We start from the raw sequence: 56232 nt of genomic DNA on the forward strand, positions 1-56232 counted from the left end.
TCTCTCCACCCCGACACCATCAACATACAAGTTTTTGAACCCGACGTCTTAAACATACAAGCGCAGCGAGTTCGAGCAGGACCCCGCCCAGACCGAGCAACGCAGCGTACCCCGTAGCGTAGCGAAAGGGGCGACGACTTCGGCTCGCCTTTCTTTGGGTTACGTTTCTTTGGCGAAGCAAAGAAAGGTGACTGCGCCGCCGGGCGCACATCCCGGCCGGGGATGCCAAAGGCCCCAACCCATAACAATGGTTCAAGCCCAATCGCTCGCCAGCGCAGGAAACACCTGCGCAACCAGCTATCAATTTGAGATTAATCGCCTATCCACGCACCCGCCCCTCCGGTATCACCAACGGCGTCCCTGATACCGGGTCTTCAATGATGCGACACGGCAGATCAAACACCCGCTCCACCAACTCCGGCGTGATGATGTCGCCCGGCGTGCCCTGGACCACCAGTTGCCCCTGGCGCAGCACGACCAAATGGTCGGCATAGCGGCAGGCGTGGTTCAGGTCGTGCAGCACGGCGACCAGGGTGCGGCCCTGGTGGCGGTTCAGGTCGCGGAAGAGTTCAAGCAGGTCGATCTGGTGCGCCAGGTCCAGGTAGGTGGAGGGCTCGTCGAGCAGCAGCAACTGCGTGTCCTGCGCCAGCACCATGGCGAACCAGACGCGCAGGCGCTGGCTGCCGGAGAGTTCATCGACCCGTTAGCCATGCGTAGACCTTCAGAGGATTGGGGTTGTTTCGGCTTCTGGCGCAGGTAATACCTGCGTAGGCAGCTATGGTTTGCATAGCATCTGGCGCAATGGCCTTGACCCGTCTGCCGATCTGCGCCACCCGCAGGCAAAATGCCCGCCATGACGAACAAGAAAACCCTGCTGCTGGTCGATGGCTCCAGCTACCTGTACCGCGCATTCCACGCCATGCCCGACCTGCGCGCCGTACCCGGCGACCCGAAAAGCCCGGCCACCGGCGCCATCCGCGGCATGGTCAACATGATGACCAGCCTGCGCAAGGAAGTGCGCGCCGACTACGCGGTGTGCATCTTCGACGCCAAGGGTCCGACCTTCCGTGACGAGTGGTACCCCGCCTACAAGGCCACGCGCAGCCCCATGCCGGACGACTTGCGCACGCAGATCGAGCCGGTGCACGAAGTGGTGCGCCTGCTGGGCTGGAAGGTGGTGGCCGTGCCGGGCGTGGAGGCCGATGACGTGATCGGCACGCTGGCCCGGGTGGCCGGCGACCAGGGCATTGAGGTCATCGTCTCCAGCGGCGACAAGGATTTGAGCCAGCTGGTGAACGAGCATGTGACCATCATCGACACCATGAACGGCAAGCGCCGCGACGTGGCCGGCGTGACCAGTGAATTCGGTGTGCCGCCCAGCCTGATGATCGACTACCAGACCCTGGTGGGCGACACCGTGGACAACGTGCCCGGTGTGGCCAAGGTCGGCCCCAAGACGGCCGCCAAGTGGCTGATGGAATACGGCTCGCTGGACGCGCTGATGGAACGCGCCACCGAAATCAAGGGCGTGGCCGGCGAGAACCTGCGCGCCGCCGTGGACTGGCTGCCGCAGGGCCGCCGCTTGGTGACCATCAAGACCGACTGCGATTTGGTGGAGCACATCGACGGCCTACCTGCTCTCGATTTGCTAGCGTACACCGTACAGGATACGGGCGCGCTCAAGGCTTTTTACGAGCAATACGGCTTCAAGGGCCTGGCCAGCAAGCTGGACGGTGCCGCCGCCGAGCCGGCACCCGCCAAGCCGGCCAAAACACCCAAGGCCGCCGCACCCGCCGAGCCGGGCTTGTTCGATGAACCTGCCGAGCCCGCCGCAGCGCCTGGCCGCACGCCAGGCTTTGAGAATGTGCTGAGCTGGGAGGCCTTTGACGCCTGGCTGGCCAAGCTGGAAGCCGCCGAGCTGGTGGCGCTGGACACCGAAACCAACTCCATCGATGAGATGGTGGCCGAGATCGTCGGCATCAGCTTCAGCGTGACGCTGGGCGAGGCTGCCTATGTGCCGGTGGCGCACAACTACCCTGACGCGCCCACCCAGCTGCCGCGCGACGAGGTGCTGGCACGCCTCAAGCCCTGGCTGGAAAACCCGGCCAAGCTGAAGCTGGGCCAGAACATCAAGTACGACCGCCATGTGTTCGCCAACCACGGCATCGAAGTGCAGGGCTATGCCCACGACACCATGCTGCAAAGCTATGTGCTGGAAGTGCACAAGCCGCATGGCCTGAGCAGCCTGGCCGAGCGGCATCTGGGCCGCAGTGGCATCAGCTTCGAAGACCTGTGCGGCAAGGGCGTGCACCAGCTCACCATCAACCAGGTGGACGTGGAAAAGACCGCCGAATACGCCTGCGAAGACGCGGACATGACGCTGGACGTGCACCGCTTTCTGTGGCCGCAGCTGGAGGCCGACGCCAAGCTGCGCGGCATCTACGAACTGGAGATTGCCTCCAGCGAAGCCCTGTACCGCATAGAGCGCAACGGCGTGCTGATCGACGCACCCACCCTGGCCAAGCAGAGCGGCGAGCTGGGTGCGCGCATCCTGCAGCTGGAGGCCGAAGCCCATGTGCTGGCCGACCAGCCGTTCAACCTCAGCAGCCCGAAGCAGATCGGTGAAATCTTCTTCACCAAGCTCGGCCTGCCGGTGGTCAAGAAGACCGCGACCGGCGCGCCCAGCACCGACGAAGAAGTGCTGGAAAAGCTGGCCGAAGACTATCCGCTGCCGGCCAAGATCCTGGAGCACCGCGGTTTGAGCAAGCTCAAGGGCACCTACACCGACAAGCTGGCCCTGCTGACCCTGCCGCGCAGCGGCCGGGTGCACACCCACTACGCGCAGGCGGTGGCGGTGACCGGGCGGCTCAGCAGCAACGACCCGAACCTGCAGAACATCCCGATCCGCACGCCCGAAGGCCGGCGCGTGCGCGAGGCCTTTGTGGCGCCCGCCGGCAGCGTGATCGCCAGCGCCGACTACTCGCAGATCGAGCTGCGCATCATGGCCCACATCAGCGGCGATGCGTCGCTCTTACGCGCCTTCCACGAAGGCATAGACGTGCACCGCGCCACCGCCGCCGAGGTGTTCGGCGTGACGGTGGAGCAGGTGAGCAGCGAGCAGCGCCGCTACGCCAAGGTGATTAACTTCGGCCTGATCTACGGCATGAGCGCCTATGGCCTGGCGCGCAACCTGGGCATAGACAACACCGCAGCCAAGAACTACATCGACCGCTACTTCCAGCGCTACCCCGGCGTCAAAACCTATATGGACGAAACCAAGGCCCTGGCCAAAGAGCAGGGCTATGTGGAAACCGTGCTGGGCCGGCGCCTGTACCTGCCGGAGATCAACTCACCGAACGGCCCGCGCCGCGCTGGTGCCGAGCGCGCCGCCATCAACGCGCCCATGCAGGGCACGGCCGCCGACCTGATCAAGCTCAGCATGGTGGCGGTGCAGAAGACGCTGGACGATGAAAAGCGCGGCACCAAGATGGTCATGCAGGTGCACGATGAACTGGTGTTCGAAGTGCCCGATGGCGAGGTCGATTGGTTGCGTACCGAGATCCCGCGCCTGATGGCCGGCGTGGCCGATTTGAAGGTGCCCTTGCTGGCTGAGGTGGGGGTGGGGCCGAACTGGGACAAGGCCCACTGATTGCCACGATATTGCTATTAAGTTGATAGCCGCCAGCGCAGGTGTTATGTGCGCTGGCGGCTAAAAACTTCTACTGCCAACGCTCCTGGCAGATGGGGCGCGTAGCCAGGCCGGTCTTATTTAAACTTGAAGAACGCGACGTCGTCGGTCAGGCGCTGCGCCTGCTCGGCAAGGCTGCTGGCGGCCGACGCGGTTTGCTCCACCAGCGCGGCGTTTTGCTGGGTGGATTGGTCCAGGTCTTGTACTGCAGTGGCGACTTCGGCAACGCCCTGGGTCTGTTCACGGGTGGCGGTGGAGATTTCGCCCATGAGGGTATCGATCTTGCTGGCGTTGGCCACGATTTCGCCAATGGTGGTGCCGGCTTCGGCCACCACCCGTGTGCCAACTTCCACCTGCTCGATGCTGGCAGAGATCAGGGCCTTGATTTCTTTGGCTGCGGCGGCCGAGCGGCCTGCCAGCGAGCGCACTTCTGACGCCACCACGGCAAAGCCCCGGCCTTGCTCTCCGGCACGCGCGGCTTCTACTGCGGCATTCAGCGCCAGGATGTTGGTCTGGAAGGCAATGCCGTCGATCACGCCAATGATTTCACCGATCTGGTTGGACGAGGCACGGATGCCGTCCATGGTTTTCACCACCTGGCTGATCACCTGGCCGCCCCGGGTGGCTGCGGCTGCGTTTTCACGCACGATGCTGGTGGCGCCCTGTACCGAGTCGGCCGTGTGTTTCACGGTGGAGGTGATTTGTTCCATGCTGGCGGCCGTCTTCTCCAGGCTGGCGGCATTGGACTCTGTGCGTTGCGACAGGTCCAGAGAGGCCGAGGCGATCTCGTCACTGGCGGTCTGCACGCTGCCGGCTCCTTCTCGCACACTGGAGGCGATTTTTCGCAAACTGAGCTGCATCGTGCCCATGGTGAGCATCAGCTGCGCCACTTCGTCCGAACCCCAGGGCTTGGGAGCGGTGGTGAGGTTGCCCTGGGTGATCTCGGTCAAATGTCCGGACACTTCCTGCAGGCCGCCCATCATGACCTTGTAGAAGGCCAGCATCAGATAGATGGCCAGAGCGATGAAGAAAATGCAAATGCCCAGTTGGCTGAAGAATGCACGTTGCAGCCGGCTCATACGTTCATCCAGCAGCCCGTTCAAGCGTTCGCGCAGCTGCAGGTCCATGGCGCGTTGCTTGTCCACTGCCGTTGTCGCCAGGGCCAGGAATGCAGCCGGGTCGCCTTTGATGGACTCGCCCAGAATGTCTGTTTCGATAGTCTTGAGCAAGGCTTTTCGGGAGTCGTCTAGGCTCTTCATGTCGAATTTCTTGGCGACTTCGGGAAAGTCTTCTACGCCCAGTCGGAAGGAGTTATCAAACTGCTCGTCAATGAATTCAATCAAGGCGATGCTTTCGTGCAGAAGCTCGGATGATTTGGGCGCCAACGCTTCCTTACTTGCCAAAGCTGCATAGGCCAGACCACGCAGTCGCGCCAGTTGTTCTGAGTATTTGGGCCCCAGCAGCACGCCCACATTCATCACGTGGTAGCTCTCCAATTCCGGGTCCAGCGAGAGCTGCGAGTCGTCCGCGACGTCACTGATCAGCCCGAGCGCTTCATGGATCACAGCAGAGTGGGCTGCAAACGTGGCGTCAGGGGTGGCCGCCACGGGCGTCTGGGCAATGGCGTTGTGCGCCTTGCTCAGTGCTTCGAATCTATTTTTGGTGCCGCTTGCCGCCGGGTTGAACAGCTTTTGTTGCGCTGCCACTTTCTCGAATGCGGCATTGGCCTTGGTTTGCATTTCGGCCATATCAGCGGACTTCGCGCTGGCCGCGCGGCGCAGGTTCTGTGCCGCAGCGATGTATTCGGTGACGGGTGTCACATAGGCAATGCCTTGCTGTTCGCTGAGGGTGACGTTGATCTGGTCACGGGTCTGTTGCCAGAACAACCAGACCAGCAATGCCAGCGGTATCACCAGCATGATGGATATCCAGGCGGCTTTTGCAGGAAAGCTGATCGACCGGAAAAGTTTGACACCAGGAGCCAGCCAACCGTGGTAGCGAAAGAACGAGCCGAATCCGGCGTCGTGGGTAGGCTGTCTCGTGCTCATTTATACAATCCCGCTAGTTACAAATAACTACAACCAGTGTAGGGTCTGAATCAGCTGCATTGGTTTGGTCGAGACAACTATGTTCACAAGTGTTTTCTCGAAATAAGAACCAGTTGCATGCTGACCGTAGAGGCATTCTGGATGGGTGATGGGCAGCTTGCAATTCTTTTTACGGCCAGACCCTGCCTGCGTCCAGCCGGGTTGGCTGGCTTGCTAACATCAGGTGACACATATGTGTACATCGTCCCGCCGAGGGCGGTTTTTTGTTTGATGGACCCCATGACTCTTCTCGCAATTCTGGTGGGCACCCTGTGTGCCGGTATAGGCAGTGTGTGGCTGGCGGCTGCGCTCAGTTTCGGCGTGCTGGCGCGCTATACGCAGCACATGCTCAGCCTGGCGGCGGGTGCCTTGCTGGCCACGGCATTCATGCACCTGTTGCCTGAAGCCTTCGAGAGCCAGGCCGGCGTGCAAGAGCTGTTTGGCACGCTGCTGGTGGGCCTGGTGTTCTTTTTTCTGCTCGACAAGGCAGAGCTGTGGCACCACGGCCATGAGCATCACCAGGGCCCGCAGGATGGTCATGGCCATACACACGCCCATGACCACGGGCACTCGCAAGACCACCACCATGCTGCGCCGTTGCGTACCGGCGGCTGGGCCGTGCTCACTGGCGATAGCGTGCATGCCTTCGGCGACGGCATTCTGATTGCCTCGGCCTTCATGGCCGATATACGCCTGGGCTGGGTGGCTGCGCTGGCCGTGCTGGTGCACGAGGTGCCACACCATATGGGCGATCTGGTGGTGTTGCGTGGCACTTCCAGCAACCGGCGTGCGGCGCTGGTCAAGGTGTCGTTGGCGGGCGCGGTAACGGCACTGGGTGGTGTGGTGGGCTTTGCCCTGGTGGACCTGCTGCACGAATGGCTGCCGTATTTTCTGGTGGTGGCCTCCAGCAGCTTTATCTATGTAGCGTTGGCGGACCTGATTCCTCAGTTGCAAAAGCGCCTGAGTGCGGCGCAAACTGCGGCACAAATCGCCTGGCTCTTGTTGGGCATAGGTTTGGTGACGGTGGTCAGCGGCCTGGCGCATGGCCATGCACATTGACCCCCGGGCCGGTCAGAATATCTGACTAGGCGATTTCACCAGCACACAGCGTTAGCGCTGCAGGGTAAAAGAGGTTTTGGAGCACCGATGTGGGTGGCCCATAGCCGCCAAAAAAGCGGAGTACACCATGGAAACACTGCAATTTCGTTGGACACCGGCGCAGGGTTGGGATGATGCCGGCCACAGCATGGTTGACGCCCAGCTGGTCTTCGTTTTTGCCGATCACCCGTATTTTCAGACCCCTGCTTGTTTCGAAGCCCTGCGACAACGCTTTCCGCAGGCCTGCCTGCTGGGTTGCTCCACAGCGGGCAATGTGCAGGGCACTCTTATTAGCGATGGTGATGTAACGGTGACGGCGCTGCGTTTTGCGCGTAGCCGTGTGCGCTTGGTGTCTGCCGAGTTTGGCAAAGACGTGGCGCAGACCACGGCCGGGCTGATCGCCCAGCTGCAGGCCGATGATTTGCGCCATGTCTTTGTGCTGCTGGACGGCGAGCAGGTGGACGGCAGCGAACTCATGGTCGGCCTGCGCAGTCAGCAAGGCGCCATTACCGGCGGCATTGCCGGTGATGGTGAGCGTTTTGGCGCGAACTGGGTGATGGCCGATGCGTGCGCCCGCCAGTCCTGTATTGCTGCCGTGGGTTTTTATGGCGATGTGTCGGCCAGTAGCACTTGCTTTGGCGGCTGGCAGGAGTTTGGCCCGGAGCGCCGTGTGACCCGTTCGCGCGGTAACTTGGTCATGGAGATCGATGGTCAGCCTGCGTTGGCGCTGTACAAAAAATACCTGGGCGAACTGGCGCAGGATCTGCCTCGCAGCGGCCAGCGCTTTCCGCTGGGCTTCAAGCTGCGCGGCGGTGGCGATATGCTGCTCCGCTCGGTGATGGGGGTGGACGAGGCGACGCAAAGCCTGTCTTTTGCGGGCTATGTGCCAGAGGGCAGCATCTGCCGTCTGATGCGCAGCCATCGCGATGGCTTGGTGGATACAGCGTTCAAAGCGGCAGAGGCCACAGCGGCCAACCTGGGTCAGCAGCAGGGCCTGTGCCTGGTGGTGAGCTGTATAGGGCGCAGGCTGGTGCTGAGCCAGATGGTCGAGGCCGAACTGGAGGCGGTGCACGAGCGGCTGGGTCCGGGCATGCGGTTGGCCGGTTTTTATTCTTATGGTGAGCTGGCGCCGTTCGGTGCCAGGATGGAATGCCAATTGCATAACCAGACTTTGGTATTGACCACGTTGCACGAATGACATTGCCGATGCATCCCTTGCTGGCGCGTCAAATGCGCCGCCACCTGCCGTCTGAATGGGGCGGCGAGCCTGCGCTGCGGGCTTTCCTGCATGCTGTGGACAGCTATTACCAGGAGGCTGACCAGGAGTGCCGCATGCTGGAGGGCGCGATGACGGTCAGTTCGCAGGAGCTGTCGGAAAACATCGCCAAGGCACGCAGCGATCATGCTCTGCTGCGCAGCGTGATGGATTCGATCCCCGATCTGATTTTTTTCAAGGCACAGAATGGCGAGTACCTGGGCTGCAACAAGGCCTATGAGCGCTATATGCGCGTGCAGGAGTCGGAGGTGCTGGGTAAGACCGATTTTGATGTACTGGGTGATCCCCTGGCGACCGAACTGCTGGCATTGGATCAAGAGGTTTTGCGCAGCGGCCGTCGCCACCTGACCGAGCGCTGGTTTGACAGCTGGGGCAAGCGCCCGCGCGTCTGTCTGGAGGTGATGCGCACACCGTACTACGACGCCGATGGGCAGTTGCTGGGCCTGATCGGTATCGGGCGCGACATCACCGAGCGCAAGCTGTCGGACGAAACCATACAGCGCCAGGCAAATTACGACGCGCTGACCGAGCTGCCCAACCGCCGTTACTTCCAGGAGCGCCTGGAGCATGAGATGAAGCAGGCCAAGCGATCCGGCCATCCGCTGGTGTTGATGCTGATCGACCTGGACAACTTCAAGCAGGTAAACGACCTGTTGGGCCACTTTGCCGGCGACCAGCTGCTGGTGCAAGTGGCCCGTCGCATCACGGCCTGTGTGCGCGAGACCGATATGGTGGCGCGCCTGGGCGGCGACGAATTCATTGTGTCCCTGCCGGGTAATCTGCATTTGCAGCAGATCGAGACCGTGGCCTGCAAGCTGCTGGAAAGCCTGGCCGCGTCCTTCACGCTGGGTGAAGAAATGGCGCTGATCTCGGGCAGCATAGGCATCACCATCTACCCGGAAAACGGTGCTGATGCGCAAACCCTGCTGAAGAACGCCGACCAGGCCATGTACTTCGCCAAGGCCAGCGGGCGCAATCGCTACAGCCTGTTCACCCCGGTCTTGCAGGAAACCGCCACCAAGCGCCGCCAGCTGATGCGCGATCTGCCCGCAGCGGTGGAGGCGCAGCAGTTCCAGGTGCATTACCAGCCGATTGTGGACCTGCAGACCGGCGCGGTGCACAAGGCCGAGGCCCTGGTGCGCTGGCAGCACCCGGTGCTGGGTTTCATCAGCCCGGCGGACTTCATCCCGCTGGCGGAAGACACCGGCGCCATTCTGGATATCGGTGACTTTGTGTTCCGTGCGTCGGCCGCACTGGTGCAGCAATTGCGCGCGCAGGGCCACGCCGGTTTCCAGATCAGCGTGAACAAGTCGCCGGTGCAGTTCCGTGGACCACGCAACCAGATGGCTGAATGGGTCGAGCATCTGGCCAACATGGGGCTGCCCGGTGATGCGGTGGCATTTGAGATTACCGAGAACCTGCTGATGCAGCTGGAAGAAGGCACCAGAAACCGCCTGCTGGCCATGCGCGACGCTGGCATGCAGATATCGCTGGACGACTTCGGCACCGGCTATTCATCACTGTCCTATCTGAAGAGCCTGGACATCGATTTTCTGAAAATAGACCAATCTTTTGTGCGCGACCTGGAGGAGGACGCCAGCGACCGCGCGCTGTGCGAAGCCATCATTGTGATGGCGCACAAGCTGGATTTGCAGGTGGTGGCTGAAGGCATAGAAACGCCGTTCCAGCGCCAGTTCTTGCAGAGCGCGGGCTGCGACTACGGTCAGGGCTATTTGTTCTCGCGGCCGGTGCCCGGTCCTGCGCTGGAGGCTTTTCTCCAGCAGCTGTAAACATACGTTCAGGGCATGCCGTTACGACCGTGCAGGCGGTAGCCCGGGCGCAGGTTCAGCCGTTCGTAATAGGCCTGCACCGCTGGCAGCGCGGGCCGCTCAATTGGTGCCATGTACCAGCGCTGGGTGGCCAGGCCCAGCACGATGTCCGCCAACGTGAAGTCCTCGCCGAGGATATAGGCGCCCGTGTTTTGCAGTTGGTTTTCCAGGATCTGCATATGGCGGCTCCAGCTGTGTACGCTGGCGGCGCGCAGGGCCGGGTCCTGGTGGTCCGGGCTGTGCCGCACCAGGCCCATGAAGGCGTAGCGCCAGGCGTTGTTCAATTCGGTAGCCTGCCAGTCCATCCATTGCTCTACCTTCGCGCGTGCTGCAGGCCCGGCTGGCAGCAGGTCCGTGCGACCTTGTTTGGTCGCCAGGTAGCGGCAGATGGCGTTGGATTCCCACAGCACAAAGTCTCCGTCGCGGATCACGGGCACCAGGGCGTTCGGGTTCAGCACCCGGAATGCTGCCGTGTCAGTGGACTGGAAGCCCGTACCCCAGGGCTCCAGTGCATAGGGCAAGTCCATTTCCACGCACAGCCACAACACTTTGCGTACGTTGATGGATGTGGGTTTACCCAGGACCTGCAGCATGGGCTATGCCTTTTTAGCGCGGGGCATAGCCCATGACACGCCACTTGCCGTCGGTGTCCCGCACGGTGGCGACGATTTCTTCCACACCTTTTTTGTTGGCAAAGTCGGTGTTGAAGATCGCGGTGACGTACTCACCGTCAGGCCGTCCCGGCATGGTGGTTTTGTAGACCACGCGCGCCAGGGTGCGGTTCTCGAATGTGCCAAAGGGCGCGCGCACGCCTGGAATGCTGTCCATCCACTGGCCAATCTGCACCAGGTTGCGGAAGGACTGGCTCGCCGCCTCGTAGGCGCCGCCCCAGTTTTGCTGGTCCAGCATCAACAGCCAGCCGGCGGCGGCCAGTTGGCCGTCGGCCTCCTTGGCGGCTTGTTCCTTGTCGGTGGTAGCGGACGGCGCAGCGGCCTGGGCCGATGCCAGAGGGGTGTACAACAGTGCGGATGCCGCCAGGCACAGGGAGGCCGGGGCCAGTTTCAACAGATGCATAGGATTCCGATGGCAAAAGATGCAGAACCGGCAGTGTAGGCGGACTGTGCGACACGGGTGTAAAGCCGTGTATCCCTGGTGCTCTTGGGCTGTGCTGCGCCTCCCCGTCGGGATATGCCGACAGGATTTACATTTATTTGTGCGTTATTTGCGCGTATTAGTCAGGCAATCAGCCAGGTGCTGGGATTTTTTGCCCGGTGGAGGAGCCGGTCAAACTCTGTGCGGGCCGGCGCAGGCTGGCGTCGAAGGGGTGGATCTTGGGGCTGATGCTGGCGGCTTCGCGCTTCAGTAGCTCGACCACGGTTGGCATGCGGTCGGCGTTGAGGCGGTCGGCAATCGTGCCCACGCTGAGGGCCGCCACGGCCCGGCCTTCGCGGTCGCAGATCGGCACGGCCACGCCGGCCATGCCTTCGAGCAAGCCGGTGTTGCGGCCCGCATAGCCGAGCTGGCGCACGCGCTCGATCTCGGTGCGCAGATACACCTCGTCGTAGACCCCGTACTCGCGCACCCGCGACAGATTGAAGCGGATCACCTCTTCGCGCTCGGCTTCGGGCAGAAACGCCAATATGGCCAGCGCACCCTGGCCCACGCCCAGGGCGATGCGGCCGCCCACGTCGCCGGTGAACGAGCGTATCGGGAACGGGCCTTCGCTGCGGTCCAGGCACACCGCGTCAAATCCGCTGCGGGCCAGCAGAAAGATGCTGTCGCCCAGGCTGGCACACAGGCGCAGCAGCACCGGGCGGCACAGGCTGCGCAGATCGCCGGGGTTGCCGGCATGCGCGGCCAGCGCAAAGAAGTCGATGCTGAGGCGGTACAGCTTGCTGCGCTCGTCTTGCTCGACCATGCCTTCTGCCACCAGCGACTGCAGCAAACGGTGCGTGGTGGCTTGCGTCAGGCCGACGGCGCGCGCCAATTGGGTGACGCGCCCACCTTCGGCCTGCACTGCTGTGAGTGCCCGGATGACGGCAAAGACCCGCGGCACCCCGCCGGTGGCGGTTGAAGGGGTTTCCATAGCACTCTCCTGCGGAATAATTTTCTGTGAGTTTACGATAAGTATTCCATTAAACGGAATAAATTAAAGAAAAATTCTGATTAATGGAATACCCGCTGAAAGTTGGTTTGCTTATTGCAATAGAGTGAATTGATATTGCCAAACAATCCGAAGCGGATGGCTGCTCGCACCACCTGGGTGCGCCCGTCCGCAGACCTGGCATACAGCGGGGCTCCGCAAGGCCCCGGCTGCTTGTGAACCGAGAAGAAAGGCCCGCGTATGTCATTCCTCCAGCTCAGCAACGTGACCAAGTTTTATGGCAGCACCTGTGCGGTGTCGGCCATGAACCTCACGGTGGAAAAGGGCGAGTTCGTGTCCCTGCTTGGCCCCTCGGGCTGCGGCAAGACCACCACCTTGCAAATGGTCGCGGGCTTCGAGGCCGTGAGCAATGGGCGCATCGAGCTGGACGGGCGCGACATCACCCATGCCAAGGCCAATACCCGCGGCCTGGGCATCGTGTTCCAGACCTACGCACTGTTCCCGCATATGACGGTGGCCGACAATGTGAGTTTCGGCCTGGAGATGCGCAAGATGCCCAAGGCCGAGCGCCTGGAACGCGTCAAAGAGGCGCTGGCCCTGGTGCACCTCGAAGCCCACGCCAGCCGCTACCCGCGCGAGTTGTCGGGCGGCCAGCGCCAGCGCGTGGCCCTGGCCCGTGCCCTGGTGATCGAGCCGCCGGTGCTGCTGCTGGACGAGCCTTTGTCGAATCTGGACGCCAAGCTGCGTGAGGAAATGCAGTTCGAGCTGCGCAAGATCCAGCGCAAGGTGGGCACGACCACGGTGATGGTCACGCACGACCAGAGCGAGGCCATGTCTATCAGCGACCGCGTGGTGGTGATGGAGGGCGGCCGCGCCACCCAGATCGACCACCCGCACCGCGTCTACGAGCACCCCAGCACGCGCTTCATCTCGACCTTTGTCGGCAAGGCCAATCTGCTGACCGGGCGCATGGTGGCCGGTGGTGCGCAGCCCCGCGTGGACCTGGGGGCTATCACGGTGGATGTGGACGATGTGGGCTTCCGTCCCGGTGTGGCCGTGCTGCTCAGCGTGCGGCCAGAGAAGCTGCAATTGGTGGACGCCGGACGCGGCCGGCTGGACGGTACGGTGCGCGAGCGCTTCTTCCTGGGCAGCCAGTGGCTGTATGCGCTGACCACGGCCGTGGGCGAGTTGATGGTGCTCAGCCCCAACGACGGTCGCCCGGCGCTGGACGAAGGCCATGCTGTCGGCATCGACTGGCCCATGCACTGCACCCGCTTATTGCCTGCCGACGAGGCTGCGCTGTCGGCCATGGAGGCCGCATGAGCAAGGCCACGCCCTGGTGGCTGTCCGGCCCCGCATTGGTACTGTTCGTGGCGCTGCTGCTGGTGCCGTTGGGACTGACGGCCGTGCTGTCTTTCAATGCCTATGACTCGGTCGCCGGCGTCAAGGCTGGCGAGTTCACCTTAGAGCATTACACCCATGTGTTCAGCGACGACTATTACTACGGCATCTTCTGGCGGACCTTCTGGATCTCCGGCCTGGTCACGCTGATCTGCGTGGCCGTGGGGGCGCCCGAGGCCTACATCCTGAGCCGCATGGGCAACCCCTGGCGCTCGGTGCTGCTGCTGGTGGTGCTGGCGCCGCTGCTGGTGTCGGTGGTGGTGCGGGCCTTTGGCTGGAGCATGTTGCTAGGCCCCGAGGGTCTGGTCAATGGCACGCTGAAGCTGTTGGGCCTGGGGCCGGTCAAGATGCTGTACACCGAAATCGCGGTGGTGGTGGCCTTGGTGCATGTGATGCTGCCCTTCATGGTGATCCCGGTCTGGACCTCGCTGCAGAAGCTGGACCCGGGCGTGGAAAACGCCGCGCTGTCGCTGCAGGCCACGCCTTTCACCACCCTGCGCCGCATCGTGCTGCCGCAGGTCATGCCCGGCATTTTGTCGGGCAGCCTGATCGTCTTCGGCCTGGCGGCCAGCTCGTTTGCCATCCCCGGCCTGCTGGGCGGGCGGCGGCTGAAGATGGTGGCCACCGTGGTCTACGACGAGTACCTGCACGAGCTGAACTGGCCGCTGGGCGCGGCCATAGCCCTCATCTTGCTGGTGGCGAACCTGGTGGTCATGCTCAGCTACAACCGGCTGGTCGAAGGCCGTTATAAAAAATCTTTGGGCTGACACCATGCGTAAAAACGGACCTATCGCGCTGCTGTTCAATGCTCTCGTGATCGCATTCATGCTGGCTCCTCTGTTGGTGGTCTGCGTGGTGGCGTTCACGCCCGAGAACACGCTCAGCCTGCCGACTACCGAGTTCTCGCTGCGCTGGTTCCGTGCGGTGTTTGCTCACCCCGACTTCATGCAGTCGTTCTGGAACAGCCTGTGGCTGGCCCTGGCCTCGGCGACGCTGGCTACGCTGCTGGCCGTGCCCGCGGGCATGGCCATCACCCGCTATAACTTTCCGGGGCGTGGCTTTCTGAACGGCCTGTTTCTGTCGCCCTTGATCATTCCGCACCTGGTGCTGGGCGTGGCCCTGCTGCGCCTGTTTGCGCTGGTAGGCGGGGGCGGCAGCTTTGGCTGGCTGGTGTTCGCCCACGCGTTGATCGTCACGCCCTATACCTTGCGCCTGGTGGTGGCCGCGCTGGTGGGCTTTGACCGCAGCGCCGAGCAGGCCGCGCTGTCGCTGGGTGCGAGCCAGGCCCAGGTGTTTGGCCGCATCACCTTGCCGATGATTTTGCCGGGTGTGACGGGGGGCTGGTTGCTGGCTTTTATCAACAGCTTCGATGAAGTCACCATGTCGATCTTTGTGACCTCGCCGAGCACGGTGACACTGCCGGTGCGCATGTACATGTATGCCACCGAGTCGATTGACCCGCTGATGGCGGCGGTGTCGGCCTTGATGGTGGCCGTTACGGCCTGCGCGATGATTGTGCTGGACCGGGTCTACGGCCTGGACCGTGTGTTGGTGGGACGCTAGACATGAGCGCATGGCAACCCCTGTTGCACCGCGTTGCGGAATCTGACCGCGCCGCTGTGCCCTTTACCTTGGATGGACAAGCTGCCAGCGCGCTGGAAGGCGATACGGTGTTGACCGCGGTGCTGACCCACTGTGGCCAACTGCGCTGCAACGAATTCAGCTTTGAGCCGCGTGCCGGCTTTTGCATGATGGGCGCCTGCCAGGACTGCTGGGTCCAGACGGCGAATGGTGAGCGCTTCCGCGCTTGCTCGACCTTCATTACTGCGGGCATGGATGTGTGCACTGGCGGAGTATCGGCATGACGAACAGCCTGTTACAGCCCGTGGTCGTTGGCGCCGGTCCGGCCGGTGTGCGGGCCGCCCAGACCCTGGTGGCGCATGGCGTGCGCCCGGTGGTGCTGGACGAAGCCCCGCGCGCCGGCGGCCAGATCTACCGCCGGCCGCCCGCGCACTTCCAGCGCACGGCGCAGACCCTGTACGGCTTTGAAGCCGCACGCGCCCAGGTCGTGCACAGCGCGTTCGATAGCTTGCAAAGCCAGATCGACTACCGCCCCGACAGCCTGGTCTGGAACGCCCAGGGCGGCCTGCTGGATGTGCTGCATGGCCCCACCCAGACCACGCAAAGCCTGCCCTACCAGCAGTTGGTCGTGGCCACAGGCGCCACCGACCGCGTGCTGCCGATTCCCGGCTGGACCCTGCCCGGCGTCTACGCCCTGGGCGGTGCCCAGGTGGCGCTCAAGTACCAGGGCTGTGCGATCGGCCAGCGCGTGGTCTTCATGGGCACCGGCCCCTTGCTGTACCTGGTGGCCTACCAGTATGCGAAGGCCGGTGTGGAGGTGGCGGCGGTGCTGGACACGGCCCGCCTCAGCGACCAGCTGGCCGCGCTGCCCGCCATGTTGACCCAGCCGGCGGTGCTGGCCAAGGGTTTGTATTTTGTGGCCTGGCTGCGCGCCCACGGCGTGGCCTTGCACAGCGGCGTGCGCCCCCTGCGCGTGCTGGGCGATGCGCGCGTGCGCGCGGTGGTCTGGCATGACGGCCGGCAAGAGCACTCGCTGGACTGCGATGCCATCGGCTTCGGCTATGCCCTGCGGTCCGAAACCCAGCTGGCCGACCTGCTGGGCTGCCGTTTCGCCTTTGCGCCGCAGCAGCGTGCCCACTTGCCCGAGCGCGATGCCGCAGGCCGCTCCAGCGTCGCCGGCGTGTACTTGGCGGGCGACGGCGCGGGCATCATGGGCGCGGATGCGGCCGAATGGGCGGGCGAGCGCGCAGCGCTGGCCTTGCTCGCCGACCACGGCGTGGCCGTGGATACCGCTCGCGCCGGGTTGCTGGAGCACAAGCTCCAGCGTTTGCAGACATTCCGTACCGGCCTGGAACGGGCCTTCCCATTCCCCGCCGGCTGGGCCGCCCAGGCGCCGGATGAGCTGGTGGTGTGCCGCTGCGAGCACATCACCGCGGGCGAATTGCGCCGCACCGTGCAAGCCACCGGTGCCGATGAAATGAACCGCCTCAAGGCCTTGTCGCGCGTCGGCATGGGCCGCTGCCAGGGCCGCAGCTGCGGCGTGGCTGCGGCCGAAATCCTGGCCCATGCCACGGGTAAGCCGGTGGAGCAGGTGGGCCGCCTGCGCGGCCAGGCGCCGATCAAGCCGATTCCCATCCATCTGGTGCACACCTCGGTGGAGGTGCAGGCATGACGGCCCAGCGCATCCAGGCCGATGTGGCCATCATGGGCGGCGGCATCGTCGGCGCGTCTGCGGCGCTGGCCTTGCGGCGCATGGGCTTGCAGGTGGCGTTGCTGGAGCGTGACCTCTGTGGTTCCCGCGCCAGCGGTGTCAATTACGGCGGCGTGCGGCGCCAGGGCCGGCCGGTCAACCAGTTGCCGCTGGCCCAGCGCGCGCACCGCATCTGGGCCAACTTGCCGAATCTGATCGGCACCGACGGCGAATACCAGCGCAGCGGCCACTTCAAGATTGCGCGTAGCGAGGCCGACCTGGCTGCGCTGGAGAATTACCGCGCTCTGAGCCGCGACTTCGACCTGGGCATCGAGCTGCTGACCGGCCCGCGCCTGCGCGCCCACTGTCCGTGGCTGGGCGGCAAGGCCGTGGGCGGATCGCTGTGTGCCGAAGACGGCCAGGCCAATCCGCGCCTGGTGTCTCCGGCCTTTGCCCAGGCCGCCCGACGTGCCGGCGCGCAGATTTTTGAACGCAGCCCGGTGGACGAGGTGTTGCACGATGGCCAGCACTTCACGCTGCGCTCGGGCCAGGCTTTGGAAGTCACAGCCCCGGTGCTATTGAACTGCGCGGGTGCCTGGGCCGGCAAGCTGGCCGCCCAGTTTGGCGAGGCCGTGCCACTGCAGTCCGGCCATCCGGCGATGGCGGTGACCGAGCCGCTGCCCTTCTTCATGGACTGGAGCCTGGGCGTGGAGGGCGGTGGCATCTACTGTCGCCAGGTTGCGCGCGGCAACCTGGTGCTGGGCGGCGGTGCCGGTGTGGCTCTGGACGCCGACCGTGCGCGCTCCGAACGCGCAGCCATCGCCGCCTTGTCGGTGCAAGCTGTCGAGCTACTGCCGGCGCTGCGCCATGCGCATTTCATCCGCACCTGGAGCGGTACCGAAGGCTATCTGCCGGATCGCCAACCGGTGCTGGGCCTGAGCCGGACCACGCCCGGATTGGTACACGGCTTCGGCTTTGCCGGCGCCGGTTTCCAGATCGGCCCGGCGGTGGGCGAGGTGCTGGCCGAACTGGCCCGCGATGGCCGCAGCAGCACGCCGATAGACGCTTTTTCCATTGACCGTTTTCTTCCTGCCCCCACCACCCATTGAAAGGATTTCACCATGTCCCATGTATTCCATTCACGCACTCTGCGCCGGGGGCTGGTAGCCGTCGCGGCCGCCACCGCCCTGCTCGGCAGCGGCCTTGCCAGTGCCCAGACCAAGACGCTGTACATCGGCATGAACGGCGGCACCATGGAGAAGGCATACACGCAGTACGTGTTCCCGGCGTTCGAGAAGCTGCACAACGTGAAGGTGGTGGTGGTGCCGGGCACTTCGTCCGACATCCTGGCCAAGGCCCAGGCCAACAAGGACAAGCCGCAGATGCATGTGATGTTCCTCGACGACGGCATCATGGTGCGCGCCATCGGCATGGGCCTGTGCCAGAAGCAGCGGCCCAACCCCTCACTGGCCGAGATCTACCCTGCTGCCCACTTCAAGGACGACATGGCCAGCGGCGTCAGCCTGGGCATGACCGGCCTGGCCTACAACGCCAAGATGTTCAAGGAAAAAGGCTGGGCCGCGCCCACCTCATGGATGGACCTGGCCGATCCCAAGTTCAAGGGCAAGGTGGTGTTCCAGTCGGTGTCGTCCTCGTCGTTTGGCCTGCATGGCTTCTTGATGTTCAACCGCATCCAGGGCGGCAACGACAAGAACGTCGAGCCCGGTTTCAAGGCCTGGCCGACGATGATTGGCCCCAATGTGCTGGAGTACATCCCCAGCTCGGCCAAGCTGTCGGAAATGGTGCAGACCGGCGAGGCGGCGATCTTCCCGCTGACACCCACGGCCGTGGCTGCGCTGAAGGTCAAGGGCATCCCGGTCGAATACGCCCAGCCTAAGGAAGGTTCGGTGGTGTTGATGGTCGGCCAGTGCGTGATCGCCAACAACAGCGAGCCCGAGCTGTCGCAGAAGCTGGCGGAGTTCCTGCTGAGCCCTTTGGCCCAGGCCAATGTGCTGCAGTTCGGCGCGCAAATCCCCACCAACCCCAAGGCACCTGCCGTGGGCGAGGGCGCGACCCAGGTGGCCGACATCACCAAGTGGATGAAGAACGCCGTGACCCTGGACTGGGACAGCGTGAACGCCAACCGCCCGGCCTGGAACGCGCGCTGGAACAAGACCATCGAGCGCTGAAAACGTTCCTTGAACAGGTTCTTAGCGTGCGAACTGGATGCGCAGTGCCTGTGCCTTGACGAAGCGAAGGCCGGTCGGACCGCCCAACGCCAGCGGCACGCCGGCCACCAGGTACAGGGTCTGTCCAGCAAACTTTTCCAGTGCTGCCGATTCCGCGCTCACGCTGGCAGGTCCCGAGGTGTCAAACAGCGTACGGACCTCGCGCACGTAAGACTTGCCGCCCGCAGTACGGCGCTCGTGAAAATCTTCGCGGTCTGCCGGATCCAGGTTCAGGAACATGTGGCTTCCGTCGCAGCCGTCTTCAGCCTTGACGGTAGCGGGGCAGGCTTGCATCGTGAACAGATCCTGTGAATTTGGTTTGGTCGCATCGGTTTGCGCGCCGCTTGCAAAAGGCCGAAACATCGGGTTGCGCAAATCGGTCTGGCGAAACTCTTCCAGCCAGGCCGCCTGCAACGACGCGCCCAGCTGCACGCCGTCAGCGCCCTCGGGAAAGCGGAACACCATTTTGAAGGGGGCCGGCTTCAGGCGTACGTTGCCGCTGGGGTCCGCGTTGATGCGTTTGCCATTCTGTTCAAACTGCATGGTGAAGCTGTAGAGGGGGCTCTGGGCGGCGGCGCGCAACATGGTTTGCTCGGCCCATTGCATGAAGGCTGCGTCCTTGCTTTCGCGCGCCGCGCTGTACAAGGTGGCGGGCCCGAAGACATGCCGGCCGCGGTCAGGCAGGGGCAATATGGAAGCGCCGCGCGAAACCAGCCATTCGACCATCGGCTTGTTCGCCTGGCTTGCAGCATCTTCAATCGGCGTGTCCTGCCCGCCTGCCACACCATTGACCGAGGCGCCAGCCTCCACCAAGCGCTGTGCCACCTGCAGATGGCCCTTGAAGCTGGCCCCACCCAAGGCGGTTGAAAAAATGTCCGGCCCGCGCGGGTCTATTGCATCGGGCCGGGCGCCATTTTTCAACAACCAGTCCACCCAGGCCAGACTTTCCGCGGCATCGTCCATGCGTGCTCCGTAGGCAATGGGGCAGCCCCAGATGCCGCAGCGGTTGACGTCGGCCCCGCGCTGCACCAGCGCTTTGGCGGCCTCCATGTCCTTGCGGATCATCGCGCCCAGCAGCGGTGTACCGAGGTTGCCGTACTCCACGTCTGCCGGATAGGTGGTTGGGACGCCGGCGATTTGCCGTGCTGTGACTTCACGGAAGTAAGCGCTGCGCGCCATGGCCTGCAGTCCCGTCAACTGGTCCGGGCCGGGCAGATGGCCTTTGGCGACCCAAACGGCCGCGTCGCTGCGAAAGCGCGGTGTCAGCTGCAGCCGGGCGGCATTCTCGCGGCTGACCAGTTCCAGGACCGTCCACCGCTGCTGGCCATCTGGCAAGGTGTGGGCGATTGGCGCGCTGCGATCATCCGGGCGGTACAGGCGCGCCAGAGCAAAACGCAGATGCGGCTCGACGTCGATCAGGTTGGCCGCGCGCTGGGAAGCCGTCTTGCGCGGTGGCCCGAAATCGCTGGCGCGCTGAGCCGGTTCCAGTTCGTTGAAGGAAAACGCGCGATACACGTAGCTTGTGACGCCGGCACTGTGCTCAGCGGCGGCAAACACGTCGTTCCACTGGGCTGCTGTCCAACTGGGCAAGGGTGGGGAGGGAACGCCAGGCGCCGCGGCAACGCCGGCTGCGCGGGCTTTTTTCATCCCCGCCTCCAGCCGGCCCCGCACTTCCTCAAAGCGGGGCACTTGCACTTGGCGGACTTCTTCCACACGGATCACGTGCCAGCCAAAAGGAGTGCGCACCGGCTCCGGGTACAAGCCGGTCTCCATGTTGCGAAAAGCGATGGTGAACTCCGGCACCAGGTCGCCGCGCAGGACCCACCCCAGGTCACCGCCTTTCGGCGCCGAGCCAGGGTCACGCGATAGCCTCGTCGCAACGCTGGCAAAAGACGCGCCGCCGTTGATCTCGGCCAGTGCGGCAGCGGCCTCTTCGCGGGTCGGTACCAGGATGTGCCGCGTGCGATATTGGTAGCTGCCCATGCCGATCACCCAGCGCGCGTATTCGTCGCGCATCTCCTGCTCCGTAGGGTCTGCTGCGTAGCTCAGGCCCGCGCTGCAAAGTGTGGCCAGTACAAGGCAGGCGGTGGCAAGTTTTTGTGTGATCAAAGGCATTCTCGGAAGTGCTGTGCAAGGGCGGCCATTGTAGGTACCGCCCATGGCAAGCAAGACGGGCGCAGCTAGCTATCCGAGTGCCGCCGCGCGTATGCTCTGCAGCGTGCTGCTGGGCGTGATGGCCTCCGGGTCCAGCAGGCAGTGCAGTATGGCCGGCTTGCCGCTGGCGCGGGCGCGGGCCAGGGCGGGGCCGAACTCTTCGGTGGTGCTGACCTTTTCGCCATGGCCGCCGAACACCTGGGCGTAGGCGCAGAAGTCGGGGTTCTTCAGCTGGGTGGCGCTGACGCGGCCCGGGTAGTGCCGCTCCTGGTGCATGCGGATGGTCCCAAACATGGCGTTGTCCAGCAGCACAACGATGATGGGCAGGCCGTATTGCACGGCGGTGGCGAACTCCTGGCCGTGCATCATGAAGTCACCGTCGCCCGCAAACACCACCACTTCACGCTGCGGCCACAGGCGCTTGGCGCCCACGCCGGCCGGCAGGCCATAGCCCATGGAGCCGCTGGTCGGCGCCAGCTGGCTGGCATAGGTAGTGAACGGCCAGAAACGGTGCACCCAGGTGGCGAAGTTGCCTGCGCCGTTGCAGAAGATGGTGTCGGCTGACAGCACGGCGCGCAGGTGCTGCATGACCTCGCCCATTTGCAGCGGGCCGGGGATGCGGATGGGCGCGGGGTCGCTCCAGCGCAGGTAGTCCGCATGGGCGATTTCGGTTTCGGCCAGCCAGGCTGGTGGCGATGCGGGACGCAGCCCGCCGACAGCCTCGGCAAAGGCCTGCGGCGTGGCGTGGATGGATTGGGTGGCACGGTACAGCTTGCCCAGCTCATCGGCGTCGGCATGCACATGCACCAGGGCTTGCTGCGGCGTGGGAATGCCCAGCAGTTCATAGCCCTGCGACGGCACTTCGGACAAGCGGCCGCCGACCAGCAGCACCAGGTCCGACTGGCGTATGCGCTCCAGCAGGCGCGGGTTTGCGCCCAGGCCCAGGTCGCCGCCGTAGCAGCGGTGGCCGTGGTCAAACAGCATCTGGCGGCGGAACGAACAGAACACCGGCAGCGAGAACGCTTCAGCGAAGGTTTTGAACTGCTGCACCGCCGCGTCCGACCAGCGGCTGCCACCGAGGATCACTACCGGCCGCTGTGCCATCGCCAGGCGCTGCTGCAGTTCGGCCAGTTGGCTGGGACCGGGGTAGGTTTCGGTCACCGCATAGGGCAGGGCGTCGGCCACGCTGGCGGCCTCGGTCAGCATGTCTTCGGGCAGCGCAATCACCACCGGGCCGGGCCGGCCCGAGGTGGCGACGTGGAAGGCGCGCGACACCAGCTCGGGCAGGCGTGCCGGGTCGTCGATCTGCACCACCCACTTGGCCATGCTGCCGAACACCGCACCGTAATCGAGTTCTTGGAAAGCCTCGCGCCCCAACGCTTCGCGCGCCACCTGGCCGACGAACAGCAGCATCGGCGTCGAGTCCTGGTGTGCGATGTGCACGCCGGCCGCGGCATTGGTCGCGCCCGGGCCGCGCGTCACAAAGCAGATGCCGGGCTTGCCCGTGAGCTTGCCCTGGGCCTCGGCCATCATGGCCGCGCCGCCTTCCTGGCGGCACACGGACACCGCGATCGACGCGTCGTGCAACGCATCCAGCACGGCCAGAAAACTTTCGCCGGGCACGCAGAACAGCTGCTGTACACCGTGGACCAGCAGTTGGTCAACAAGGATTTGGCCGCCGGTGCGGCTGTGGGGTGTGGTCATAGCAGTAAGGGGCAAGAGGGTAGGTGGGAGGCGCAGCAGCGCTCAGATCACGTTCTTTTCCAGCAGCGGGCGCTGGTCGACGATGCGCTGGATGGAAATGGGTGACAGGTCCAGGCTCTGGTAGCTGCCAGTGAGCATCAGCTCGGCCAGGCCGCGGCCCACGGCCGGGCACTGCTGCAGGCCGTGGCCGGAAAAGCCGTTGGCAAACACGAGGTTGTCGCAGTTGGGATGCAGGCCGACGATGGCGTTGTGGTCGAAGGTGTTCATCTCGTAGTAGCCGGCCCAGGCGCTTTGCAGGCGCAGCGCTTCAAAGCCCGGTATGCGCTCGGCCAGCGTGGGCCAGACATGGTCTTCAAATGCGCGGTAGTCGGGCTCCAGCGGCGCGAAGTCGGCGTCCTGGTCGGCGGGCGGTGCAAAGCCGGCGATGAAGCCCTTGCCTTCGGGGCGCAACCAGATGCCGCTGGTGTCAATCAGCAGCGGGCAGCCCGGCAATGCGGCCGGGCTGGACAGGTTGAACACTGTGCGGCGCTTGCCCACCACGGGCAGCGCAATGCCCGCCCAGCCGGCAATGGCCGCTGCCCAGGGGCCACCCGCATTCACGGCAAAGCGGCAGGGCAGCGTACCGCCGCTTTTCAGCCGCACGGCAGACACATGCTGCACGCCGTCGCTGCGGGCCATATCCAGCCCAATGGCCTCGTCGGCCAGGTAGCGTACGCCCTGGCTTTGCGCCTTTTTGCGCAGCGCGGTGAGCAGCAGGTAGCCGTCGAACCAGCCCTCGCCCGACAGGCCCAGCGAGCCGAGTACCACGTCGTGCAGCGCCAGCCACGGAAAGCGATTTTGCAGCTGTGCGGTGCTGAGCAGCGCGATGTCGGCGCCATGCTGCTTTTGCAGCGCATGGTTTTCGCGCAGCGTGGCCTCGCCCGCGGCGGTGGCCAGGTACAGGTAGCCGCCTTCGCACAGGCCGATGTCCGGCGTGTCGCCATGGCAGGCCAGCAGCGTGCCCACGTTGCGCAAGAAGTCGATGCCGTAGGCCGAGATGCGGATGTTGATGTCGGTAGAAAACTGCTGGCGTATGGAGCTGGCCGACAGTGCCGACGACGCTTGCGCATACGTCGGGTCGCGCTCCAACACCACCACCGGACAGCCCGGTTGCTGCAGTGTGAGGAAGTACGCAATGGCGCTGCCGATCACGCCGCCGCCGATGACCACGATGGGCATGGGAGCCATGCTGGTTGAACTGCGCGCTAAATGTCGAACTTCACGCCCTGGGCCAGTGGCAGTGCCGTCGAGTAGTTGATGGTGTTGGTGGCGCGGCGCATATAGGCCTTCCAGCTGTCCGAGCCGGATTCGCGGCCACCGCCGGTTTCCTTTTCTCCGCCAAACGCGCCGCCAATTTCGGCGCCGCTCGGGCCGATGTTGACGTTGGCAATGCCGCAGTCCGAGCCATTGCTGGCCATAAAGCGCTCGGCCTCGCGCATGTTCAGCGTGAAGATGGACGAGGACAGGCCGGCGCCCACCGCGTTGTGCCAGTCAATCGCCTGGTCCAGTGACTGGTAGCGCACCACGTACAGGATGGGCGCGAAGGTTTCGCGCAGCACCGGGCCGGCGTGGGCGTTCAGCTCCACCAGCGCTGGGCGCACATAGAAGGCCGCGTCGCCGGCAATGCCGTCCACGCGCGCGCCGCCGTGCACCGTGGCGCCCAGGGCGCGGCTTTCTTCCAGGGCTTTTTGCATGCCGTCGAATGCTGCGCGGTCGATCAGCGGGCCGACCAGGGTGCCGGCCGTGCGCGGGTCGCCCACCTGCACCTTGCCGTAGACCTTGGCCAGCTGGGGCACCAGGGTGTCGTACACGCTGTCGTGCACGAACAGGCGGCGCAGCGTGGTGCAGCGCTGGCCGGCCGTGCCCATGGCGGCAAAGGCGATGCCGCGCAGCGCCAGGTCGAGGTCGGCTGACGGGGTGACGATGGCGGCGTTGTTGCCACCCAGTTCTAGGATCGCGCGCGCAAAGCGGCCTGCCAGGCGCGGCGCCACGGCCTTGCCCATGGCGGTGGAGCCGGTGGCCGACAGCACTTTGACATGCTCGTCGTCGACCAGCACTTCGCCGATGTCGCGCTGGCCGATCAGCAGCTCCAGCAGGCCAGCGGGCGCATCGCCGAAACGGTCCAGTGCGCGTTGGGCGATGGCCATGGTGGCCAGGGCGGTGAGCGGGGTTTTTTCCGACGGCTTCCACACCACGGCATTGCCGCAGACCAGGGCGAGCGCGGCGTTCCAGCACCATACGGCGACCGGGAAGTTGAAGGCCGAGATTACGCCCACCACGCCCATGGGATGCCAGGTTTCCATCATGCGGTGCTCGGCGCGCTCGGTGGCAATCGTCAGGCCATACAGCTGGCGCGACAGGCCGACGGCGAAGTCGCAGATGTCGATCATCTCCTGCACCTCGCCCGCGCCTTCGCTAGGCACCTTGCCGACTTCCAGCGTCACCAGCAAGCCCAGGTCGGCCTTGGCGGCGCGCAGCTCTTCGCCCAGCAGGCGCACCAGCTCGCCGCGGCGTGGCGCAGGCACGTTGCGCCAGGCCTGGTAGGCGGCGTGGGCGTGGGCGATGGCGGCTGTGGCGTTGGCGGCCGAGGTTTGTGGCAAGTTGGCAATCGCCTCGCCCGAGATCGGCGAGCGCACGGCCAGGGTGCCGCCGGTATAGGCGGCGCGCGGCACACCCAGGCGTTGCAGCAGTTGGTCGACTTCAGAAGGGAGGGAGGTAATGGCTTCGGACATGGTGCGATGGACGGGTATGGAAAAGTGGCCCCAATATCCTCCAATACCGTCCGCTTGCATAGCGACAAATTCGAAGGACTTGATGCGAAAATAGAATCAAGTGCTTGCAAAGATGCTAGCTGCTTGCGCAGGAGAAATCTGTGCAAGAGCCTGAAATTAATTGAAAGCAGCAACCCTGCTTCATTCCCCAGGGGCATAACCATGTTTCGTAAAACCTTTCTGCCGCCGGTGGCGGATTTGCTGGCCTTCGAAGCCGCCGCCCGCCACACCAGCATCTCGCGTGCGGCCGAAGAGCTGCACCTGACGCAGAGCGCGGTGTCGCGCCAGATCCGCCAGCTGGAGCTGCAGCTGGGCATGGCCTTGTTCCACCGGGTGCGCCAGCGCGTGGTGCTCACCGACGCGGGCCGGGTCTACGCGGCCGACGTGCGCGCCGTGCTGCAGCAGTTGGCTGGCGCCACGCAGAAGGCCATGGCCTATTCCGACGGCGGTGGCCTGCTGAACCTGGCTGTGCTGCCCACCTTCGGCACCCGCTGGTTGATCCCCCGGCTGGGCGACTTTGCGGCGCACCACCCGGATGTCACCGTCAACATCGCCGCCCGCAGCGAGCCCTTCGACTTTGCCCAGGAGCCGCTGGACGCCGCCATCCACTTCGGGGCGCCGCTGTGGGCCGGCGCGGTGTGTGAATACCTGATGCACGAGCAGGTCGTGCCCGTCTGCAGCCCCGCCTACCAGCGCCAGCACGGCGTGAACCAGGTGCAGGATTTGTCGAAGGTGGTGCTGCTGCAGCAAACCACCCGCCCCACCCAGTGGGCCGACTGGTTCGAGCAGGTCGGCGCCGACGGCGTGCACGCCCTGCGCGGCCCGCGCTACGAGCAGTTCGCCATGATTGCCCAGGCTGCAGTGTCGGGCCTGGGGGCTGCGCTGCTGCCGCGTTTTCTGGTCGAGGCCGAAATCACATCGGGCGCGCTGGTACAGCTGTTTGCGCAGGCGCTGGACAGCAGCGATGCCTACTACCTCGTGTACCCGGAGTCGAGGGCTGAGGCGCCGCTGGTCAGGGCGTTTCGGGACTGGATACGGGACGCGGCCAAGGCCACGCCGGTCCTGACTTGAGCGGCTCGTCCATGCCATGTTTGCTATCCATCGCTGATCGTGGCTTGAATGGGGCCTATCGTGGCAAATCACTCCGCGCGCCTTGACCACCGCGTTGGCCGATCCCGACCCTGCGGTGGCCAAGCGCGTGTTTGAAGCGATGATGACGATGCGGAAGATTGATATCGCGGCGATAGAGGCAGCGCGGCGGGGGGATGCTCATGCTTGAGCCCATCGTTTCTCGCGTGATTTGAAACCCTGGATGGCGTAGACATCTGCGGGTGGCCGACCTGCGCGTTGTGGATGCCAGTGTGACTCCACGCATCATCAGCGGCAACATCTACAGCCCCACACTGATGATTGCTGAGAAGGTGGCGCGTTTGATTGCGGCGGGACTGTAGACTGATCAGCCTTTCGGTTGTGCCTGCTTGAGCAATCCCACAAACACCCCCAGCAGTTCCCGCGCGCTCTGCCAGCCGGTCGCCGGGTCCAAGCCCCATTGCGCGAAATGGCCGTCGGTCTGCATGCGCGCCAGGCCGTAGACGGTGGCGCGGGCCAGCACGGCCAGGGTTTGCGGGTCGCAGCGCTGGGCGTCGCCTTGCTGCTGGGCCAGCTCCAGGGCCTGCAGTGTCAGGTCGCGCAGTTCCTGGTTGCGCTGCGCCATGCCGCTGGCTGCGGCGTAGTCTATCTGGTCGCGCGCCGACACCACGCGGAAGTGCATGGGGTGCTGCTCAGCCCAGTCCAGATAGGCTTCGCCCAGCGCCTGCAGCTGCTCCAGGCCCTGCTGCCGGTGGGCGGCCACGCCGGTGACCATACCGATGCGCAAGCGCTCGGTGGCTTCTTCGGCCACCGCGGTCAACAAGGCCTTGCGCGAGGCGAAATGCCGGTACGGCGCGCTGGGCGCCACGCCGACACGGCGGGCCAGTTCGCGCAGGCTGAGGTGCTCGGCCCCCACCTCTTCGGCCAGCTGCACGGCCGCGTTCAGCAGGGTCTGTCGCAGGTTGCCGTGGTGGTAGGCGCGGGGCATGGGCATGGTGGCTTCCAATGTGTGAGCGTTTTTCATCATATGGCCAGAAGCCAATATTCACTATCGCTGCAATGTGAGCGCCTTGTAACGCGGTTCGACTGCGCGCGGCAAAGCCCTTAGTCTGCGGCCCAGCGCTGCACCGTGCAGGGCACAAAGGACTGTGATGACAAAACCTCTCCCCCCAATGGTGGGACTCTCTTCCACCGCACATCGAACCAATGGGGCGCGCTGGGCCCTGCTGGCCGGCCTGTCGTTGGCGCTGCTGGCCATGGCGGCGCTGATTCTGGTTTTGATGCCCGATGCGTCCGGCATGCGCCAGCTGATCCGCGCCACGGCGCGCAGCTCGCTGCTGTTGTTCGTCTTGGCGTTTACCGCGTCGGCCCAGGCGTGGCTGTGGCCGGGCGCCTGGTCGCAGTGGCTGTGCAGCCAGCGCCGGCAGCTGGGACTGGCGATGGCGGTGTCGCATGCCATCCATGCGTGCGCGATTGCGGGTTTTGCGCTGCTCGACCCGCTGGCTTTCCAGATCCATCTGGTGCAGAGCAACCCGGTGCCGGGGACTATCGGCTACGCCTTCATCGTGGCGATGGCCGCCACCTCGTTCGACCGCAGCGCCGCCTGGCTGGGGCCGCGTGCCTGGCGCTGGCTGCATCTGGGCGGCATGTATTTTTTATGGGTCAGCTTCATGGTGACTTTCGGCAAGCGGCTACCGCAGTCGGGGGCTTATGTAGTGCCTGTGCTGATTCTGCTGGCGGCGCTGGGCTTGCGCCTGTGGCCGTGGCTGCTGCGCCGGCGTGCGGTGTGAACGCGGGCAGTGCGTGGCTCCATCTTTCGGGTCAACTCTGGATCTACCCATGGTGCCAGCTTGGGCGTAGGCTTGGCCTATCTAATCTGGAGTACCCGCATGAACATCCGAATGGCCGAGCCGGCCGATTACGCGCAATGGCTGCCCCTGTGGAAGGGCTACCAGGTCTTCTACAAGGCGGAGATTGCCGATGCAGTGACCGAACTGACCTGGGCGCGCTTTCTGGACGCCAGCCAGCCCATGCACTGCGCCGTGGCCGAGATCGACGGCGTGCTGGTCGGCATGGTGCACTACATCTTCCACCGCAGCTGCTGGACAGCGGGCGACTACGTGTATTTGCAAGACCTGTTTACCCAGCCCGGCCTGCGTGGCAAGGGCGTGGGGCGTGCGCTGATCGAACATGTGTATGCGAGCGCCGAGCATGACCATGCATCCCGTGTCTGGTGGCTGACCCATGAGAGTAATCAGCAGGCCATGCAGCTGTACGACCGGATCGCCGACAAGAGCGGCTTTGTGCAGTACCGCAAGCTGCTGGCTTGAGCCGTAGTCTTAACAGTGGCGCGCCAGGAAGTCGGTCACAGTCTTCATGCATGCCGTTCGTTCCTCTACATGCGGCATATGGCTGGAGGATTCGAATATGACCCATTCGTTCGCCGGAATATGGTCGGCGAAGGGTTGCACGACTTCGGGGGCCGCCTCGTCGTAGCGGCCAGAAATGAGCAGCGTAGGCACGGCAATCGCGTGTAGCCGGTCAATGATGCTCCAGTCCTTCATGGAGCCGATGACATAGAACTCCGTGGGGCCGTTCATGGCGTGGTAGACCGTGGGGTCTGCATCCATGGCGTCAAATGTGCGTTGTACTTCTGCGGGCCAGGGAACCAGGCGGCACACGTGGCGCTGGTAAAACACCTGGCTGGCCGCGCGGTACGCGTCACTGCTCAAAGTGCCTGCGGCTTCGTGTTCCAGCAAACTATTCTGTACGTCGGGTGGCAATGCTGCGCGCAGGCGGGCCGCAGCCTGCAGCCACAGGGCCATGGACGCAGGAGAGTTGGCAATCACGGCGGCCTTCAGGCCGGTGGGGCGCAGCACCGCATGCTCTGCGGTCAGCATGCCGCCCCAGGACTGGCCGAGGAGTGCGTAGTTGTCGGCAATGCCCAGGTGTTGCAGCAGGTTGTTGAGCTCGTCCAGAAACAAGGACACTTGCCAGAAATCGGCCGGCTTGTGCGGCAGGTGGGTGGAGCGCCCGTTGCCCAGTTGGTCGTAGTGGATGACTGCGCGGCCGGTCTTGGCGATATCCCGAAATGCGTCCACATAGTCATGGGTGCAACCCGGGCCGCCGTGGGCTACAACCAAAGGCGTCAGGCCACTGCGCAGATTGCCGCAGATGCGGTACCAGGTCTGGTAGTTTTGAAACGCGGCATAGCCTTCACTGATGGAGTACATGTTTTTTCCTGTGCGTATGGATAGCAGCAAGATAAAACAGCACAGACCATGGGGCTAGCTAGCAAATTTGATAGATTTTCAGTGTTCGAGCAGGCGGTAGTGCATGGCACGCACCACAGCCTGTACCCGGTTGCTGGCGCCCAGCTTGCGGGTGGCGGTATTCAGGTGCAGGCTCACGGTCGCCACGGAGCGGCACAGCTTGCGGGCGATTTCCTTGGCGGTTAAGCCTTCTGCCGACCAGGCAAGGCATTCACGCTCCCGCTTGCTCAGGCGCACATGCTGGCAGGTCAGCATCTCACTGTCGAACAAGGGGAAGACCGACTCCTGGAAGGAGTGCGCAATAAAGCTCAGCTCGGCCAGAGTCTCGGCCAAGGCACTTTCCTGTTGCGTGCCAATGGTGATGCCGGTGATGGTGCCAAAGCTTCCACCGGGCAAATGCAGGGGCACCGTGGCTCCGCAGGGCATCTGGTTGTCGCGCATGTAGTCGAGCACGGGCTGGTGCCGCTCGGTGAGCACCACGCGCAACGCGGATTCCTCCGGTCGCTGGTACGACCAGACGAAGGGGGCGCAGGTTTTGAGTGCGTAGGTCTGCACCGGGTCGGCCTGGTAATACCCGTGTTCGCTCCACAGAGACAGCATGTCGGTAGGCACATTGTTCATGTGCAGCAAGGAGGGAGTGATCAAGTCGCCCTCCATCGAGAACGGCACAGGAGTGAAGTCGTAAATCATCGCGTCGTACCCCAGCCGGGACGTCTGCTGGTACAGCTCGGCGAAAGACTGGCGCAGCGTATGGGCCTGCGTGGCGGGGCTATGGGTGATTCTGATACTCATGGCGATTTTCCAAAATACATCATGGACAACAGTTCTTAAATGGGCGGAGCAAGAGTACTGCTGCCCATGCAATTCAGGTGCCAATCCACGGTGACCGCCCGCTTCGTCCAAGCGGAAAACTAGCATTTTTGCTATCTACCCCACGGCACAGGCCGCCATTACATTGGCTGTAAGTCTGAGGCCGCTGGTGGCCTCTGCGAGCCGGGAGGTGTATGCGTGTGCAGCTAGTCAGGATTCATTTGTGTGATCGCTCTTGGTGCGTTCAGCCTGCGGCAGCAGCGGCCTTGCACCAACAGCATGCATAGCATGCTGGCACGGAACATGACTTCGATAGCGCACCGAGGCTTGGGCTATCTGCCTGCCGCGAAAGAATAAATATGCACCGATATCGTTTTCTATTGTTTCGACCACTGCAGCTATTGCCCGTGCTGTTGGGTATCAGCTTGCTGACTTTTGTGATGGTGCGCAGCATTCCCGGCGACCCCGCCCGCATACTGCTGGGCGTGCGCAGCACACCCGCCGCGCTGGCCCGGGTGAGGGCACAGTTCGGCCTGGATGAGCCCTTGTGGCTGCAATACTTTTACTTCTTGCGCAACCTGCTCAACGGTGAATTGGGCAAATCGATCATTTACCGGGTCGATACCCTGAAGCTGATTTTTTCGCGCATGGAGCCGACCCTGTGGCTCATTGGCGGCAGCGTACTGCTGGCGGTGCTGCTGGCCATACCGCTGGCTGCGATCGCCGCGCGCCAACAAGGCAAGCTGGCGGACCACCTGATACGGCTGCTCTCCACGGGCGGGCTGGGATTCCCTGCCTTCTGGCTGGGCATCATGATGATTTTGCTGTTCAGCATCACGCTGGGGTGGTTTCCTGTATCCGGCTATGGCGATACCTGGCTGGAGCAACTGCACCACATGGTGCTGCCGTGCCTGACGGTGGCGCTGGCTTTGGCTGCGGTGCTGATCCGCAACCTGCGGGCCAGCCTGATCGCGGAAATGGGCAGCGACTACGCCACGGCGGCGCGGGCCCGAGGGCAGCCTGTGTCGCGCATTTTCTGGCGCCACGCCATGCCCAATTCTTTGGTGCCCACCATCAACCTGCTGGCAGTCAATGTCGGATGGTTGATCGGCAGCACCGTGGTGATCGAGAGCGTGTTTGCCATTCCCGGCATGGGGCAGTTGCTGGTCAAGGCCATCTTCAGCCGCGACTACATGGTGGTGCAGGGTGTCGTATTGGTGTTCGCGCTGGCCACCGTGCTGGTGAATTTGCTGGCCGACCTGGCCACTGTTTCGCTCGATCCACGGGTCAAGCTATGAGTACGAAAAATGCACTGCAGGGTGTTGGCCGGCGCTGGCTGCCGCGCCAGAATACCTTGGTTTTTGGGGCTGCCATCATCGTGTTGTGGCTGTTGTTGGCCGTTTTTGCGCCATGGATTGCCCCCTTTGACCCCGTCGCGCTGGACCCCGCCGCCAGCCTGCTGGCGCCAGGGGGCAACTATCTCTTCGGTACCGACAACTTTGGCCGCGACATCTTTTCCCGGGTGGTCTGGGGTGCGCGGGTCGACCTGCAGATGTGCGTGGTCGGTGTCATCTTTCCCTTCATGCTGGGAACCACATTCGGCGCGTTTTCGGGATATGTGGGCGGCGCCGTGGATGCCTTGGTGATGCGCTGTATCGACATCGTTCTGGCATTCCCTTTTTTGGTGCTGATGCTTGCCATCATCGCCATTCTGGGCCCGGGACTCATCAGTTTCTATATTGCGATGGCATTGGTGGGCTGGGTGTCTTATGCGCGCCTGGTGCGCTCCCAGGTGTTGACGCTGAAGCACCAGGACTTCATTCTAGCCGCGCGCAGCCTGGGCTACGGCCATCTGCGGATTCTGTTTGTCCATCTGTTGCCCAATGCGTTGGCCAGTGCACTGGTTTTCTCCATGTCCGACTGTGTGCTGGTGCTGTTGAGCGGTGCCGCCGTCAGCTATCTCGGCCTGGGCGTGCAGCCGCCCACGGCCGAGTGGGGCGTGATGGTGGCCGAGGGGCAAAGTTTCATTACCACGGCCTGGTGGATCACGGCTTTTCCTGGACTGGCGATTGTGGTGCTGGCCTTGGGCTTCAGCCTGCTGGCCGATGGCATTGGCGAAAAACTGGGAGAGCGCGCATGACGCTCCTGCAGGTTTCCCATCTCAGTGTCGCCAATCGGCAAGGCATTGCTCTGGTTGACGACGTTTCTTTCAGCCTGAACGCAGGCGAGATGCTCGGATTGGTGGGCGAAAGTGGCTCCGGGAAGACTGTGAGTTGCCGCGCCTTGATGCGCCTGCTCCCACCGGATGCAATGCGGATTGCGGGTGGGGAAGTTCTGCTGCAGGGGCAGAATATTCTGGCCATGTCCGAGCGACAGATGGCGAAGATACGCGGGCGCGAGATCGGGATGATTTTTCAAAATCCTTCCAGCCACCTGAACCCGATCATGAGCATAGGTGCGCAGATCGCCGAAAGCCGGCGCCTGCATTTTGGAGCGAGTGCACGCGAGGCGATGGCCGACGCCGTAGACCTGTTGCGCAAGGTGGGCATCCCCGATCCCGCGCAGCGGGTGAAGAGCTATCCGCACGAGTTTTCGGGCGGTATGCGCCAGCGCGCAATGATTGCGGTAGCACTCGCACCAGAGCCCAAGCTGCTGATTGCAGATGAGCCCACCACCGCGCTGGACGTCACGGTGCAGCTGCAAATTTTGCGTTTGCTGATGGAGTTGCGCGACACACTGGGTGTTGCCATCGTGATGATCACCCACGACCTGGGCGTGGTGGCGCAAACCTGTGACCGCATTGCCGTGATGTACGGCGGGCGTCTGTGCGAGACCGGCGGCAAACACCAGGTCCTCGCAGGCGCGATTCACCCCTACACGCAAGGACTGATTGACTGCCAGCCCGCCAGCGAAGGAGGGCGCGGCAGGCTCGTCACCATCGATGGCCAACCACCCGTGGCAGAACACTTTCCGGCAGGTTGTCGTTTTCATCCACGCTGCCAGCGCGCCACGCAAGTTTGCCAGGCACAACAGCCCACCACACCCACGGACGCCACGCACCTCGCCGCCTGCCACCATCCGCTAGCCCATCTGCACACACCGGAGTTGCCATGCTGACCGCCCATTGGCCCTTGCTGGAAGTTGATGCGCTGTCGGTCAAGTTCCCGGTCGCGGGTGCGCTCTTTGGGGCGAAGCGTTGGCTGCACGCGCTCAGTGACGTGCATCTGCAACTGCGCAAGGGAGAAATTCTCGGTTTGGTGGGCGAGTCCGGCAGTGGCAAAAGCACACTGGGGCGCGCCATCATCCTGCCGCAGGAGAACATCAGCGGCGGCTGCATTCGCTTTGAAGGGCGGCCGATCACCGGCGGTTTGAAAAGCGATATGGCGCGCATGCGCCAGCAAATGGCCATGGTTTTTCAGGACCCTTTTGCCTCGCTCAATCCCAGGCAGACCATTGGCGAAAGCATTGCAGAAGTGCTGCGCGTCCACCGCAAGGTGCCCAAGGACCGCGTACCCGCGCGGGTGGACGAGCTATTGGCCGAGGTTGGCTTACGCCCCGAGCATGGCAAGCGCCGCCCGCATGCGCTCAGCGGCGGCCAGTGCCAACGTGCCGGCATTGCCAGGGCCTTGGCCATCGAACCCCAACTGATTGTTGCGGACGAATGCGTGTCGGCGCTGGACGTGTCGATCCAGGGTCAGATCATCAATTTGCTGATGAGCCTGCGTGAGAAAAAGGGGTTGACGATTCTGTTCATCGCCCATGACCTCGCGATCGTGCGCCGCCTGTGCGACCGCGTTGCGGTGATGTACCTGGGCCGCATCGTGGAAGAAGGGCCGGTAGAAGCCGTGTTCAGCCAGCCGCGCCACCCTTACACCGCCGCGTTGATGGCGGCGATCCCTGAAATTGACCCCCACAAAACCCTGGCTGGCAGTGCCTTGGTGGGCGAGCCACCGAGCCCGATTGCGCGGCCTGCGGGGTGCGCTTTTCACCCCCGCTGTCCGGTAGCCCAGGCGCAATGCCGCAGTGGGAATGCCCCCGAAACCCGGCATTTTGCCGACCATGGCTACGCCTGCGTCCTGGATCGCAGTGGTGGCGAGTTCGTTAACCAAGGAGTTGTGAAATGAAACTAAGACTGACTAAGACGGCCGCCGTGGGCCTGCTATTGCTGGCTTGCTTGGCCAACGAGGCTGCGCAGGCAGCGGGCGTGTTGAGCATTGGCCGGCGCGAAGACAGCACTACCTTCGACCCGATCAAGTCGGCCCAGAACGCCGACAACTGGGTGTTCTCCAATGTTTTCGATCCCTTGGTGCGGGTGGATAAAACCGGCACCAAGCTGGAGCCCGGTGTGGCCGAGAGCTGGACGGTCTCGCCAGACGGCAAGGTCTACACCCTCAAAATCCGCAGCGCCAAGTTCTCCGATGGCACGCCCGTGACTGCTGGCGACGCTGCCTTCAGCCTGCTGCGCATCCGTGACAATGAGGGCTCGCTCTGGCGCGACTCCTACAGCATCATCGACACCGCAAAAGCGCAAGATCCCCGCACCCTGGTCATTTCCCTGAAGTCGCCTTCCGCGCCGTTCTTGTCGCAGCTGGCCTTGCCGAATGCGTCCGTGATTTCAGAGAAAGCCATGAAGGCGGCAGGAGAAGAGAAGTTTGCGGAAAGTCCCGTCGGCTCTGGCGCCTTCAGCGTCAAGAAGTGGACCCGTGGTGAAAAAATCGCCTTGGTCAAAAACCCGTATTTCTGGCAGGCCGACAAGGTCAAACTGGACGGCGTGGATTGGCTCACCATCCCCGACGACAACACCCGCATGCTGAAGGTCCAGGCGGGCGAACTGGACGCCGCCCTGAGCGTGCCGTTTTCGCGGATTGCATCCCTCAAGAAAGATGCGAACTTGACCGTGGAGCTGGACGTATCCACCCGCGAAGACCATCTGTTGATCAACCACTCGCATGGCGCGCTGGGCAAGATTGCAGTGCGGCAAGCGTTGGACATGGCGATCGACAAAGACACCATCGTCAAGACGGTCTCGTTTGGTTATGGCCAGGTTGCCAACTCCTATATTCCCAAAGGCGCGCTCTTCCACTATGCCGACAACCTGCGCCGCCCCTACGACCCCGACAAGGCCCGAAAAATGCTGGCCGATGCGGGTGCTACCAATCTGAACCTGAAATACATCGTCAATGCAGGCGACGAGGTGGACGAGCAGATCGCCGTGCTGTTGCAGCAGCAGTTGTCCAAAGTGGGCGTGAAGATCAATCTGCAAAAGGTCGACCCCAGCCAAAGCTGGGACATGCTGGTGGCCGGTGACTACGACATCTCGGTGATGTACTGGACCAATGACATTCTGGACCCGGATCAGAAAACCACCTTCACGCTGGGCCATGATTCCAACCTGAACTACATGACGCGCTACCAGAACGACAAGGTCAAAGCCCTGGTGGCTGCCGCGCGTCTGGAAATGAACCCCAAGAAGCGAGAGCAGATGTATACCGATTTACAGAAGATGGCCAAAGCCGACGTGAACTGGGTTGACCTGTACTACAGCCCTTACCGCAACGTCAGCCGTAAAAACATCACCGGTTTTTACCAAAATCCGCTGGGCCGCTTCTTCCTGGAAGATACCGTGAAGAAGTGATTTTCAAAGACATCCGGCTGCTAGCTCACACCAGCCGGATGTCTAGCGGCTTCACGCCCGCAAACACCTGGTCCAACTGCTTGGTGTTCAAGCCAAACTGCCGTGCGAACAGGCCGGCCAGCACAGCGCGGTATTCGTTGAGCACCGGGTAGTCGCGGTTCTGGAACAGAGTGGCTTGTTCCACCTTCTGTTGTTCGCCAGCGATCTGGCCGCCCGCATTGGGGCCGCTACGCAGACCGCCGCCCAGCACCCAGTAGACCGAGCCATGGCCGTGGTCGGTGCCACGGTTGCCGTTTTGCCGAAAGGTGCGGCCGAACTCGCTGGCCACCACCACCGTGGTGTTGCGCCAGGCCGGGCCCATCTCTTGGGCAAAGGCGGCCAGGCCGCGGCCCAGTTCGTCCAGGCGCGAGGCCAGGTAGCCGGTGGCACCGCCTTGGTTCACATGGGTGTCCCAGCCGCCCACGTCCACAAAGCCGATGTTGTAGCGCTCTTTCATCAGCCGGGCGATGCGCTGGGCCTCCAGCTCGAAGCCCTTGGCACTGATGGCGCCGCGGCTGGCGGCCAGCATCTCGCCGCTGAGTTCACGCGTGACTTCGTCGCGTACTGCAAAGCCGTCGCTCACCGGGCTGGCGAGTCTGGTGCCCTGGTACATGGCGGCGATGATGGCCGTCTGGCGCGGGTCCACGGCGGGTTTGGCAACCGACTTGAGCCCCGTGTTGGGTACCTGCAGCGTGCCCTGCATGGACAGCGGCAAGCTGTCGGTAAAGGCCATGGGCGCGGCACCGTTGACCACATTCGACAGCCGGTTCAGAAAGCCGGAGCGGAAGTTCTTCGGGCCGTTCAGCGGCTGGCCGAGCTCAATGCTGTCCTGGGTCTCAAAGTGGCTGCGCGACACGTCGTCGGTGCCGGCGAACGGAATGAAGCTGACCTCGCCCTTCTGGAATAGCGGGTACACCGTGTCGCGCAGTGCAGGGTGCAAGCCCCAGTCGGCATTCAGGGCGATGGCGGTGTTCAGGTCGGTGCCGGGGCGGGGGATGGCGATCTCGGGCCGGGAGGCGTAGTAGAAGTCGCTGCTGGTGGGCACCAGCAGGTTCGCCGCGTCGTAGGCTCCGCGTAGAAAAACGAACAGCAGGCGTGGCGTGGCAGTGTTGGGAGCGGCGGGCGCGGCAAATAGCTGGCCGGCATTCAGTGCGAAGGGCAGGGCTGCGGCGGACTGGAGTAAGTGGCGGCGTTGCATTTTTCTCTCCTAACGGTGCATCAGCTCGGGCGAGGACAGCAGGAAGCTGTTCCACTCTTGCGGCGAAGTGGCTTCTGCCAATGCCTTCTGCGTGTTTGGTCCCAGGGTCTGGCCCAGCGCGCGGTAGTACAGCGCGTTGGCCATTTGTGGGAAGGCAGGTTTGTCCACCGGCTGCGGACCGTCGGTCTTGAACAGGCCGGCGTTGCCCGAGCCTATGGCCTTGGCGATTTCAAAGCGCGTGGCCATCTGGCCGGGGCTGGCCCAGGCGGCGGTGTCCAGGGCGTAACCGTCGGGCGTCTGGTGGCCGTACAGCGGCTCGCCCATGCGGTTCAGCCAGTTCAGCATGGGGCCTACGTTCAAGATGGGTTTGTTGTCATAGGCCAGGCGCACGGCAGACACCACGTAGTGCATCGGGTCCTTGAATTTCTCGCCCGCGCCCTGGGCGAATTCGGGTGAGGTCAGCAGGGTCTGCAGGGTCACGGCAATATCGCCGTCGCTGCGCAAGAAGCTTTGCGCCATGCGTTCCACCAGGGCCGGTGGCGGCTCGTCGCTCAGCCAGTACTGGGCCAGCTTGCGGCTGATGAAGTGGGCGGTGGCCGGGTGCTTGGCCAGGCGGTCCAGGGCCTCGTCCAGCTCGGCCAGGCCGCGGCTGCGGATGGGTTGGCCCAGCAGGGTTTTGGGGCCGTAGTCGTGCCGGTTGGGGTTGAATTCGAACAGGCCCTTGCGCACATAGTCGCCCTGCAGCTCCTTGCGCAGCTTGGGGGCGTCGGGGTTGAAGCTATAGCCCACGCCGGTGAGGATGCGCGCCATTTCTTGCACGTCTTGCTGGCTGTAGCCCGAGCCTACGCCCAGGGTGTGCAGCTCCATCAGCTCGCGGGCGTAGTTTTCGTTGATGCGGCCGGCGGCGTTCTGTTCGTTGTCCAGGTAGCGTAGCATGGCCGGGTGGTGGGCCACGGCGCCCAGCAGGTCGCGGAACTTGCCTAAAGCGTAAGGGCGCAGGGCGGTGTCTTCGTAGTCGCCCACCATGGCGCGCAGATTGGCCTTGTACAGGTGCACGTTGAAGTGGTTCAGCCAGAACCAGGTCATTTGTTCCTGTACCTGGTTGCTGGAGTACAGGGCGCGCAGCAGGTGCCGGGTGGCGGCCTCGCGGCCCAGGCGGTTCATCTCCTGCTGGTAGGCCTGTTGGGCGGCCTTTTTGTCGTCGTCATTGGCGAAGGTGGCGTTGACCTCCTTCTGCTGCTTTTCCATGTCGGTGGCCAGCTGTACCAGCGGCTGCTGGCTGATGGTCATGGCCGCTATTTGCTGCTGGACGACCGGGGGCAGGGTGGCGGGGCCGGGACGCAGTTGCTGGTTGATATAGGCCTGTAGTCCCTTGGATTCGGCCTGCTCCAGCGTGGCCGTCGTGGCGCCCCAGGTCAGGCGGTTGGTCAGCTTGTAGGCGTCTACCGGGGCGGGGCGAGATGTGCTGGCTGTATTGGCGGAGGGTTTGGCTGGATCATGGGTGGCGCAAGCACCCAGCAGCAGGCTGGCTAGCAGCGCGGGGGTAATACATCGGAACGGTGGGATACCCATCATGCGTCTCCTGTGTTGTGTAGCACACAGCATGTGCAACGAGCCCCGGGCAGCTGGCGATGACCGGCTTTACATTAGTTTGCCCCTGTCACCCAGTTTTAACCTTGGGCCACGGGCCGGGACGGGTCGCTGCACCAGTCGCTCCAGCTGCCGGCGTACAGGCCGGTGGTGCCCAGGCCGGCGATTTCCATGGCGATCAGATTCGGGTTGGCGCTGACGCCGCTGCCACAGTGGTGGACCACGCTGGCGGGGTCGCGGTTCCCCAGCAGGGCTTCAAATTCGGCACGCAGCTGGCTGGCGGGCTTGAACTTGCCGTCCGGCCCCAGGTTCAGGCTGAACGGGCGGTTCAGCGCGCCGGGGATGTGGCCAGCCACCGGGTCCAGTGGTTCGACCTCGCCCTTGAAGCGCGGCGTGGCGCGGGCATCGATGATGGTCTGGCCCGGGCGGCCCAGGTTGCTCACTACAGTTTCTGTAGCTACCAGCGTAGATAGACTCTGCGTTGGAGCGAAGTTTGTCGTGAATTTATGGGGCTCTTCCGCGTCGGTGACGGCGCCGCCAGCGGCCTGCCAGGCTTGCAGCCCGCCGTCCAGCACGGCCACGGCAGCGTGTCCCATCCACTTCAGCATCCACCACAGGCGGCCGCAGTAGTTCATGCCGTTGCGGTCGTACACCACAGCCTGCATGTCGTTGCTGAAACCCACGCTGGACAGCCAGGTGGCAAAGGCTTCCTGGGTGGGCAGCGGGTGCCGGCCGCCCGATTCCGCCGGGCCAGTCTTGGCGCTGAGGGCGTGGTCCAGATGCGCATACACCGCGCTGGGGATGTGGGCCGCGCGGTACTGCTGTTGGCCGGCGTCGGGCTGGGCCAGATCAAATGTGCAGTCGAACACCATATAGGGCTGGCCGCTGGCTTGCAGGGCCTGGAGCTCTGCTACGGAGATAAGGGTGCTGTACATCGGTGCTTACCTTTCAGTGTTCTTCGGCGGGGGCATTCGGCGCGGCCTGGCCACGCAGCACAGTGGCGGCGATGCCACTGGCCATGATCAGGCCCATGCCCAGCCAGCCCAGGGATGAGATTTTGTCGCCAAACAAGAGCAGGCTGTAGACCGCGCCGAACACAATGCCTGAATACTGCAGGCTGGCCACCGTCAGCATGGCGCCCTGGGTCTTGGCGGAGGCGTAGGCCCGCGTCATGAACAGCTGGCCGAGCGCGGCGAACACGCCTATGGGCAGCAGCCACAAGGCCGTAGGCCAGTGCCACGTGGATGCGCCGGTCAGCAGCATGCCCAGGCTACCTGCCACGGCCGAACCCACTGCGAAATAAAACACAGTACGCGCCTCGGGCTCGCCCATGCGCGACAGCGCCATCACCTGCATATAGGCGAATGCGGCCGCCATGCCCGACAGCAGACCAATCAGCCCGGCGAACATTTCGTTCTGGTCCAGGCTGGGGCGCAGCACCATCACCACGCCGATGAAGCCGGCCATCACGGTCAGTACCAGCGGGCCTTGCTGCAGGGCCGATTGGCTTTGGCCCGGGCGCCAGGTCAGCAGCGCGCCGCCGATCAGAAAGGCGGCGATCCAGATGCTGCTCATGTAGTTCAGCGTCATGGCCGTGGCCAGGGGCAGGTGGGCGATGGCGTAGAACCAGGCCCCCAGCGAGGCCACGCCAATCGTGCTGCGCCAGGCGTGCATGCCAGGGTAGCGGGTTTTCAGGCTGACGCCCTGGGCGCGCGCCAGGGTGGCCAGGAAGGCCATGCCGATCAGGCCACGGTAGAACACCAGTTCAGCCGGATTGAAGTGCGCCGAGGCGAACTTGACGCAAACCCCCATGCTGGCAAATACAAAAGCCGCCAGCACCATCCATAAAGCCTGCATCGCTCCGCTTTCTATATCTATGAAAAATAGGCCGCTAGCGCAAATAGATCCTGCGCTAGCAGCTACTTATTTAATAGCATTTCGGTACCACTCATGGAAGTGCTGCATGCCGTCTTCCATCGGGCTTTGGTAGGGTCCGACCTCGTTGTCACCGCGCTGCAGCAAGGCCTTGCGCCCGGCATCCATGCGCAGGGCGATTTCGTCGTCCTCCACGCAGGTTTCCATATAGGCGGCCTGCTGGGCCTCGACGAAGTCGCGCTCGAAGGCGGCGATTTCCTCGGGGTAGTAGAACTCCACCATGTTCAGCGTCTTGTTCGGGCTGATGGGGTGCAGCGTGGACACGGTGAGCACGTGCGGATACCACTCGACCATCACGTTCGGGTAGTAGGTCAGCCAGATCGCGCCGTGCTTGGGGGCTGCGCCCTGGTTGTAGGCTTTCAGGGCGTCCTGCCAGCGCTGGTAGGCAGGGCTGCCGGCGGCGCCCAGGCGTTGCGCCAGGCCCACGGTCTGCACCGAATACTGGTCCTTGAACTCCCACTGCAGGTCGTCGCAGGTGACGAAGCCGCCCAGTCCGGGGTGGAAGGGGCCGACGTGGTAGTCCTCCAGATAGACCTCGATGAAGGTCTTCCAGTTGTAGTCGCACTCATGCAGCTCTACGTGGTCGAGCACGTGGCCGGTGAAGTCCAGGTCGGCCAGCGGCCCCATGCCCGCCAGGTCGGCTTGGACATTTCTGCTGCCTTCGAACAGCAGGCCATTCCACTCCTGCAGCGGGTACTGCTTCAGGTTCAGGCAGGGGTCTTGCGCAAAATGCGGCGCGCCCAGCAGCGTGCCTGTGGGGCTGCCATGCACGCCTCCACCACCGCCGCTGTAGGTCCAGCGGTGCAACGGGCAGACGATATTGCCGCCGGCGCTGCCTTGCTGGGTGGTGTTCAGCGAACCCCGGCCCTTGAGCATCACCGCCTGGCGGTGCCGGCATACATTGGAGACCAGCTCCACGCCGTTCGGCGTGCGCACCAGCGCGCGGCCTTCGCCCTCCTGGGGCAGGGCGTAGTAGTCGCCCACCTCGGGTACGGCCAGGTTGTGGCCGACGTAGCGTGGCCCTCGCTGGAAGATGGTTTCGATCTCGCGCTGAAACAGCGCTTCGTCAAAATAGCTTGAAACTGGTAGTTGGCTTGAGGCCTGCTGCAGTTGAAGACTTAAATCAGACATGGTTGTCCTGACCTAGAGACTCCCCCTATGAAGGGGCAGGTTAGGCGCTAATCCAGGGATTTTGCGCGGGAAGAAGCTCCGGCGGTGCAGCAAAAGCACGGTCACCGGTGGCGAAAAGAGGGCCGATTGTACCCGCCAGGGTGTTTTCGGCTGGCAGCTCTGCCGCAGCCGCCTGTGCCAGCCCGTAAAATCACTCCTCTTTGCCGATTCCATTCTTTGCCCCACCCATGCCCAAGGCCGCCGCCAAAACCGTACCCGACGCCCCGCAAGAGGCCTTGCCTGCCAGCTACGAGGCCGCCCAGCAGGAGCTGGAGCAATTGGTCAGCCGCCTTGAATCGGGCCAATTGCCCCTGGAACAGCTACTGTCCGGCTACCAGCGCGGTGCCCAGCTGCTGCAGTTCTGCCGTGACCGGCTGGACGCGGTAGAACAGCAGATCAAGGTGCTGGACCAGGGTGTGCTGAAGCCATGGACGCAAGAATGAATACCACCGCATTTGATTTATCCCGCTGGAGCAGCCAGCAACTGGCCCGTGTAGAACAGGCCCTGAGCGACTGGGTGGCCGCTGGCGGCGTGGTGGACGATGAACACCCCGCCCCCGCCGCACTACGCGAGGGCATGCGCTATGCCGTGCTGGACGGCGGCAAGCGCCTGCGGCCCCTGCTGGTGCTGGCCGCCCGCGAAGCCGTGGCCACCGGCGAGGCCGCCACCGCCACGGCCGGCCTGGACGACGCGGCCATGCGTGCCGCCTGCGCGGCCGAGCTGATCCACGCCTATTCGCTGGTGCACGACGACATGCCCTGCATGGACAACGACATCCTGCGCCGCGGCAAGCCCACGGTGCATGTGCAGTTTGGCGAGGCCCAGGCCCTGCTGGCTGGCGACGCGCTGCAGGCCCTGGCGTTTGAATTGCTCACGCCCGAAGGCAGCGAAGCCCCGGCCAGCGTGCAGGCCACGCTGTGCCGCCTGCTGGCCCAGGCCGCGGGTTACCAGGGCATGGCCGGCGGCCAGGCCATCGATCTGGCCAGCATCGGCCTGGCGCTGAGCGAAGACCAACTGCGCTGCATGCACCGCCTGAAGACTGGCGCCTTGTTGCAGGGTAGCGTGATGATGGGCGCGGCCTGTAAGCAGGGTGCGCTGTCCGCCACTGCACATGCGGCGCTGCGTGACTACGGTGCCGCGCTGGGCCTGGCTTTCCAGGTGGTGGACGATATCCTGGACGTCACCTCCGACGCCGCCACCCTGGGCAAAACCGTGGGCAAGGACGCTGCCCAGGACAAACCCACCTATGTGTCCCTGCTGGGCCTGGAGCGCTCCACCGCCTACGCCCAGGAGCTGCTGGCCCAGGCTCTGTCTGCGCTGGATGCCAGCGACCTGCCCAACACCCAGGCGCTGCGTGCCCTGGCCGATATGGTGGTGAACCGGTCCAGCTGATATGGCACACCCCCAGTCTTCGCGCACTGCCCCGGAATCGTCTTGCAAAGGCGAGGACGCATGTCGCTACGCCAACCCCCTTGCAGGGGGCAACACCGCCAGCCCGGCAGAGCCGGTTCTGGGGTGTTCTGGCGAGGTCCGTTGTTTACGCCTCCACAAGAATTGAAACTATGCCTACCGCGAAACCATCGACCTTTCCGCTGCTGGAAACCATCAACGACCCGGCGGACCTGCGCCTGTTGCCCCGCACCGAGCTGAAACCGCTGGCCGATGAGCTGCGCGCGTTCGTGATCGACAGCGTGTCCAAAACCGGCGGCCACCTCAGCTCGAACCTGGGCACAGTGGAGTTGACGGTGGCATTGCATTACGTCTTCAACACACCGGAAGACCGGTTGGTGTGGGACGTGGGCCACCAGACCTATCCGCACAAAATTTTGACCGGACGGCGTGAGCGCATGGCCTCGTTGCGCCAGCTGGGCGGTTTGTCGGGCTTCCCGACCCGCTCCGAAAGCCCATTCGACGCATTTGGCACGGCGCACTCCAGCACCTCCATCTCTGCCGCGCTGGGCATGGCCCTGGCGGCCAAGCAAAAGGGCGAGAACCGCCGCAGCGTGGCCATCATCGGCGACGGCGCCATGAGCGCGGGCATGGCCTTCGAGGCGCTGAACAATGCCGGCGTCAGCGATTGCAATCTGCTGGTCATCCTGAACGACAACGACATGAGCATCAGCCCGCCGGTGGGCGCGCTGAACCGTTACCTGGCGCAGCTGATGAGCGGCCAGTTCTACGCCGCCGCCAAGAGCGTGGGCAAGCAAGTGCTCAAGGGTGCGCCGCCGCTGTTCGAGCTGGCCAAGCGCTTCGAGCAGCATGCCAAGGGCATGGTGGTACCGGCCACCCTGTTCGAGCAATTTGGCTTCAACTACATCGGCCCCATCGACGGGCACGACCTGGACTCGCTGATCCCCACGCTGGAAAACATCAAGCACCTGACCGGCCCGCAGTTCCTGCACGTGGTCACCAAGAAAGGCCAGGGCTACAAGCTGGCCGAGGCCGACCCCGTGGCCTACCACGGCCCCGGCAAATTCGACCCGGCCGTGGGCCTGCAAAAAGCCAGCGGCGCCAGCAAGCCCACCTTCACCCAGGTGTTTGGCCGCTGGCTGTGCGACACCGCGGCGCAGGACAGCCGACTGGTCGGCATCACCCCGGCGATGCGCGAAGGCTCGGGTTTGGTGGAATTTGAGAAGCTGTTTCCAGACCGCTACTTCGACGTGGGCATTGCCGAGCAGCACGCGGTGACCTTTGCCGCCGGCCTGGCCTGTGAAGGCTTGAAGCCGGTGGTGGCGATCTATTCCACCTTCCTGCAGCGCGCCTACGACCAGCTGATCCACGACGTGGCGCTGCAGAACCTGCCGGTGGTGTTCGCACTCGACCGCGCTGGCTTGGTGGGGGCCGACGGCGCTACCCATGCGGGTGCGTACGACATTCCTTTCTTGCGCTGCATCCCGAACATGGGTGTGGCCTGCCCGGCCGATGAGAACGAATGCCGCCGCCTGCTGAGTAGCGCGTTTGCGCAAGACAACCCGGTGGCTGTGCGTTACCCGCGTGGCGCGGGTGCTGGCGCAGCCATGGAAGCCGGTCTGCAGCCGCTGCCCTATGGCAAGGGTGAGATTCGCCGCCAGAGCAAACAGGCTTCGGGCATTGCCATCCTGGCCTTCGGCACCTTGCTGTACCCGGCGCTGGCCGTGGCCGAGAAGCTGGACGCCACCGTGGTGAATATGCGCTGGGCCAAGCCGCTGGACGTGGAACTGCTGCTGCAGATCGCCGCCAGCCACGCGGCTTTGGTAACGGTGGAAGACGGTGCCGTCATGGGCGGTGCCGGCAGCGCGGTGCTGGAAGCGTTGCAGGCTGCGGGCGTGACCGTGCCAGTGCTACAGCTGGGCCTGTCCGATGACTTCATTGAACACGGCGACCCGGCCAAGCTCATGTCCCTACAGGGCCTGGATGCTGCCGGCATCGAGGCATCTATAGAAAAACGCTTTCCAGCGCAGGTAAGTACTGCGAAGTCTGCTCTTAAATTGGTAGCGTAATTGCTATTGAGCGGCGCCACCAGGCGGTGGGCCGCTGGGCTTGGTGAAACCCTTGGCCGTCATGCAGGCATCCATGGCCGTACGGTCTGGGTGGCCTCCCGCGTCTTTGGCGACGCTGGCAGAGCAGGCTTGTATGGCCGCATCCAGGGCGGCATTTTTGCCACCGTTGCTGCTGGGCGGGGCGTTTTGGGCGCCGCTGCTGGCGGCATAGGCCAGGCCCAGGGCGGCGATGCAGGCCAGGTGGATGCTGGATGTCTTCACGGTTCAATTCCCTTGATCAATATGCTGCCGCCAAGGTGGGCAGAGCGGCCACTGTAGGCGGGCTTTGTCAGCTGCGTGTGTGTCGAATGTCGGGTTTGGGTAAACCGCTACCGCCGTGGCCGGCGGCATAGCAGAATTTGAACGTTTTAGGCCTCTGGCGCAGGTACTATCAGCGCTAGCAGCTATCACTTTTATAGTATTGTACCAGCGAGGTTCAGCGCTGCATGCCCCAGCGGCGTACCGTGAAGCGCTCCAGCGTCTGGAACACCAGGCTTTCCACCAGCAGGCCGATGGCGATGACCATCACCAGGCCGGCGAACACGCGGTCGGTGAACAGCTCGTTGCGGTTCTGGAAGATGTACCAGCCCAGGCCACCTTTGCCCGAGGATGCGCCGAACACCAGCTCGGCCGCGATCAAGGTGCGCCAGGCAAACGCCCAGCTGATCTTCAGCCCGGCCAGGATGGAAGGCAGCGCGGCAGGCACCAGGATCTGCAGCACATAGCGCAAGCCCTTCAGGCCGTAGTTGCGCCCGGCCATGCGCAGGGTTTCGGGTACTGTCTGGAAGCCAGCGTAGGTGTTCAAGGCCAGCGGCCACAGCACCGAATGGATCAGCACGAACACCAGGCTGCCCTGGCCCAGGCCGAACCACAGCAGCGCCAGCGGCAGCAGCGCGATGGCCGGCAGCGGGTTCAGCATCGCGGTCAGCGTCGCCAGCAGATCGCGGCCGAGCTGGGTCGATACCGCCAGCGTCGTCAGCACAAAGGCGGCGATCACACCGCCGATATAGCCTTGCAGCAGCAGGCTCAGCGAGATGCGGGTCTTGGTGATGAGCTCACCGCTGGCCAGGCCGTCGACCAGCGCGTGCGCGGTCTGCAGCGCGGTGGGCAGCAGCAGGTCGTTGTTCTGGATGCGGGCCACGATCTCCCACGCGATCAGCAGCGCCAGCAGGATCAGGCCGCGGCGCAGCCAGGCCTGTTCCCAGACGCGGGCCGTCCAGGGCAGCAGGCGTTCCACATGGGTGTCGGGCAGGGCCTCCAACACGCGTTCGTATTCGGCCCGGATGGGTGGGTTCAAAACGCTCATGCAATCTTTCGCGGTAGTTCGTTGGCAGGCGTCGGGCTGCCATCGGATTCTTCATTGAACAGCAGGCGGTGGATGCGCTGCGCGGCGGCCTGGAACTCGGCTCCGCCCTGGCTGTGCATGCCGAAGTCGTGGCTGTTGATCTCGGCGCGGACCCGGCCCGGGTGCGGCGACAGCAGGCCGATGCGGTTGCCCACCACCAGCGCTTCCTCGATGGAGTGGGTGACGAAAACCAGGGTGAAACGCACTTCGTCCCACAGCGCCAGCAGCTCTTCCTGCATCTTGCGGCGCGTCAGCGCATCGAGTGCGGCGAAGGGCTCGTCCATCAGCAAGACCTTGGGCTGCATGGCCAGTGCGCGGGCAATCGCCACGCGCTGCTTCATACCGCCAGACAAGGTGTTGGGATAGGCCTTGGCAAAAGCCGAAAGCCCCACCTTGTCTAGATAGTGCAGCGCGCGTTCATAGGCTTCCTGCTTGCCCAGCGTGCGCGATGCCAACAGCGGAAACGCCACGTTGTCGAGCACGGTTTTCCACGGAGGCAATTGGTCGAACTCCTGGAACACCACGATGCGGTCCGGCCCGGGCTGCGTCACCTTGCGGCCGGCGATGCGGATCTCGCCTTCCACCGGCGTGATGAACCCGGCCATGGCTTTGAGCAGCGTCGATTTTCCGCAGCCGGATGCGCCCAGCAGCACAAAGCGGTCGGCCTCGAACACGTTCAGGCTGACCTGGTGGGTGGCGCGCACCACACGCGCTGGCGTGCGGTATTCCAGGCTGACGCCGTCGACTTCCAGCAGCGGCGCGTCAGGGGCGGATTTCAAAGCGGTCACTGTGGCCATTTCAGCTTCCTGGCTGGGTGTAGGCTTCTTCGAAGAAATAGTCTTTCCACGAAGCCGCACGGTTCTTCAGCACGCCGAGCTTGTTCAGCTCGTCGGCATACACATAGGTGCGGAAGGGCGAGATGGTGAAGTCGTTCTCCGGGTCTTCCACGATCTTGCGCACGAAGTCCAGCGGCAGCTTGGACTTCTGCACGCGGATGAAGGTCTCCGCCGCCTTGGCTTTGTTGGCCTTGATGAACTGCGAGGCCTCGACCAGCGCGGCGTAGAAAGCCTTGTAGGTCTTCGGGTTCTCGTCGTGGAATTTCTGCGTGGTGTACAGCACGTTGAAGGTGGCGGGGCCGCCCAGAATCTCGTACGAGCTGATGACCTTGTGCACGTTCTTGTTCTCCAGCGCCTGGTAGTAGAACGGCGCGCTGGAGAAATGCGTGTTGATCTCCGAGCCGCCGGCCATCAGCGCGGCGGTGGCATCCGGGTGGGCCAGGCTCACCGAGATGTTGTCGAAGCGCTTGAAGTCGTCCTTGCCGTAGAGCTTGGCGGTCTCGATCTGCAGGGTGCGCGACTGGAAGCCGGTGCCGGCAGCGGGCACGGCGATGCGGTCCTTGTCGCTCAGGTCTTTCAGCGTCTTCACTTTCGGATTGTTGCTGATCAGGTAGTTGGGCAGCGAGCCGAGTGCGGCCACGGCCTTCACGTTCTGCCGGCCCTTGGTGCGGTCCCACAGCGTCAGCATCGGCGGCACGCCGGCCGAGACCACGTCCAGCGCGTTGGCCAGCAGGGCTTCGTTCATCGCCGTGGCGCCGGAGATCTGGCTCCAATCGACATCGATGTCCAGGCCCTGGGCCTTGCCGTGTTTTTCGATCAGCTTCTGGTCTTGCACCACGTCGAGCACCAGGTAGCCGATACCGAATTGCTGGGCGATGCTGATGCGGCCTTCGGCCTGGGCCAGCAGGGTAGCTGTGGCCAGTGTCAGGCCGGCTACGAGGCGGGTGAGGGGGAATGGCATGGTGGTCTTGTCGTTCAAAATTAAAAAGGGGCGCTACCTTCGATGGTGGTGCGGTAAAGCTTGCGGCGCAGGTGGTCCGGCGTGCCGGCGGCCAAATGGGTGACAGAGCGGTTGTCCCAGAACACCATGTCGTGCGGCTGCCAGGCGTGGCGGTAGACCAGCTCGGCGCGGGAGGTGTGGGCGAAGAGTTCGTCCAGCAGAGCGCGGCTTTCGTCTTCGGGAATGCCGACGATGCGGGTGGTGAAATGCTCGCTGACGAACAGCGCCTTGCGGCCGTTCTCGGGATGCGTGCGCACAACGGGATGCACGGCAGGCTGCACCTCGTCGAGCTGGGCTTGCGTCAGCTTCGGCCGCCAGGGGTTGCGGGCCCGCAGCTCCTCGTATTTGGCCAGGTAGGAATGCTCGGCGCGCAGGCCGGCTACGGCATTCTGCAGCGCGGCGGGCAGGGTGTCCCAGGCTGTATGCTGGTTGGCAAACAAGGTGTCGCCGCCTTCGCTGGGCAGTTCCTGTGCGTGCAGCAGCGAGCCCAGGCTGGGCTTCTCTTTGTACGACAGGTCGGAATGCCAGTAGGCGCCCGCGTCGCCCAGGCCTATGGGTTGGCCGTTTTCCTTGATGTTGGAAACGATCAGGATTTCCGGATGGTTTTGCAGCTGAAAGTTCTTCAATACGTGGATTTGCAGCGGGCCGAAGCGTGCGCTGAAGTCCACCTGCTGCTGTGGCGTGATGCGCTGGTCGCGGAACACCAGCACGTGGTGCTCCAGGTGGGCGCGGTGGATGCGCGCAAAGTCGTCTGCGGCCAGCGGGCGTGACGGGTCCAGGCCGAGTACCTCGGCGCCCAAGGGAGCGTCGAAGGGGCGTATCTCAAGTTTTTGCGCTGTCGTGGTGGAGGTGGGTGTGCGTTCCAGTATCGCGGTCATCGTAGGCCTTGTCAGAAGGGCACCAGGGGTGCCGAATGTGTGGGCGAATGTAGGGCGGCGGCGCTGTAAATGGAACGATTGATTCGGCGTTTGCTAAGTACAAAAACATATGAGGACCGACGGCAGGGTCTGGCGCTCCATAAGAAAATGGCCTGCTAGCGCACACTTTGTCTGCGTAGGATGCTATTGAATATGTAGCACTTTGAGGCGACCTGCGCCGGGGAAAACCCGTGCCAAATCGCTTGCTGCGCTTCCCTACAATCTGCGCAGACTACCGTCTACCCCCTGCGTCTGCGGGGCTGCACTTATTCATCGGAGGGAGATTTTTCATGGATCGTCGTTCTCTTATCAAACATTCCGGTATTGCGGGTGTACTGGCTGCTGGCATGGCGCCTGCGGCACACGCTCAGGCTGCCGTGCGTTGGCGTCTGGCCTCCAGCTTTCCCAAGCCGCTGGATACGATTTACGGCGGGGCTGAGGTGTTCGCCAATGCGGTGAAAGCCATGTCGGGTGGCAAGTTTGAAATCTCGGTGCATGCCGGTGGCGAGTTGATGCCTCCGTTCGGCGTGGTGGACGGCGTGCAGCAGGGCTCGGTGGAGATGTGCCACACCGTGCCGTACTACTTTTACGGCAAGAACCCGGCCTTCGCCATCGGTGCCGCCATTCCCTTCGGCATGAACGCGCGCCAGATGAACGCCTGGATGATGCACGGCAACGGCCGCAAGTTGATGAACGAGTTCTACGCCAACTACGGCATGGTCAGCTATGCCGGCGGCAATACCGGCACCCAGATGGGGGGCTGGTTCCGCAAGGAAGTGAAGACCGTGGCCGACCTGAAGGGCCTGAAGATGCGCCTGGGTGGCGGCCTGGTCGGCGAGGTGATGGCCAAGATGGGCGTGGTGCCCCAAAGCCTGCCCGGTGGCGAGATCTACCAGGCGCTGGAAAAAGGCACGATCGACGCGGCGGAGTGGGTCGGTCCCTACGACGACCAGAAGCTGGGCTTCGCTAAAGTGGCGCCCAACTACTACTACCCCGGTTGGTGGGAGGGCGGCCCCGAGGTGGACTTCTTCATCAACAAGAAGGCCCTGGACGCGCTGTCGCCCGAGAACAAGGCCATCGTGGAAGCTGCCACCACCGTTGCCGCAGTCGACATGCTGGCTAAGTACGACGCACGTAACCCGGAAGCGCTAAAGCAGTTGCTGGGCTCCAAGATCAAGCTGCTGCCGTTCTCCAAGGACATTCTGGACGCGTCCTTCAAGGCGGCCCAGGCCGTGTACGAAGAAAACGATGCCAAGAGCCCTGAGTGGAAGAAGATTTTTGCCGACTTCCGCGCCTTCCAGCGCAACCAAGTGGCCTGGTTCCGCGTCGCCGAAGGCCGTTTCGACAGCTATATGCAGAGCATAAAACTGTAGTCATCGCCGCCATTCAGCAATAAAAAACCGCGCCGAGGCGCGGTTTTTTCATAGGGGCTAGATCAGGGCTTGCGGAATTCGTGCAGCTCGCGCACCAGGCGCTCAAATTCGCTGATGAGGGCCGGCGTGGCGCCGTAGAACACATCGAACTTGCCCATCAGCGTGCGCACATACAGGCGTGGCGCGATCAGCCAGTCCAGGCCGGGTACGCGTATCAGCTTGCCATAAGCCAGGTCGTCAAAGGCCAGCTGCTTGTTCCAGATCCAGCTCTGGTGCAGGCCCTCGCTGCTGATGCGGGTGCGGCTGCGTAGGATGTTCCACCAGGTCCAGGCCATCAGCACCAGGCCGGCAATGAGCCACACCACGCCGGTGCTGCGCCCGTTGCCCAGCGCGCCGCTGGTGAACAGTTGGGCCAGCCAGACCGCGCAGCCGCCGACTATGGCGGTGGTCAGCAGCTTGAACAGCGGCGAAAACGCTGCGTCTTCCACAGCGCTGCCGCTGCCCGGTGCAAAGCGGAAAGGAGTGGGGCCCATAAATAGCTCAGGGCTTCACGGGTTCGGATGCAGGCGCCGAGGCGTCTGCGGCAGGGGGCTCGGCTGCGGGTGCGTCACCAAACGGGTTCTCACCCGTGCTGTCGGACTTTTGCAAATCGTCCACGGGTACCTCGATCTGGATCTTGTCGGTGTCGATCTTTTCTTCCTTGGGCAGGAAGACGGTGACGGTCTGCGGTACAAAGATTACGATGGCCACCAGGATCAGCTGCATCAGCACCCAGGGGATGGCGCCCATGTAGATGTCGTTCGACTGGATGGGTTTCTCGATGCGCTTTTCCTTGAACAGCGTATCGGCAATGCCGCGCAGATAGAACAGCGCAAAGCCAAACGGCGGGTGCATGAAGCTGGTCTGCATGTTCACGCACAGCAGCACGCCAAACCACACCAGGTCGATGCCCAGCTTGGCCGCCACCGGGCCCAGCATGGGCAGGATGATGAAGGCGATCTCGAAGAAGTCCAGGAAGAAGGCCAGGAAGAAGATGAACACGTTGACAGCGATCAGGAAGCCGATCTGTCCGCCCGGCAGGCCGGTCAGCATGTGTTCCACCCACTTGGCGCCGTCCACACCCTGGAACACCATGGAGAACACACGTGCCCCGATCAAGATGAACACCACCATGGCCGTCAGCCGCATGGTGCTGACCATGGACTCCCAGATCAGCGGCAGCGTCAGCCGCCGGTGCAGAGCGGCCAGCAGCAGCGCGCCGACCACGCCCATGGCGCCGGCCTCGGTGGGCGTGGCAATGGCGGTATCAATACCCGGCAGGCCACCCATAGAGCCCAGCACGGCAAAGATCAGCACAGCCGAGGGGATGATGCCGCGCAGGCACTTGGCCCACAGCTTGGCGCCGCTCAGCGTACGGGCGGTTTTCGGGATGCCGGGAATGTCCTGCGGGCGGAATACGCCCAGCAAAAAGGTATAGCCGGCGAAGATCAGTACCTGCAGAATGGATGGGCCCCAGGCGCCACGGTACATATCGCCCACCGAACGGCCCAGTTGGTCGGCCATCACGATCAGCACCAGCGAAGGCGGCACCAGCTGGGTGATGGTGCCGGAGGCCGCCAGCACGCCGGTGGCATAGCGCATGTTGTAGCCGTAGCGGATCATCACGGGCAGCGAGATCAGCGCCATGGCAATTACCTGGCCGGCCACGGTACCGGTGATGGCGCCCAGGATGAAGCCGACGATGATCACCGAATAGCCCAGGCCGCCCTTGACCGTACCAAACAGCTGGCCCATGGAGTCCAGCATGTCCTCGGCCAGGCCGCATTTCTCCAGCACGGCGCCCATGAAGGTGAAGAACGGAATCGCCAGCAACAGGTCGTTCGACAAGATGCCGAAGATGTTGATCGGCAGGTTCTCCATGAACACAGCCGGGAACCAGCCCATCTGGATCGCAAACAGGCCCGAGGCCATGCCCAGCGCCGACAGCGAAAAGGCCACTGGGAAGCCGATCAGCATGATCAGCACCAGCCCACCGAACATCATCGGCGCGAAATTTTCCATCTGCATATCGTTCTGTCCTGTTGCTTTAATCGGTGGTGGCGGGGTTGGTGCGCGGAACACCGTGGAGCCGGCTGCGCCGGGCCACTGGTGTTGCCCCCTTGAGGGGGGGATGCGGCTACACGCAGTGAGCAAGAAACGGGGGGGAGCCTATTCACTGCACCGGCTTTTCGTAATGCGTGTCCATCTCGAATTTGCCTTGCAGGTAGGCTATGCGCTTGATGACCTCCGCCACCCCCTGCAGAAACATCAGCGCGAAGCCCAGTGGCAACAGCATCATGGCGGGCCAGCGGATCAGGCCGCCGGCGTTGTTCGACATCTCGCCTGAACGCAGCATGCCGATGAACAGTGGCCAGCTCAGCCAGGCGATGGTGGCCATCACCGGCAGCAGAAAGAACACCAGGCCGAACAGGTCCACATACACCGGGGCATGGCCCTTGAGTCGGCCGTAGAAGATGTCCACGCGTACATGCTCGTTCATCTTGAGCACCACCGGCGCGCCCAGCATCACGGTGACGGCAAACATATACCACTGGATCTCCAGCCAACCGTTGGAGCTGATGTCCAGCCCATAGCGCACGAAGGCGTTGCCGGCAGAGATAAAGGCGGCGGCCAGCACCGCCCAGGCAGCCAGGCGGCCCATTTGCTGGCTGATCCAGTCCATGCCGAGGGCAAGCTTGAGTAATCCGGACATGGTGTCACTCCGATAGGGAAAAGAGGTGGGGCGCTGGCCCCATGGCCACGGCGATGGACGCCGCTTTTTGCAGCGCACGATGATAACTTTGTAACGTGCACCCGATGCTGCGGCAGGGTCCGGGTTTACGCCTAGACGTCGTTCAGGCTTACGGAAACGGCATTTGTTGTTTCTAAATGTAGGGCTTGGTCGTGCTATTTAAAAAATAGCTGCATATGCTTAGTTTGTAAGCGCTGTAAGCATTTTTAGATATTGCAGTCTGGGGTGTTTGGCGATGCAGCAGGGGTAATTTGTGCAGATTGCTTACCAAGTTGCGAGCCCGGTTTGCTTGCACACCGGCATTCTGGCCCCCATAACTCGAGATGCCCAGTTGCAGTACTGCTGCCTGGCCTTCAAGTGACTCACCCCAAAAGGAGCCAACACATGCATTTCCAACATTCAAAAGCACTTACTTTCGGCATGGAGCTGGAACTGCAGATCGTGGACGACGCCACCGGGCGTCTGTCCCCCAGCAGTGCCGCGCTCTGGCGCGAACTGGAAGTGCTGCCGGAGCATGAACGCTTCTCCCTGGAGGCTACCCAATCCACTATTGAAGTGACCACTTCGGTGCATGAAGATGCCGACACCATGGAGGACGAGGCGCGCGAACTGGTGCGTACCGTAAAGCAGATTGCCCGCCGCCAGAGTGCTGACCTGCGCGGTGGCGGCACGCACATCCTGCAATTCTGGAACGAGCACGAGTTCACCGAAACCGAACGTGCTGCCGAGCTGCATGCCAAGTATGGCTTCCTGCCCAAACGCTTTTCTACCTATGGCATGCACGTGCACATCGGTGTACCCGGCAAGGAGGAGGCCATCCAGCTCGCGAACGTGATGCAAAGCCTGTGCCCGCTATTCATTGCCCTGTCTGCAGCCTCGCCATTCCAGCAGGGCGTGGACACCGGCTTTTGCGCTGCACGCCCGCTCGAGCCGTTGGTCTACCCCTACGGAGGTCCGATGCCGCGTTTGGAGAACTGGGCCGCGTTTGAAAAAGTGGCCCAGGAAATCTTCGACTCCGGCCTGGCCAAAAGCCTGAAGGATATTTATTGGGACGTACGGCCCAAGCCCGAGTTCGGTACGGTGGAAGTCCGCGTGTTTGACACGCCGCTGAGCGTGCGCAAGGCCGTGTCACTGGCTGCCTTCACCCGAGCCTGTGCGGCCCTGGCCTTGCAGGGCGAGCTGGGCTATGCCGCCACTCCGATTCCCTACAACACAGAGCGTGTTAGCCGTTTCATGGCTTGTCGTGACGGTATGGATGCCCACCTGTTCAACCCCGCAGTTGGCGAGTGGATGCCGGCGCGCAAGTGGTTTAACCGCTTGGTGGAACGCATGCTGCAACAACCCTTGTGCGACGCGGATGCGCGCAGAATCCGCAGCTTGCACAAGCTGATTGCCGAGGAGCAGGACTCCGACATCATGCGCGACACCTGGGGTGACATCGTCAACCGTTCGCCCGCCATGGCGCACTGGACGCCCGGCCCGCGTGAGTACGCATTCAACTCGCGCGAGCATTGCGCCCGCCTGCTGGCGTAAAGCTGGTGTCCGTCCGCCAGCGGGGCGTTACAAAGCTGGGTATTTGGGTGAATAATGGCCCATGTCCTCCACCCTGCCACGGGCCTTGCCGGGCTCTATCGATGCGCCGTCCATGCGCAGCGCGGGCCACGACCTGCTGTCGCTGGCGCTGATGGATGCGCGCAACCACACCCTGCATTTGCTGGACCAGTTTGAGTCGGCCCAGATGGGCTTGCCACCCGGCCTGCAGCCGCGCTGGTTGGCCGGGCATATTGGCTGGATGGCCGAGGCCTGGCTGGGCCGCAATACCCAGCGCAGCCGTGGTACGGAATGCGCCTTCCAGCCCACCCGGCTGGCCTCTATCGAACCCCATGCCGACATCTGGTGGAACCAGGAGCAGATGGAGGGCCGTGGCGCCGCATTCGCGCCAGATTTGGCCACCACCAAGAACTTCTTGCTGCAAACGCTGGAGAGCACGCTGGAGCTGCTGGAGAAAACGCCCGATAACGACGCGGCGCTGTACTTTTACCGTCTGGCCCTGTTCCATGAAG

At 63.6% G+C, this 56232-nt stretch carries 50 protein-coding genes and 2 pseudogenes (1 of these 52 only partly in view); 27 read left to right on the plus strand and 25 right to left on the minus strand.

The window, feature by feature from the left end; genetic code table 11:
• Window positions 1-319 precede the first annotated feature (319 nt).
• Window positions 320-655 (minus strand): ABC transporter ATP-binding protein, encoded by a 336-nt coding sequence (locus AC07O2_RS18410; RefSeq protein WP_495077199.1) that lies wholly within the window; start codon window positions 653-655, stop codon window positions 320-322.
• 198 nt (window positions 656-853) lie between these two features.
• Here AC07O2_RS18410 and polA point away from each other — a divergent pair, with 198 nt between their 5' ends.
• Window positions 854-3649 carry a DNA polymerase I gene (gene polA, locus AC07O2_RS18415; protein ID WP_495077200.1) on the plus strand — a complete coding sequence of 932 codons (2796 nt, stop codon included), beginning with the start codon at window positions 854-856 and terminating at the stop codon, window positions 3647-3649.
• Window positions 3650-3765: 116 nt separating this feature from the next.
• On the opposite strand, the gene AC07O2_RS18420 is transcribed toward polA, so the two are convergent.
• Window positions 3766-5736: a methyl-accepting chemotaxis protein gene (locus AC07O2_RS18420; protein ID WP_495077201.1), complete on the minus strand. Its 1971-nt coding sequence runs from the start codon at window positions 5734-5736 to the stop codon at window positions 3766-3768.
• A 279-nt stretch (window positions 5737-6015) separates the two neighbouring features.
• Between AC07O2_RS18420 and AC07O2_RS18425 the strand changes: the two genes are divergently transcribed.
• The 3 genes from AC07O2_RS18425 to AC07O2_RS18435 all read left to right on the plus strand — a co-directional run bounded on the left by AC07O2_RS18425 (window position 6016) and on the right by AC07O2_RS18435 (window position 9939).
• A complete protein-coding gene (locus AC07O2_RS18425) occupies window positions 6016-6834 on the plus strand; it encodes a ZIP family metal transporter (RefSeq protein ID WP_495077202.1) in 819 nt (272 codons plus the stop codon).
• A 127-nt stretch (window positions 6835-6961) separates the two neighbouring features.
• Window positions 6962-8071, plus strand: coding sequence for an FIST signal transduction protein (locus tag AC07O2_RS18430; protein WP_495077203.1), 1110 nt, complete (start codon window positions 6962-6964; stop codon window positions 8069-8071).
• Window positions 8068-9939 (plus strand): putative bifunctional diguanylate cyclase/phosphodiesterase, encoded by a 1872-nt coding sequence (locus tag AC07O2_RS18435; RefSeq protein WP_495077204.1) that lies wholly within the window; start codon window positions 8068-8070, stop codon window positions 9937-9939. The genes AC07O2_RS18430 and AC07O2_RS18435 overlap by 4 nt, the downstream gene beginning before the upstream one ends.
• An 8-nt stretch (window positions 9940-9947) precedes the next feature.
• On the opposite strand, the gene AC07O2_RS18440 is transcribed toward AC07O2_RS18435, so the two are convergent.
• From AC07O2_RS18440 to AC07O2_RS18450, 3 genes are all read right to left on the minus strand, one after another.
• A complete protein-coding gene (locus tag AC07O2_RS18440; RefSeq protein ID WP_495077205.1) occupies window positions 9948-10571 on the minus strand; it encodes a glutathione S-transferase family protein in 624 nt (207 codons plus the stop codon).
• A 13-nt stretch (window positions 10572-10584) separates the two neighbouring features.
• A complete protein-coding gene (locus AC07O2_RS18445) occupies window positions 10585-11052 on the minus strand; it encodes a DUF4019 domain-containing protein (protein ID WP_495077206.1) in 468 nt (155 codons plus the stop codon).
• Window positions 11053-11221: 169 nt separating this feature from the next.
• Window positions 11222-12064: an IclR family transcriptional regulator gene (locus AC07O2_RS18450; RefSeq protein WP_495077207.1), complete on the minus strand. Its 843-nt coding sequence runs from the start codon at window positions 12062-12064 to the stop codon at window positions 11222-11224.
• 258 nt (window positions 12065-12322) lie between these two features.
• Here AC07O2_RS18450 and AC07O2_RS18455 point away from each other — a divergent pair, with 258 nt between their 5' ends.
• The 7 genes from AC07O2_RS18455 to AC07O2_RS18485 are packed head-to-tail and all read left to right on the plus strand — an operon-like array spanning window position 12323 to window position 18943.
• A complete protein-coding gene (locus AC07O2_RS18455; protein ID WP_495077208.1) occupies window positions 12323-13405 on the plus strand; it encodes an ABC transporter ATP-binding protein in 1083 nt (360 codons plus the stop codon).
• Complete coding sequence (locus tag AC07O2_RS18460) at window positions 13402-14250, plus strand: ABC transporter permease (protein ID WP_495077209.1); 849 nt, start codon at window positions 13402-13404, stop codon at window positions 14248-14250. The genes AC07O2_RS18455 and AC07O2_RS18460 overlap by 4 nt, the downstream gene beginning before the upstream one ends.
• A gap of 4 nt (window positions 14251-14254) precedes the next feature.
• Window positions 14255-15046 carry an ABC transporter permease gene (locus AC07O2_RS18465; RefSeq protein WP_495077210.1) on the plus strand — a complete coding sequence of 264 codons (792 nt, stop codon included), beginning with the start codon at window positions 14255-14257 and terminating at the stop codon, window positions 15044-15046.
• Window positions 15047-15048: 2 nt separating this feature from the next.
• Window positions 15049-15348, plus strand: coding sequence for a (2Fe-2S)-binding protein (locus tag AC07O2_RS18470; protein ID WP_495077211.1), 300 nt, complete (start codon window positions 15049-15051; stop codon window positions 15346-15348).
• Complete coding sequence (locus AC07O2_RS18475; RefSeq protein ID WP_495077212.1) at window positions 15345-16736, plus strand: FAD/NAD(P)-dependent oxidoreductase; 1392 nt, start codon at window positions 15345-15347, stop codon at window positions 16734-16736. The genes AC07O2_RS18470 and AC07O2_RS18475 overlap by 4 nt, the downstream gene beginning before the upstream one ends.
• Window positions 16733-17863 carry an NAD(P)/FAD-dependent oxidoreductase gene (locus tag AC07O2_RS18480; protein ID WP_495077213.1) on the plus strand — a complete coding sequence of 377 codons (1131 nt, stop codon included), beginning with the start codon at window positions 16733-16735 and terminating at the stop codon, window positions 17861-17863. The genes AC07O2_RS18475 and AC07O2_RS18480 overlap by 4 nt, the downstream gene beginning before the upstream one ends.
• A 12-nt stretch (window positions 17864-17875) precedes the next feature.
• The gene (locus AC07O2_RS18485; protein ID WP_495077214.1) at window positions 17876-18943 is read left to right on the plus strand and encodes an ABC transporter substrate-binding protein; all 1068 of its coding nucleotides are present in this window, start codon (window positions 17876-17878) and stop codon (window positions 18941-18943) included.
• Between the two features lie 21 nt (window positions 18944-18964).
• Here AC07O2_RS18485 and AC07O2_RS18490 read toward each other — a convergent pair whose 3' ends face one another.
• The 4 genes from AC07O2_RS18490 to amaB form a co-directional block, all read right to left on the minus strand.
• Window positions 18965-21091 carry a peptidylprolyl isomerase gene (locus AC07O2_RS18490; protein WP_495077215.1) on the minus strand — a complete coding sequence of 709 codons (2127 nt, stop codon included), beginning with the start codon at window positions 21089-21091 and terminating at the stop codon, window positions 18965-18967.
• A 75-nt stretch (window positions 21092-21166) separates the two neighbouring features.
• Complete coding sequence (locus tag AC07O2_RS18495) at window positions 21167-22840, minus strand: thiamine pyrophosphate-binding protein (protein ID WP_495077216.1); 1674 nt, start codon at window positions 22838-22840, stop codon at window positions 21167-21169.
• Between the two features lie 42 nt (window positions 22841-22882).
• Window positions 22883-24058, minus strand: coding sequence for an NAD(P)/FAD-dependent oxidoreductase (locus tag AC07O2_RS18500; protein ID WP_495077217.1), 1176 nt, complete (start codon window positions 24056-24058; stop codon window positions 22883-22885).
• A 26-nt stretch (window positions 24059-24084) separates the two neighbouring features.
• The gene (gene amaB, locus AC07O2_RS18505) at window positions 24085-25611 is read right to left on the minus strand and encodes an L-piperidine-6-carboxylate dehydrogenase (RefSeq protein ID WP_495077218.1); all 1527 of its coding nucleotides are present in this window, start codon (window positions 25609-25611) and stop codon (window positions 24085-24087) included.
• A gap of 201 nt (window positions 25612-25812) precedes the next feature.
• Between amaB and AC07O2_RS18510 the strand changes: the two genes are divergently transcribed.
• From AC07O2_RS18510 to AC07O2_RS18520, 3 genes and pseudogenes are all read left to right on the plus strand, one after another.
• A complete protein-coding gene (locus tag AC07O2_RS18510; RefSeq protein ID WP_495077219.1) occupies window positions 25813-26721 on the plus strand; it encodes a LysR family transcriptional regulator in 909 nt (302 codons plus the stop codon).
• A 46-nt stretch (window positions 26722-26767) separates the two neighbouring features.
• Window positions 26768-26929, plus strand: a pseudogene (locus AC07O2_RS18515) (VOC family protein); the annotation flags it as partial.
• A 52-nt stretch (window positions 26930-26981) separates the two neighbouring features.
• Window positions 26982-27101, plus strand: a pseudogene (locus AC07O2_RS18520) (GMC oxidoreductase); the annotation flags it as partial.
• A gap of 5 nt (window positions 27102-27106) precedes the next feature.
• Here AC07O2_RS18520 and AC07O2_RS18525 read toward each other — a convergent pair.
• The gene (locus AC07O2_RS18525; protein ID WP_495077220.1) at window positions 27107-27733 is read right to left on the minus strand and encodes a TetR/AcrR family transcriptional regulator; all 627 of its coding nucleotides are present in this window, start codon (window positions 27731-27733) and stop codon (window positions 27107-27109) included.
• A gap of 157 nt (window positions 27734-27890) precedes the next feature.
• On the opposite strand from AC07O2_RS18525, the gene AC07O2_RS18530 reads away from it, so the two are divergent.
• The gene (locus AC07O2_RS18530; protein ID WP_495077221.1) at window positions 27891-28529 is read left to right on the plus strand and encodes a hypothetical protein; all 639 of its coding nucleotides are present in this window, start codon (window positions 27891-27893) and stop codon (window positions 28527-28529) included.
• Window positions 28530-28628: 99 nt separating this feature from the next.
• Window positions 28629-29069: a GNAT family N-acetyltransferase gene (locus AC07O2_RS18535; protein ID WP_315234418.1), complete on the plus strand. Its 441-nt coding sequence runs from the start codon at window positions 28629-28631 to the stop codon at window positions 29067-29069.
• 9 nt (window positions 29070-29078) lie between these two features.
• Here AC07O2_RS18535 and AC07O2_RS18540 read toward each other — a convergent pair whose 3' ends face one another.
• Both AC07O2_RS18540 and AC07O2_RS18545 read right to left on the minus strand, forming a co-directional pair.
• Window positions 29079-29972, minus strand: a complete 894-nt coding sequence (locus AC07O2_RS18540; RefSeq protein ID WP_495077222.1) for a proline iminopeptidase-family hydrolase — start codon at window positions 29970-29972, stop codon at window positions 29079-29081.
• A gap of 78 nt (window positions 29973-30050) precedes the next feature.
• A complete protein-coding gene (locus tag AC07O2_RS18545) occupies window positions 30051-30803 on the minus strand; it encodes a helix-turn-helix transcriptional regulator (RefSeq protein WP_495077223.1) in 753 nt (250 codons plus the stop codon).
• A gap of 377 nt (window positions 30804-31180) precedes the next feature.
• Between AC07O2_RS18545 and AC07O2_RS18550 the strand changes: the two genes are divergently transcribed.
• The 5 genes from AC07O2_RS18550 to AC07O2_RS18570 are packed head-to-tail and all read left to right on the plus strand — an operon-like array spanning window position 31181 to window position 36456.
• Entirely contained in the window at window positions 31181-32119 is a 939-nt protein-coding gene (locus AC07O2_RS18550; RefSeq protein WP_495077224.1) for an ABC transporter permease, read from the plus strand.
• On the plus strand, window positions 32116-32961 hold the full coding sequence (locus AC07O2_RS18555) for an ABC transporter permease (RefSeq protein WP_495077225.1): 846 nt from the start codon (window positions 32116-32118) through the stop codon (window positions 32959-32961). The genes AC07O2_RS18550 and AC07O2_RS18555 overlap by 4 nt, the downstream gene beginning before the upstream one ends.
• Window positions 32958-33938 (plus strand): ABC transporter ATP-binding protein, encoded by a 981-nt coding sequence (locus tag AC07O2_RS18560; RefSeq protein ID WP_495077226.1) that lies wholly within the window; start codon window positions 32958-32960, stop codon window positions 33936-33938. Before AC07O2_RS18555 ends, AC07O2_RS18560 begins: the two co-directional genes overlap by 4 nt.
• On the plus strand, window positions 33932-34945 hold the full coding sequence (locus tag AC07O2_RS18565) for an ABC transporter ATP-binding protein (RefSeq protein ID WP_495077227.1): 1014 nt from the start codon (window positions 33932-33934) through the stop codon (window positions 34943-34945). Before AC07O2_RS18560 ends, AC07O2_RS18565 begins: the two co-directional genes overlap by 7 nt.
• The gene (locus AC07O2_RS18570) at window positions 34942-36456 is read left to right on the plus strand and encodes an ABC transporter substrate-binding protein (protein WP_495077228.1); all 1515 of its coding nucleotides are present in this window, start codon (window positions 34942-34944) and stop codon (window positions 36454-36456) included. The genes AC07O2_RS18565 and AC07O2_RS18570 overlap by 4 nt, the downstream gene beginning before the upstream one ends.
• Before the next feature lie 25 nt (window positions 36457-36481).
• Here the strand turns inward: AC07O2_RS18570 and AC07O2_RS18575 are convergent, their stop codons facing one another.
• The 5 genes from AC07O2_RS18575 to AC07O2_RS18595 all read right to left on the minus strand — a co-directional run bounded on the left by AC07O2_RS18575 (window position 36482) and on the right by AC07O2_RS18595 (window position 42349).
• The gene (locus tag AC07O2_RS18575) at window positions 36482-37693 is read right to left on the minus strand and encodes a DUF1501 domain-containing protein (protein WP_495077229.1); all 1212 of its coding nucleotides are present in this window, start codon (window positions 37691-37693) and stop codon (window positions 36482-36484) included.
• 9 nt (window positions 37694-37702) lie between these two features.
• A complete protein-coding gene (locus AC07O2_RS18580) occupies window positions 37703-39265 on the minus strand; it encodes a DUF1800 domain-containing protein (RefSeq protein ID WP_495077230.1) in 1563 nt (520 codons plus the stop codon).
• A 98-nt stretch (window positions 39266-39363) separates the two neighbouring features.
• Window positions 39364-40218 carry a sulfurtransferase gene (locus tag AC07O2_RS18585; RefSeq protein ID WP_495077231.1) on the minus strand — a complete coding sequence of 285 codons (855 nt, stop codon included), beginning with the start codon at window positions 40216-40218 and terminating at the stop codon, window positions 39364-39366.
• Window positions 40219-40231: 13 nt separating this feature from the next.
• On the minus strand, window positions 40232-41140 hold the full coding sequence (locus AC07O2_RS18590; RefSeq protein WP_495077232.1) for a DMT family transporter: 909 nt from the start codon (window positions 41138-41140) through the stop codon (window positions 40232-40234).
• A 66-nt stretch (window positions 41141-41206) separates the two neighbouring features.
• Window positions 41207-42349, minus strand: a complete 1143-nt coding sequence (locus AC07O2_RS18595) for an aromatic ring-hydroxylating oxygenase subunit alpha (protein ID WP_495077233.1) — start codon at window positions 42347-42349, stop codon at window positions 41207-41209.
• A 227-nt stretch (window positions 42350-42576) separates the two neighbouring features.
• On the opposite strand from AC07O2_RS18595, the gene AC07O2_RS18600 reads away from it, so the two are divergent.
• From AC07O2_RS18600 to dxs, 3 genes are all read left to right on the plus strand, one after another.
• Window positions 42577-42831 carry an exodeoxyribonuclease VII small subunit gene (locus AC07O2_RS18600; RefSeq protein WP_495077234.1) on the plus strand — a complete coding sequence of 85 codons (255 nt, stop codon included), beginning with the start codon at window positions 42577-42579 and terminating at the stop codon, window positions 42829-42831.
• Window positions 42816-43781, plus strand: a complete 966-nt coding sequence (locus AC07O2_RS18605) for a polyprenyl synthetase family protein (RefSeq protein WP_495077235.1) — start codon at window positions 42816-42818, stop codon at window positions 43779-43781. The genes AC07O2_RS18600 and AC07O2_RS18605 overlap by 16 nt, the downstream gene beginning before the upstream one ends.
• Window positions 43782-43951: 170 nt before the next feature.
• Window positions 43952-45868: a 1-deoxy-D-xylulose-5-phosphate synthase gene (dxs, locus tag AC07O2_RS18610; RefSeq protein WP_495077236.1), complete on the plus strand. Its 1917-nt coding sequence runs from the start codon at window positions 43952-43954 to the stop codon at window positions 45866-45868.
• 3 nt (window positions 45869-45871) lie between these two features.
• On the opposite strand, the gene AC07O2_RS18615 is transcribed toward dxs, so the two are convergent.
• From AC07O2_RS18615 to AC07O2_RS18635, 5 genes are all read right to left on the minus strand, one after another.
• A complete protein-coding gene (locus tag AC07O2_RS18615; protein WP_495077237.1) occupies window positions 45872-46129 on the minus strand; it encodes a hypothetical protein in 258 nt (85 codons plus the stop codon).
• Window positions 46130-46343: 214 nt separating this feature from the next.
• Entirely contained in the window at window positions 46344-47213 is an 870-nt protein-coding gene (locus AC07O2_RS18620) for an ABC transporter permease (RefSeq protein WP_495077238.1), read from the minus strand.
• A complete protein-coding gene (locus tag AC07O2_RS18625; RefSeq protein WP_495077239.1) occupies window positions 47210-48049 on the minus strand; it encodes an ABC transporter ATP-binding protein in 840 nt (279 codons plus the stop codon). Before AC07O2_RS18625 ends, AC07O2_RS18620 begins: the two co-directional genes overlap by 4 nt.
• 1 nt (window position 48050) lies before the next feature.
• Window positions 48051-49049 (minus strand): ABC transporter substrate-binding protein, encoded by a 999-nt coding sequence (locus AC07O2_RS18630; protein WP_495077240.1) that lies wholly within the window; start codon window positions 49047-49049, stop codon window positions 48051-48053.
• Window positions 49050-49069: 20 nt separating this feature from the next.
• Window positions 49070-49966 carry a TauD/TfdA dioxygenase family protein gene (locus AC07O2_RS18635; protein WP_495077241.1) on the minus strand — a complete coding sequence of 299 codons (897 nt, stop codon included), beginning with the start codon at window positions 49964-49966 and terminating at the stop codon, window positions 49070-49072.
• 329 nt (window positions 49967-50295) lie between these two features.
• On the opposite strand from AC07O2_RS18635, the gene AC07O2_RS18640 reads away from it, so the two are divergent.
• Window positions 50296-51378 carry a TRAP transporter substrate-binding protein gene (locus AC07O2_RS18640; protein WP_490592627.1) on the plus strand — a complete coding sequence of 361 codons (1083 nt, stop codon included), beginning with the start codon at window positions 50296-50298 and terminating at the stop codon, window positions 51376-51378.
• Window positions 51379-51440: 62 nt separating this feature from the next.
• Here AC07O2_RS18640 and AC07O2_RS18645 read toward each other — a convergent pair whose 3' ends face one another.
• From AC07O2_RS18645 to AC07O2_RS18655, 3 genes are all read right to left on the minus strand, one after another.
• Window positions 51441-51911: a hypothetical protein gene (locus tag AC07O2_RS18645; RefSeq protein WP_495077242.1), complete on the minus strand. Its 471-nt coding sequence runs from the start codon at window positions 51909-51911 to the stop codon at window positions 51441-51443.
• Window positions 51912-51918: 7 nt separating this feature from the next.
• Entirely contained in the window at window positions 51919-53445 is a 1527-nt protein-coding gene (locus tag AC07O2_RS18650) for a TRAP transporter large permease (RefSeq protein WP_495077243.1), read from the minus strand.
• A 145-nt stretch (window positions 53446-53590) separates the two neighbouring features.
• Window positions 53591-54130 carry a TRAP transporter small permease subunit gene (locus tag AC07O2_RS18655; RefSeq protein WP_495077244.1) on the minus strand — a complete coding sequence of 180 codons (540 nt, stop codon included), beginning with the start codon at window positions 54128-54130 and terminating at the stop codon, window positions 53591-53593.
• Between the two features lie 423 nt (window positions 54131-54553).
• Here AC07O2_RS18655 and AC07O2_RS18660 point away from each other — a divergent pair, with 423 nt between their 5' ends.
• Entirely contained in the window at window positions 54554-55702 is a 1149-nt protein-coding gene (locus tag AC07O2_RS18660; protein ID WP_495077245.1) for a carboxylate-amine ligase, read from the plus strand.
• A gap of 61 nt (window positions 55703-55763) precedes the next feature.
• Window positions 55764-56232, plus strand: the start of a protein-coding gene (locus AC07O2_RS18665) for an SUMF1/EgtB/PvdO family nonheme iron enzyme (protein ID WP_495077246.1). 758 nt of this gene lie beyond the right edge of the window; the window shows 469 of its 1227 coding nt (coding positions 1-469); the start codon lies at window positions 55764-55766; its stop codon lies beyond the right edge, outside the window.

This window comes from Rhodoferax sp. GW821-FHT10B06, assembly GCF_059415605.1.

Bases quoted from the DNA above. Each gene is read 5' to 3' on its own strand.
- AC07O2_RS18420 (WP_495077201.1), bottom strand. From the start codon at position 5,736: ATGAGCACGAGACAGCCTACCCACGACGCCGGATTCGGCTCGTTCTTT.
- AC07O2_RS18525 (WP_495077220.1), bottom strand. From the start codon at position 27,733: ATGCCCATGCCCCGCGCCTACCACCACGGCAACCTGCGACAGACCCTG.
- AC07O2_RS18555 (WP_495077225.1), top strand. From the start codon at position 32,116: ATGAGTACGAAAAATGCACTGCAGGGTGTTGGCCGGCGCTGGCTGCCG.
- AC07O2_RS18655 (WP_495077244.1), bottom strand. From the start codon at position 54,130: ATGTCCGGATTACTCAAGCTTGCCCTCGGCATGGACTGGATCAGCCAG.
- AC07O2_RS18510 (WP_495077219.1), top strand. From the start codon at position 25,813: ATGTTTCGTAAAACCTTTCTGCCGCCGGTGGCGGATTTGCTGGCCTTC.
- amaB (WP_495077218.1), bottom strand. From the start codon at position 25,611: ATGTCCGAAGCCATTACCTCCCTCCCTTCTGAAGTCGACCAACTGCTG.
- AC07O2_RS18460 (WP_495077209.1), top strand. From the start codon at position 13,402: ATGAGCAAGGCCACGCCCTGGTGGCTGTCCGGCCCCGCATTGGTACTG.
- AC07O2_RS18465 (WP_495077210.1), top strand. From the start codon at position 14,255: ATGCGTAAAAACGGACCTATCGCGCTGCTGTTCAATGCTCTCGTGATC.
- polA (WP_495077200.1), top strand. From the start codon at position 854: ATGACGAACAAGAAAACCCTGCTGCTGGTCGATGGCTCCAGCTACCTG.
- AC07O2_RS18425 (WP_495077202.1), top strand. From the start codon at position 6,016: ATGACTCTTCTCGCAATTCTGGTGGGCACCCTGTGTGCCGGTATAGGC.
- AC07O2_RS18485 (WP_495077214.1), top strand. From the start codon at position 17,876: ATGTCCCATGTATTCCATTCACGCACTCTGCGCCGGGGGCTGGTAGCC.
- AC07O2_RS18470 (WP_495077211.1), top strand. From the start codon at position 15,049: ATGAGCGCATGGCAACCCCTGTTGCACCGCGTTGCGGAATCTGACCGC.
- AC07O2_RS18635 (WP_495077241.1), bottom strand. From the start codon at position 49,966: ATGACCGCGATACTGGAACGCACACCCACCTCCACCACGACAGCGCAA.
- AC07O2_RS18535 (WP_315234418.1), top strand. From the start codon at position 28,629: ATGAACATCCGAATGGCCGAGCCGGCCGATTACGCGCAATGGCTGCCC.
- AC07O2_RS18645 (WP_495077242.1), bottom strand. From the start codon at position 51,911: ATGGGCCCCACTCCTTTCCGCTTTGCACCGGGCAGCGGCAGCGCTGTG.
- AC07O2_RS18445 (WP_495077206.1), bottom strand. From the start codon at position 11,052: ATGCATCTGTTGAAACTGGCCCCGGCCTCCCTGTGCCTGGCGGCATCC.
- AC07O2_RS18540 (WP_495077222.1), bottom strand. From the start codon at position 29,972: ATGTACTCCATCAGTGAAGGCTATGCCGCGTTTCAAAACTACCAGACC.
- AC07O2_RS18455 (WP_495077208.1), top strand. From the start codon at position 12,323: ATGTCATTCCTCCAGCTCAGCAACGTGACCAAGTTTTATGGCAGCACC.
- AC07O2_RS18475 (WP_495077212.1), top strand. From the start codon at position 15,345: ATGACGAACAGCCTGTTACAGCCCGTGGTCGTTGGCGCCGGTCCGGCC.
- AC07O2_RS18440 (WP_495077205.1), bottom strand. From the start codon at position 10,571: ATGCTGCAGGTCCTGGGTAAACCCACATCCATCAACGTACGCAAAGTG.
- AC07O2_RS18435 (WP_495077204.1), top strand. From the start codon at position 8,068: ATGACATTGCCGATGCATCCCTTGCTGGCGCGTCAAATGCGCCGCCAC.
- AC07O2_RS18410 (WP_495077199.1), bottom strand. From the start codon at position 655: ATGGTGCTGGCGCAGGACACGCAGTTGCTGCTGCTCGACGAGCCCTCC.
- AC07O2_RS18450 (WP_495077207.1), bottom strand. From the start codon at position 12,064: ATGGAAACCCCTTCAACCGCCACCGGCGGGGTGCCGCGGGTCTTTGCC.
- AC07O2_RS18585 (WP_495077231.1), bottom strand. From the start codon at position 40,218: ATGTACAGCACCCTTATCTCCGTAGCAGAGCTCCAGGCCCTGCAAGCC.
- AC07O2_RS18565 (WP_495077227.1), top strand. From the start codon at position 33,932: ATGCTGACCGCCCATTGGCCCTTGCTGGAAGTTGATGCGCTGTCGGTC.
- AC07O2_RS18640 (WP_490592627.1), top strand. From the start codon at position 50,296: ATGGATCGTCGTTCTCTTATCAAACATTCCGGTATTGCGGGTGTACTG.
- AC07O2_RS18600 (WP_495077234.1), top strand. From the start codon at position 42,577: ATGCCCAAGGCCGCCGCCAAAACCGTACCCGACGCCCCGCAAGAGGCC.
- AC07O2_RS18590 (WP_495077232.1), bottom strand. From the start codon at position 41,140: ATGCAGGCTTTATGGATGGTGCTGGCGGCTTTTGTATTTGCCAGCATG.
- AC07O2_RS18530 (WP_495077221.1), top strand. From the start codon at position 27,891: ATGACAAAACCTCTCCCCCCAATGGTGGGACTCTCTTCCACCGCACAT.
- AC07O2_RS18570 (WP_495077228.1), top strand. From the start codon at position 34,942: ATGAAACTAAGACTGACTAAGACGGCCGCCGTGGGCCTGCTATTGCTG.
- AC07O2_RS18620 (WP_495077238.1), bottom strand. From the start codon at position 47,213: ATGAGCGTTTTGAACCCACCCATCCGGGCCGAATACGAACGCGTGTTG.
- AC07O2_RS18495 (WP_495077216.1), bottom strand. From the start codon at position 22,840: ATGACCACACCCCACAGCCGCACCGGCGGCCAAATCCTTGTTGACCAA.
- AC07O2_RS18660 (WP_495077245.1), top strand. From the start codon at position 54,554: ATGCATTTCCAACATTCAAAAGCACTTACTTTCGGCATGGAGCTGGAA.
- AC07O2_RS18580 (WP_495077230.1), bottom strand. From the start codon at position 39,265: ATGGGTATCCCACCGTTCCGATGTATTACCCCCGCGCTGCTAGCCAGC.
- AC07O2_RS18550 (WP_495077224.1), top strand. From the start codon at position 31,181: ATGCACCGATATCGTTTTCTATTGTTTCGACCACTGCAGCTATTGCCC.
- AC07O2_RS18545 (WP_495077223.1), bottom strand. From the start codon at position 30,803: ATGAGTATCAGAATCACCCATAGCCCCGCCACGCAGGCCCATACGCTG.
- AC07O2_RS18605 (WP_495077235.1), top strand. From the start codon at position 42,816: ATGGACGCAAGAATGAATACCACCGCATTTGATTTATCCCGCTGGAGC.
- AC07O2_RS18650 (WP_495077243.1), bottom strand. From the start codon at position 53,445: ATGCAGATGGAAAATTTCGCGCCGATGATGTTCGGTGGGCTGGTGCTG.
- AC07O2_RS18595 (WP_495077233.1), bottom strand. From the start codon at position 42,349: ATGTCTGATTTAAGTCTTCAACTGCAGCAGGCCTCAAGCCAACTACCA.
- AC07O2_RS18500 (WP_495077217.1), bottom strand. From the start codon at position 24,058: ATGCCCATCGTGGTCATCGGCGGCGGCGTGATCGGCAGCGCCATTGCG.
- dxs (WP_495077236.1), top strand. From the start codon at position 43,952: ATGCCTACCGCGAAACCATCGACCTTTCCGCTGCTGGAAACCATCAAC.
- AC07O2_RS18560 (WP_495077226.1), top strand. From the start codon at position 32,958: ATGACGCTCCTGCAGGTTTCCCATCTCAGTGTCGCCAATCGGCAAGGC.
- AC07O2_RS18625 (WP_495077239.1), bottom strand. From the start codon at position 48,049: ATGGCCACAGTGACCGCTTTGAAATCCGCCCCTGACGCGCCGCTGCTG.
- AC07O2_RS18575 (WP_495077229.1), bottom strand. From the start codon at position 37,693: ATGCAACGCCGCCACTTACTCCAGTCCGCCGCAGCCCTGCCCTTCGCA.
- AC07O2_RS18480 (WP_495077213.1), top strand. From the start codon at position 16,733: ATGACGGCCCAGCGCATCCAGGCCGATGTGGCCATCATGGGCGGCGGC.
- AC07O2_RS18430 (WP_495077203.1), top strand. From the start codon at position 6,962: ATGGAAACACTGCAATTTCGTTGGACACCGGCGCAGGGTTGGGATGAT.
- AC07O2_RS18630 (WP_495077240.1), bottom strand. From the start codon at position 49,049: ATGCCATTCCCCCTCACCCGCCTCGTAGCCGGCCTGACACTGGCCACA.